The organism is Patulibacter sp., assembly GCF_030655195.1.
Lineage (GTDB): Bacteria > Actinomycetota > Thermoleophilia > Solirubrobacterales > Solirubrobacteraceae > Patulibacter.
Window position 1 is genome coordinate 1 of record NZ_JAURWA010000177.1, and the last position, 41,037, is coordinate 41,037.

Below are 41,037 nucleotides of genomic sequence, written 5' to 3' on the forward strand. Positions count from 1 at the left end.
GGAGGTGCTGCAGGAGTTCGCCGGCGGCCACCTCCGCCCCGGCTGCCGCGGGCGCCGCACCCTCCCCGGCGGCCGCGTCCCCCGCGGCCGCGACCACCGACGCGGTGCCCGCCCCGACCGTCGAGCTGCTGCGCGACCTCACGGTCTTCGCCGCGCCCGAGGTCGGGGCCCGGCGGACCGGGGCCGTCGCCGCACGGCGACCGATCACCCACGGTCGGACCGTGCTCCCGGTCCTCCAGGCGCAGACCGACGCGGTCGGGCACCGCTGGGTCCGCGTCCTGCTCCCCGGGCGGCCGAACGGTCGCAGCGGCTGGATCCGGACCCGGTCGACGCGGGCGGCGGTCACGCCGTGGTCCGTCGACATCGACCGCGCCGCCCGCAGCGGGGTCGTCCGGCGCCTCGGGGTCGTCGTGCGGCGGTTCCGCGTGATCGTCGGCGCTCCCTCGACGCCGACGCCGGTCGGCCGCTTCTTCGTCGAGGAGAGCATCCGCCTGCCCGGTGGCAGGGTCGCGGGCCCGTTCGCCCTCGCCCTGAGCTCCCGCTCGGAGGTGCTGCAGGAGTTCGCCGGCGGCCCGGGGCAGATCGCGCTGCACGGCCGCGACGGCCTGGGCGGGACTCTCGGGACCGCCGTCTCCCACGGGTGCATGCGCCTGGGCCGGGCGGACGTCGCCTGGCTGGCCGCGCGGGTCGGCCCCGGCGCGCGCGTCACGGTCCGCTCGCGGGGGACGGGGCCCACGACGGGCACCGCAACGGCCACCCGCGGCGCGTCGTCGGACGACCGCACCACGCCGGGCACGACCGCCACCGACACTTCCAGCACCACGACAGGACCGGGACGATGAGCCGCAACGACGACACCCGCACGAGGAGCGCGGCAGGGTCGGACCCGTTCTCCGGTGGCGGCGCGCTCGCGTCGCACATCTACAGCTCGGGTCGCGTCCCCGTGTCGGCCAGGCCGATCCGCGGCGCCGCGCAGCTCGCCGAGCTCGTCTCCGTCATCACCGCGATCCGCGGGGTCGCGGGCGCGGTCCTCGAGCGCCGCTCCGGGAGCGAGGCGTTCCTGCACGTCGACCTCGAGCGGCCCGTCGGGCTCGGCGAGGAGCTGCGCGTCGCGCTGGGCCGGGAGGTCGAGACCTGCACCCTCGTCGACGGACGCATCGAGCTGACGCTGACCGACCACGGGCTGCTCGGCGACACCGGGAGCGGCGACGGCGACGACGGGACCTCCGGCGACCGTCGGCGGGGCCGCCCCGACCCGCGGCAGGCGAGCGACCCGCGATTCGACGCCGAGTTCCCGGTCGACGACACCGGCCACCGCTCCGGCGCGGGTCCCGGCCCCGGCGCCGCGACCGGCAGGCGGGCCACGGGCACCGGGGCGCTGACGGTGGCGGCCGCACGCGCCGCGACGGACCTGATGGTCGCGGCGCTCCACTTCTCCTCCGGGGTCTCGGTCCTCGTCCTCGACGTCGACCTGCGCGTCCTCGCCGCAGCGGGGGCCGTCCACCGGGAGTGGTGCTCGCTGCCCGATCCCGCGGCCGGGTCCCGGATCCGGGACGCGCTGGACCCGTCGACGTGGACGGCCCTGGAGCCGGGTCTTCAGACCGCGATGGCCGGGGCGACGGTGGCGGTCGAGCTCGTCTCCGGCGACGGGGTCCGGACGTGGGAGACGACCTGCAGCCCCGTCCTCGTCGAGGGGCGGGTCGACGGGGTGCTGCTCGTGGTCCGCGACGTCTCGGACCGGCGGCGCGACACGGCGCTGGGGATCGAGACCACGGACGTCCTCGAGCTGACGTTCGGCGCCTCGCCCGTGCCGCAGGCGCTGCTGACCCCCGACGGCCGCTGGGCCAAGGTCAACCACGCGCTCTGCGTCCTGCTCGGGCGCGACGAGGCGACCCTGCAGAACCTGCCCGCCCCCGACGTCACCCACCCCGAGGGCCGCGCCGACGCCGAGCGCCTGCTCCTGGACCTGGCCGCGGAGGGGGAGGACCACCGGCGGCTGCGGACGCCGCTGGTCCACGCCGACGGCACGACGATCCCCGTCGAGCTCCGCGTCTCCCGCGTGCGCTCGGACGACGGCGGGCTCCGCGGGTTCGTCCTGCAGGTCGTCGGGCCGTAGGCGGGGGCCCCGCTCAGCGCCCGTCGGGCCGCGTCCCCGCGGTCGGCGACCAGCCGGCGCGCTCGAAGAACGTCGCCCGATCGGGCGTCCCGACGTTGCCGTCGGTGCCGTCGTGCGAGAACGACGTTTCGAGCAGCTCCGCGGTCCCGGGGTCGAAGACCACGCGCAGCAGGCCCTCGGGCAGCGCCACCGGCGGGCCGTCGCCGACGCGGGAGGTCCCGCCGGGGAACTCGAGCTGCACCTCCTCGGCGTTCCCGGTCCGGTACCGCGGACCGGTCGGGTCGAAGGGCCCCACCACCCCGTCCGTCGCCGCGAGCACGCCCCACAGCGCGGCGCGCTGCCGCGGCCGCAGCGCCGCGGTGCCCAGCAGGTCGAGGACCGACCGCGTCCGCTCCCAGCGCACCTGCTCGGACGGCAGCTCGCGGCCGCCGTACGCGGCGGCGAGCCGCTCGTCGAGGTAGGCGCGCGCGCCGCCGGCGTCGGTGGGGACGTCCGCGGGGGAGAGGTTCGTGTCCCCGGCCTCGAACGGGCGGTCGCCCGTCGGCCCGGAGCTCCGGGGCTGCAGCCGCAGCAGTGCCGGGTCGCCGGTCCGTCGCAGGTCCTCCACGGCACCCCGGCGCTCGATCCCCCGCTGCCCGCGGTCGGTCCACCGCTCGACGGGCTGCGTGAACGACGTCTCGGCGGTCCGCCCGTCGCGGGTGCGGTCGCGGTAGACCCAGGTCTCGCGCGCCGCGGTCCAGCGGAAGTCCGTGACGGGGGCGGGATGCTGCTCGGCGGCCGCCGCGGCGGTGGCGTTCAGCAGGGCGACGGGACCCGTGTCGTCGGAGGACCCGGAGGGCAGACCGACGACGCCGACCGCCAGGGCCGCCGTGGCGCCGAGGACGAGCGCGGGGCGCCACGCCCGGCGGAGCACGGTGCCGCCCGCGGGCCGGGCGGCCGGGCGGGCCGGTGCGCTCGCGGGCGTCGCGGTGGCGTCCAGGACGCGGGCGAGCTGGTCGTCGGTCGGCTCGACGGCGCGGAGGGGGGACAGGGCGTCGCGGAGGGCGTCGTCGGTGGTCAGCACGAGGGGTCTTCCTGATCGGGGGAGGTGGCGGGACGGGACGTGGTCGCGGGACGGGACGGGTCGGCGGGGCCGGCGGTGGTCGTGGGACCGGACGGCCCCGGTGGGGACGGGCGCGCGGGGTCCGCCCGACCGCGCGACGCCCGGAGCGCCTCGCGTCCGCGGGAGAGCAGCGAGCGGACGGTGCCGGCGCGGCAGCCCAGGGCCGTGGCGATCGCGGCGTCGTCGAGGTCGTGGACGTAGCGCAGGGTCAGGGCGGCGCGCTGGCGCGTCGGCAGGCCGTCGAGCACGGCGAGGGCCCCGTCGAGCTCGGCGCCCGCGGTGGGGTCGTCGACCGGCGCGGTGCGTTCGTGGAGCTCGTGGCCGGCGATCTCGGCGGCGCGCCGGGTGGTGCTGCGCCGGGCCTCCTTGATCGCCCGGCGGACGGCGATCCGGTGGATCCAGGCGTCCAGGGCGCCGGGGTCGCGCAGGTCGTCGACCCGGCGCAGGACGGTGATCGCGACCTCCTGCGCGACGTCGTCGGCGGTGGCGTGGTCGCCGAGGACGCCCAGGGCGGTCCGGCGCGCGATCCGCAGCGCGTGGGCCGCGACCGCGGTGCGGTCGGTCCTGGTGGTCGCTCGGGGGACGCTCGGGCGGCTGATGGTGCTGACCTCGCTCAGCATCGGGGACGGGACGTGGGGGACGGCTTCGGGACGGTCACACCGAGGAGAGCCGCGGGACCCCTCCTCGTGTTGCATCGTCGTGCACGGATCGGCGTGCAGGCCACCCGCGCGAGTAGGTGACGCGTCACGCATCTGCCCGGATCGTCAGTGGTGACGGGGGTGCGGGACGCCGCAGGCTACGGTCGTCCCATGCAGATCGGCATCGACAGCTTCGTCTCGACGGTCACCGACCCGGCCACCGGGGTCGCCGGGACGCCGACCCAGCGGGTCGCCCAGCTCCTCGAGGAGATCGAGGCCGCCGACCGCGCGGGGGTCGACACGTTCGGCATCGGAGAGCACCACCGGAAGGACTTCCTCGACTCGGCGCCGTCGATGCTCCTGGCCGCCGCGGCCGCGCGGACGTCGCGGATCCGCCTGAACAGCGCGGTGACCGTCCTCAGCGCGTCGGACCCGGTGCGCGTCTTCCAGCAGTTCGCGACGCTCGACCTGATCAGCGGCGGGCGCGCCGAGCTCGTCGTCGGCCGCGGGTCGTTCACCGAGGCGTTCCCGCTGTTCGGCCTGCCGCTGGACGCCTACGACGAGCTGTTCGCGGAGAAGCTCGACCTGCTGCTGCGCCTGCGCGAGCAGGAGACGGTGACGTGGAGCGGCCGGCACCGCCCGGCGCTGACCGGCCAGGGCGTCTACCCGCGGCCGGTGCAGGACCCGTTCCCGGTGTGGGTCGGCGTCGGCGGCAGCCCCGAGTCGTTCGCCCGGGCCGGGGCGCTCGGCCTGCCGCTGATGGTCGCGATCATCGGTGGCGAGCCCCGTCGGTTCCGTCCCCTCGTCGACCTCTACCGCGAGGCCGCCCGTCGCGCCGGCCACGCGCAGGAGGACCTCAAGGTGTCGGTGCACGTGCCGGGCCTCGTCGCCCCGACCACGGACGAGGCCGCGAACCGCTTCTTCGCGGGCCACCAGCAGATGTTCGGCCGCATCGGCCGCGAGCGCGGCTTCCCGCCTCCGACCCGGCAGAGCTACGACGCCCAGCGCGGCCCGGACGGCGCTCTCTTCCTCGGCGACCCGGCGTTCGTCGCGGAGAAGATCCAACGCATGTCCGACGCCCTCGGCGGCATCGACCGCGTGACCCTGCAGATGACGAACGAGCGCCTCGGCCACGCCGACATGCTCGAGTCGATCGAGCTGCTGGGCACGAGCGTGAAGCCGCAGGTGGCGGGACGGGTCGGCTAGGCGGGGTCCCTGGATCAGCCGGCGTCGGCGTCCGACGCGGCGCCGCCGGGCTCAGGCGGGGTCGGCGCCCGGCGGGGTGTGCTCCGGATGGCCCGCCGGCCACCGGACCGTCGACAGCCACGAGTCCTCCTCCCGGCGGAACCGCTCGAGCCACCGCGGGTCCAGCTCGGCGAGCAGCTCCAGGATCCGACCCGCCCAGGTGACCCGCGTGTCCGGCTCGTACCGCCGCCGGCCGCGCGCCCAGTCGCTGCCCATCCAGCGGGTGACGTCGACGAAGATCCAGTAGAGGACGTCGTCCTCGTCGGACGACGTGCGGCGCTCGAGCAGCTCGCCGCGCTCGTGCACCTCCCACACCCACGCGCCGTCGCGACGGTCCACGTTGGGGTAGCCCCCGTCGCGTCGGACGCCGAACGGCGGGTACGCCTCGACCGGCGCGCCGATCCGATCACCGATCGCGTGCGCACGCCGCTCGAGGGCGAGGAGGTCCGGGTCGGGCGTCCGCCGTCGCATGGCCGCAGGGTAGCCGTCGGCCCGGGGCCTCAGCCCGCGAAGCGCGCCGCCTGGCCCACCCGCGCACCGTCCTCGTCGAGCAGGTTCCACATCGTCACGTCCTCGATCCAGAAGCGGCGCCCGGTGCGGCCGATCCGCCGACCGCGGTAGCCGCGGAAGAAGCCGTCGCGCGTCACCGCGGCCAGCAGCCGGTCGCGGTCCTCCTGCGCGTCGGGCTCGGCGGCCAGCCGGGAGCGCGTCCCCACGAGCTGGTCCCACGTCGACGCGAAGCGGTCCTGGGCGGTCCGGTTGGCGTAGACGAAGCGCGGATCGGGCTCCTCGGTGTGGGCGAGGAGCCCGAACGGCGCGTCCTCGTAGAGCCAGTCCGGCCCGGCGCCGTCGGGGACCAGCGGCTCGCCGGTCAGTCCTAGGTGGCTGCGGGTGAGCAGCGTGAAGAGGGTGGGGTCCAGCGGACCGGCGACCGTCAGGACCGGCCCGTCGGCAGCGGTCACCGGCGCCGGTCCCCGCGGGCGTCGGCGTATGCCGGGACCGCGGCGGTCGGATCCCCGTCCGCCGAGTACACGGTCCCGCGGTTCTTGCCCGCCTGCTTCGAGGCGCGCAGCGCGACGTCCGCACCGCGCCGCAGCTCGGGGACGGTGGAGCCGTCGGACGGGGCGGACGCCACGCCGGCGCTGGCGCCCACGCCCGCGGAGGCGAGCGCATCGAGGGCCCGCTGCGCGATGGTCCCGCCGTCGCCCGTCGCGAGCACGAGGAACTCGTCGCCGCCGAGACGACCGAAGGTGTCCGACCGGCGCATCGACGTCATCACGGCGTGCGCGGCCTGCTGCAGGACGAGGTCGCCGGCCTGGTGGCCCTCGCGCTTGTTGAGCGTGCCGAAGTCGTCGAGGTCGATCAGCACCAGGGCGACCGGCTCCTCCTCACGGGCCCGGGCGACCATTCGCTCGGCCTCGGCCAGCAGCGCCGCGCGGGAGAGCGCGCCGGTCAGCGGGTCGCGCAGCAGCTCGTGGGTCTCGTTGGAGACGGTGCCGACGCTCAGCAGCAGGCCGCAGCCGGCGAAGAGGACCATCGCCGAGTCCGGGCCGACCCCGTTCCGGAGCATCGGCGACGCGAGCACCAGGACGACCACGATGCGCCCCGTAGCGCTGGCCCGGCCGCCGCGGGCGACGACCCCGGTCGCGGCGCTGACGATCCAGAGCAGCGTCAGGGGCGCGATCCCGGGCGGACCGAGGGTGACGATGAAGATGCCGGCCATCAGCGCGAACGGCTCCTCGATCCGCAGCCAGTGGTCGGGCATCCCGCGGCGGTGCAGCAGGCCCGTGGCGAGCAGCACCGCCAGGCCGGCGGCGGCCGCCTGCGGCACCGGGTGGACGGCCGGGTCGACGACGAGCAGCATGATCCCGAAGCACGCCAGGGCCAGCCGCACCTGCGAGGCGTAGTCGCGCGCGGCGGCGACGGCCTCGGTCGGCGGGGTCCGGACGGGGGTCGGCATCAGACGGACGGTGCCGGGCATCAGGAGGACCTCACACCCCTGCGTTCGACGCTCCCGCACGGGACCTTGACCCCTGCAAGGACGCGATCGTCGAAGCGTCCGGTGACGGTGTACGACGGACGGGGGTCCCGGGCCGCACCTCGGGACCCGCGACGGTGTTCCGACGGGTGTCCCCCTCCCAGGAGTCCGCATGAACGTCCATCCCCTCCCGCCCCGGCCACCCCGCTCCGCCGTCGGGGCCCGGGCGCTCGTCGCCCTGGCCGCCGCCGTCCCGCTGGGCCTCGCCCTCGCAGGTCCGGCCGCCGCCGACGCGCCGTGGTCGGCGCCGCGGACGGTCGGGCCCGGCGTCGAGCTCGATCGCGTCGTCGTCGGCACCGGCGGCGCCTCGCTCGCGTTCGGATATGGCGGGGCGCCGCAGCTGCTCCCCGTGGCCGCCGACGGGACGCCCGGCCGGGTGCGTCGGGTGCCGAACGTCAGCGCGCTCGGCGCCTACGGCAACCGCGCCGTCCTCCTGCGGACCGCCGGCCGCAGGGGGCCGGAGGGCGTGTCGTTCGCCGACCTCGGCGCCCGGTCGCTCGGCCCGCTCCACCGGGTCGCGCGTGCCGGCGAGGGGGCGGAGGGCCTCGCCGTCGGACGCGGCGGCCACGCCCTGGTCGTCCTGGGCTCGGGCGGGCGGACGGAGGACGAGTCGCCGGAGCCGCTCGCCTCGCGCCTGCGTCTGAGCTGGTCGACCCCGGGCCGCCGGCCGCGCCCGTCGTCCCTGGCGCTCGCGGGTCGCGCGGACCTGCTCGCGGCTGCGGTCGACCGCCGCGGCGCGGCGACGCTGCTGCTCGAGCGTGTGACGGCGACCGGGGATCGGGTCGTGCTCGCCCGGACGGTCGACCTGCGCACCCGCCGCCTCGGCCCCGAGCGGCGGCTGGACCGCACGGCGCTCGACACCATCAACGGCTCCGTCGCGGTGGACGACCGCGGGGGCGCGGTGCTGGCGTGGGGGATGCAGGACGGGGGCGAGGAGGCCGACCGCCCCTACGTCGTGCGGGGCGCGTTCCGGCGCCGCGGCACGACCGCCTTCACCCGGGCCGCGACGCTGGACCCGGGCGGCACCCGCGAGCGGCCCGGCGGGGTCCCGCAGACCGCGATGGACGACGACGGCCGCGCCACCGTCGCGTGGACCCAGGCGACCGGCGAGCTCGGCGGTCCGACCTCGCCCCGCGCGGCGGTCGCGACCCGCACCGCGCGCTTCGGCCCGACGACCGAGCTGCTGCCGGAGGGGTACGTCAGCGACGTCGCCGTCCGGGGCGACACCACGGTGGTCGCGCTCACCGGCTCCGCGCTGCCGTTCGATCCCGTGGCCGAGAGCATCGACGCGCCGCCGCCGACGGTCGCCGGGGTCGTCGTCCGTCGGGGCGCCGGGCCGCTGGGCGCCGTCGAGCCGGTGGCGTCGGCGATCCCGGGGGACCGCGGTGCGCTGCTCCTGGGCGCGGGCGCCGCAGGCTTCCGGGCGGTCTGGGAGGGCGCCCGGGCCGCGGGCCGCGACGCCCTGCGGTGGGCGGCCCGCCCGCTGCGCTGACCGGTCTACGATCGGGGCCCCTGCCCAGGAGCCCGCACGTGCGGCTGTTCGGTCCCCGATCCACCCCGCCGTCCCCCGAGCTCGGCGTCAACCTCGTCGGGTTCACCCGCACGGACTTCTCGCGGACCGCGTCGACGGGGTCGATGGTCCACCTGCGCGAGACCCTCGGGGCGAGCCGCGCGGTGCTCGTCCCGACGTTCTACGGCTCGCGGTTCGACGCCGGCCAGCTCTCGGCCGAGTCGCCGAAGACCGCCACGGTCGACAGCCTGCGCGACGCGATCCAGGACGCCGCGCGCCACGGCGTGTCGGTCGCGCTGAAGCCGCACATCGACATCGAGGACGGGATCTTCCGCGGGGACATCGCCCCGACCGGCCGGGACCGCGTCCGGTTCTTCGAGGCCTACCGCAGGGTCGTGATCGCCCCGCTCGCGCGCCTGGCCGCGGAGCACCCCGGGACGGTCGACCGGTTCGTCGTCGGCACCGAGCTCTCCGGCCTGGCGGGCGCGGACGACGAGTGGCGGACGACGGTCCGCGAGCTGCGCCGCAACGCCCCCGGGGTCCAGGTCGGCTTCGCGGCCAACTACGACTCCCTGGTGCCGGGCGATCGCCGCCCCGACCCGACGGGCTGGGCCGACGAGCTGGACTTCCTCGGCGTGGACTACTTCCTCGGCGAGTCCGACCGCGACTACCCGTTCGGCCGCCTGACCCGGAGCATCAGGACGGCGAAGCGGCTGACGGGCAAGCCGCTGCTCTTCACCGAGCTGGGCAGCCGGGCGGACACCGGCGACGGCCACGAGGGCCAGCGACGCCGGATCGCCGAGGCCGTCGACCACTTCAGGGGCCACGTCGCGGGCTTCTGGTTGTGGAACCGCTTCGCGGCGCGCGACGAGGCCGACGTCGAGCGCTACACGCTGGGCGACCCGGCGGTCCAGGACCTGGCGCGGCGGTTCGCGCGGGGGTGAGGCGCGGGGCAGCCGCCCCTCACGCCGCCGCCACCGACCCTCAGGCCGCCGCCACCGCCTCGGTCGCCACCCGGTCGCGCCGCCGCCCCGCCAGCACGCCCTTCGGCGCGACGAGGTAGGCGAGCACGAACTGGAGGCTCAGGACGCAGACGATCGAGCCGCCGGTGGACCAGTCCAGGTGGTAGCTCAGGTAGGTGCCCAGGAGGCAGGCGGAGACGCTGCCGGCGGCGGCCCAGCCGAGCATGCGGGAGAAGCGGTCGGTGATCAGGTAGGCGGTCGCTCCCGGGGTGATCAGCATCGCGACGACGAGGACGATGCCGACGGCCTGCAGCGCGACGATCACCGTCAGGGCGAGGGCGCCGAGCAGCAGGACCTCCAGCCGCTTGGGCGATATCCCGACGGCGTGGGCGTGCGTGGGGTCGAACGCGTAGAGGACGAGGTCGCGCCGCTTGAACAGCAGGACCGCGGTCACGAGGGTGCCGATCACGACGACCTGTGCGATGTCGCCGTCCGAGACGCCGAGGACGTTGCCGAAGAGGATGTGAAAGAGGTCGATCTGCGACGGGATCGCGGAGACGAGCACCAGGCCGAGCGCGAACAGGCCGGTGAAGACGATGCCGATCGCCGCGTCCTCCTTGACCCGCGAGGTGCGGTTCAGTCCTCCGACGAGGAACACCGCCGCGGAGCCGAAGAGGAACGCGCCGATCGCGAACGGCGCCCCGATCACGTACGAGAGGACGACGCCGGGCAGCACCGCGTGGGACACGGCGTCGCCCATGAGCGACCAGCCCAGCAGGGTGAGCCAGCAGGAGAGGACGGCGCAGACGACGCCGCAGACCAGGGCGACGAGCAGCGCGCGGCGCATGAAGTCGTAGGCCAGCGGATCGGTGAACCACTCGACGACGCTCATGCGGCGACCTCCTGCCGGAGCGCCTCGACGGGGACGAAGCCGCCGAACGCCTCGCCGAGAGGCCCGGGTCGCAGCGTCTCGTCGGGCGTGCCCTGCGCGACGATCCGGCGGTTGATCAGCGCCAGCTCGTCGCAGAGGGCGGGGACGGCGACGAGGTCGTGGGTGGAGACGAGGATCGTCCGGCCCTCGGCGGCCAGACCGCGCAGCAGCGCCGTGATCGTCGCCTCGGAGCGCTTGTCGACGCCCGCGAACGGCTCGTCGAGCAGCAACAGCTCCGCGCCCTGGGCCAGGCCGCGAGCGACGAACGCGCGCTTGCGCTGGCCACCGGACAGCGCGCCGATCTGCCGCTCGGCGAGGTCGGTCAGCTCGCAGCGTTCGAGCGCCTCGTCGACGGCGAGGCGGTCCTCCGGGCGCAGGCGCCGGGTCGACCGCAGCCGGCCGTAGCGCCCCATCGCGACGACCTCGCGGACCGACACGGGGAACGCGTAGTCGACGTCCTCGTCCTGCGGCGCGTACGCGACGCGGCCGTGGCGGCGGGCCTCACGCGGGTCGTCGCCGAACAGCGAGACGGTCCCCGATGTGGGCTTCACGAGCCCCATCAGCGCCTTGAAGAGCGTCGACTTGCCGGACCCGTTCATGCCGATCAGCCCGTGGACGCGGCCGGCGCCGATCGTCAGGTCGACCCCCTCGAGCGCGCGCGTGGGGCCGTACGAGACGACGAGGTCCTGCACGGTGACCACGGGCGGTCCGGCGGCCGGGACCGTGGTGGGGGTGGCGGCGCGTAGCGCGGTGTCGTTCGGGCTCATCTACGGGCTCCGTCGGTGGTGTCGGGAAGGGCGGTGCGGCGCCCGGCGGCGACGCTCATCGCGTCGACCCGCCGGTCAAGCCTGCGGCGATCGTGCGGGCGTCGCGGCGCAGCAGCTCGAGGTAGGTGGGGACGGGGCCGTCGGCGGCGGAGAGCGAGTCGACGTAGAGCTTCCCGGCGAAGCGCGAGCCGGACTCGCGGGCGACCTGCTCCTGCGCCTTCGGGCTGACGGTCGACTCGCAGAAGACGCCGGGGACGTCGCGGTCGCGGACGAACTCGACGGTCGCGGCGATCTGCTTCGGCGTTCCCTCCTGCTCCGCGTTGACGGGCCAGAGGTACGCCTCCTGCAGCCCCAGGTCGCGGGCGAGGTAGGAGAACGCGCCCTCGCAGGTCACCAGTGCGCGGCGATCCCGGGGGACGGCGGCCAGCGACGTGCGGACCTCGCGGCCGACCCGCGCCAGCCGCGCGGTGTAGTCGCCGGCGCGCCGGCGGTACTCGTCGGCGCCGGCGGGGTCCAGGCGCGTCAGCGCGCGGCGGATGTTCTCGACGTAGATCGCCGCGTTGTCCGTCGACATCCACGCGTGCGGGTTCGGCTTGCCCTCGTACTCGGACCCCCCGCCGATCGGGATCGACCGGACGCCCTCGGTGAGGGTGGCGGACTCGCCGCTGGCGCGGTCGATGAACTGCTCGAACCAGCGCTCGAGGCCCAGCCCGTTCTCCAGCACGAGGTCCGCCTGCGCCGCCTTCTTCAGGTCCGACGGGGTCGGCTCGTAGCCATGGATCTCGGCGCCGGGCTTGGTGATCGACGCGACCTCGACCCGATCGCCGGCCACCTCGCGCGTCATGTCGGCGATGACGGTGAAGGTCGTCAGGACGATCAGCCGGCCGTCCTTCGCGCGCAGGTCCTCGGCGTTCGCGCAGCCCGACACGGCCACCGCGGCCGTCGCACAGGCGAGGGCGACGGCCGACCGGCGCAGGATGCGGCGGGTGCGTGTCCAAGGTTGAGCCACGCCAAAAAGTGAAGCACACGTGAGGCATCCACGTCGCGTGTGGGTCGGCACACGGCGCCCGGGATCGCTCTGCCCGGCCCCCGCTCTTGGCCGCGCCCCGACCGGGGTAGCCTCGTCGCATGGCCGCCGAGGACGCCCCCGCCCCCAAGGACCCGTCCAACACCGCGATCGCGGAGCTGCTGCAGGAGCTGGGCGACCGGTACGAGCTCGACGGCGCCGTCGTCCACCGCGTGCTCGCCTACCGCAACGGGGCCAAGGCGGTGCTCGAGGCGCCGCGGTCCGTCGCCGGCATGACGCGGGCGGGCACCGTCACCGAGCTGCCGGGGATCGGCAAGACGCTCGAGGAGAAGTTCAAGGCGCTGCTCGAGACGGGCGAGATCCCGGCGCTGACGAAGCTGCGCGACAAGTACCCCGCGGGTCTCCTGACCCTGACGCACCTCCCCGGCCTGGGGCCGAAGAAGGCGCGCAAGCTGTTCGACGAGCTCGGCGTCGACGGGCCCGCCGCGCTGCGGGCGGCCATCGCCGACGACCGCGTCTCGACGCTCGCCGGGTTCGGCAAGAAGACGCAGGAGAAGTACCTCAAGCTGCTCGACGCGGCGGGCGAGGAGATCGACCGGCCCCAGCGCGTCCTGCTCTCGAAGGCGCTGCCGCTGGCCGAGGCGCTGGTCGACGAGCTGCGCGAGCGCGGCAGGGACGCCGGCGTCCACCGCGTCGAGGTCGCCGGCTCCGCGCGCCGCCGCGCCGACTCCGTCCACGACCTCGACGTGATCGCCACCGCCGACGACGCGGCGGCGCTGCTCGAGGTCTTCCGCACCTCGGAGCTCGTCGCCGAGGTCGGCTCGTCCGGCGACAACGGCGCCCACGGCGTCCTGCACTCCGGCCTGTCGGTCGACCTGCGGGTCGTCGCCCCGGACCAGTTCGGCAACCTGCTGCAGCACTTCACCGGCAGCAAGGCGCACAACGTCGCGATGCGCGAGTCGGCGGTCAAGCGCGGCCTGCACATCTCGGAGTACGGGATCCTCGACGACGAGACGGGGAAGACCGAGCGGTTCGCCACGGAGGAGGAGGTCTACGCGCGCCTGGGCCTGCCGTGGATCCCGCCGGAGCTGCGCGAGAACCGCGGCGAGCTGGCCCTGGACCAGGCCCCGTCGCTGATCGAGCTGGCGGACCTGCGCGGCGACCTGCACATGCACACCACCCACTCCGACGGTCGCGCGTCGGTGCGCGACATGGCGCTCGCCGCGCGCGACCTGGGCCACGAGTACGTGTGCATCACCGACCACTCCGCCACGCACGGGTTCGGCGACGACGTGCAGCCCGACGAGCTGCGGGAGATCATCGCCGAGGTCCGGGCCGTCGACGAGGAGCTCGACGGCATCACGGTCCTGGCGGGCTCCGAGGTCAACATCGGCACGGACGGCGAGCTCGACTACGCCGACGACGTCCTCGAGGAGCTCGACTGGGTCGTCGCGTCGATCCACACCGCGTTCCAGAGCGACCCGACCCGCCGGATCGTCGCCGCGTGCGAGCACCCGCTGGTCGACGTGATCGCCCACCCGACGGGCCGCCTGATCGGCCGGCGCGAGTCCTACGACCTCGACGTCGACGCGATGATCGACGCCGCGCGACGGACCGGCACGTTCCTCGAGATCAACGCCTCGCCCGCCCGGCGCGACCTGCACGACGTGCACGCCCGGGCCGCCCGCGACGCCGGCGTGCTGCTGACGATCGACTCCGACGCGCACGGCCCGGACACGCTGCCGAACCTGCGGTGGGGGATCGCGACCGCCCGCCGGGCGTGGCTGTCGGCCGCGGACGTCGCCAACACCCGCCCGTGGGATGAGCTGCGGAAGCTGCGCAAGGGCGGGCGCTGAGGCCGGCGGCCGTCGCGTCGCGGGAGGACGACGGCGGGTGAGCGGGGACGGGTCGGCGCCTCCCGCGCCGTCCCGCCCCCGGTGAGGATCAGTCCTCGGAGGTCCGCTCGGCCTTCGCGCGGGCCGCCGCGTCCTGCAGACGCTTGGCCTCGTCCTTGGCGGTGATGGCCTCGTCCTTCTTGTCCAGCGCCTCCTCGTCGGCCTTCAGGGCCTGAAGCTCCTTCTCGCGCGCCTCGGCCTCGCCGGCCTTGCGCTGCTCCTCCTCGGCCTTCTCGGAGGCCTTGCGGCGCTGCTCGGCGACCTCGTCGGCCTTGGCCTGGGCCTCGGCCTTGTCCTTCGCGGCCTTCTCGCGGCGGGCCTTCGCGCGGGCCGCGGCCTGCTTCTTCTTCGCCTCGGCCTCCTTCGCCTTGGCGGCGGCGGCCTGATCGGCCTCCTCGCGCTTGGCGGCGGCCTTCGCGCGCAGGGCCTCGGCCTCGGCACGCTCGTCGCCGGCGACGGCGGTGCGGGTGCCCTCCTGGCGCAGCTCCTCGTCACCGAGGACCGAGCCGGCGGCCTGCTTGACGCGGCCCTCGGCCTGGTCGGCGATCGGGGTGCCGGAGCGCCCGGCGAGCTTCAGGGCGGTGTCCAGCGGCAGGCGCGCGACCTTCAGCGAGGTGCGCACGGCGAAGACGGGGAGGGCGGTCAGGCGGCTCATCGTCCGGCCTCCGGGTCGGCGGCGGCCGCGCGGCGCTCGGCCTGCTCGGCCTGGCGCTCGAGGCGCTGGGCCTCGCTCAGGTGCTCGCCGCGCTCCTCCGCACCGGCGCGCTCGGTGGCGCCGGCCTCGGCGGCGGCCTTGCGGCGCTCCTCGGCGGCGGCCTCCTGCTCGGCCTCCTCCGCCTTCTCGGCGCGGGCGGCGGCGGTGCGCTGCTCGTCCTCGATGCGCTCGTCGCGGGTGGCGGCGGCCTGCTCGGCCTCCAGCTCCTCCCGGCGACGGGTGATGGCCGCGCGCTCCTCGGCGCTCTGGGCGGCCTCGCCCTCCAGGCGGGCCTCCTTCGCGGCGGCGGACGCGTCCGCCGCCTGGTCGACGGACTCCTCCTGGAGCCGTCCCTCGCGCTGCAGGTCCTGGTCGTCGAGCACCTTCCCGGCGGTCTGCTTGACCTTGCCGGCCACCTTGCCGGCGAGCCCGCCCAACGTGTTCTCTTCAGCCATGTGGTGCCCCTACCCCGTACGCACCACGGGACGCGCTCCGTGCGCGGTCACACGGCCGATCGTGCCTGCACGTCAGGGGTTCCGACGCCGTCCCGTGCGCGGACGGGGCGCTCAGCCGCCGGTGAGCTGCGCCCGCAGCGTGCCCGCCAGCTGCGGCGCCTCGAGCACGCGGGGGAGGAGCGAGCGGTCCAGCAGCAGGGCGTCGGCGACGAGGGCGATCGTCACGCCGTGGTCGGGCCGGTCGTGGACCTCGATCGCGTCGCCGGCCCCGACCTCGCCGTGCTCGAGGATGCGCAGGTAGGCGCCCGGCCGCGACGCCCCGGCGAAGTGCCGGAGCATCCGCGGGTCGTCGTGGACGAGGCCGAGCTTGAAGCAGGGCAGGCGCGGCTGGCAGACCTCCAGGAGCGCCGAGCCGACGCGCCAGCGCTCGCCGATCACCGCGCCGGAGCAGTCGACCCCGGACGTGGTCAGGTTCTCGCCGAACGCCCGGCCGGGCTCCATCGGCCGGCGGAACCCCGCCGACCACCAGGCGAGGTCCTCGGCCGCGTAGGCGTAGATCGCCTTCTCCGGCCCGCCGTGCACGGACCGGTCCGCCTGATCGTCGCCCCGGAGGTTGTCGCCCGCCGTGGCCAGGCGCCCGGCCACGGGCGACTTGCGGAAGCCGCTGAACACGGGCCGACCGCGGTGCTCGCCGATCGGTTCGGGGAGCCCGACGTTCAGCGAGTCGAGGGTCCCCGGCACGATCGGTCCCGGCGCGGAGGTCAGCCCGCGGCGGCGGGGACCGGCTGCGCGGCCTCGGCCCAGGTGACGAGGCGCTTGCGGTCCTCGCACCAGAGCTTCAGGCGCATGGAGCGCACGGCCGTGCCCAGGCTCAGCACGGGGACGTCGCGGAAGAGGTCCGTGCCGTCGTGCGCGGCCTGCAGGTGGTAGTTGGGCACCTTCGCGCTGAGGTGGTGCACGTGGTGCAGGCCGATGTTGCCCGAGAAGAACTGCAGGACCTTCGGGAGCTTCAGGTACGAGCTGCCCTGCAGGGCAGCGTCGGCGTAGTCCCAGGAGTCCGAGTTCTCCCAGTACGCGTCCTCGTACTGGTGCTGGACGAAGAAGAGCCAGATCCCGGCGCCGCCGGCGAGGACGACGAGCGGCAGCTGCACGGCGAGGAAGGCCACGGGACCCATCACGACGCAGAGGACGGCGACGGCGACGACCAGCGTGATGTTCGTCAGCTTGATGCTGTTCTGGATCCGCGGGCGGTCCGTCTTCTTCCACAGGCGCGGCTGGAACACGAGGGCGTAGAACGGCCCGATCGTGAACATGATCCAGGGGCTGCGGGTCAAGCGGTACTCGAGGCGCTTGCCGCGCGAGGCGGACTTCCACTCCGCGACGGTCATCGTCGGGACGTCGCCGTCGCCGCGGCGGTCGAGGTCGCCGGCGGACGCGTGGTGCATCGCGTGACTGTGGCGCCAGGCCGAGAACGGCGTGTAGACGAGCAGCGCGGTGAAGACGCCGACGATCTGGTTGCCGCGCTTGGTCGGCATGAAGTTGCCGTGCGCGCAGTCGTGGAAGACGATGTAGGTCCGCAGCAGGAAGCCGGCCGTCGGGATCGACAGCAGCAGCGTCAGGACGTACGAGACGTCCAACAGCAGGTACATCGCCACGAAGCCGACGATGTACGGGACGACCGACGTGAGCAGGTCGAGGACGCTCTTGCGGACGTCGGGTCGCGCGTACGGCGCGAGCTCGGTCTTCCAGGCGCTCTTCTCGGGCCCGGGCGGGGCGGCCGGGACGGGCGGGGCGATCGTGGAGCTCATGGATGGTCCGCCGGGATCGGGTTCGAGGACCCCGGTCGACGGGGAACACAGCAGCGGTGGGGCACAGTGTGGCGTGCCCGGGCCCTTCTTGTCGAGGGCGCGGGCCGCCTCGGGGGCGCACTCCACCCGGACCGCGGGGGGATAGCCCCCGCCCGACGGGCGCCGGTCGTCCGGGGCGCGAGGTAGGTGAGCCGAATCGGCCGGGACTGGACCCGTCGTTCCAGTGTGCGACGAAGCCGACGTCACGAACGGGTCCGTCCGTCCGTACTCCGGGTGCGACGCGCGCGCCCGCGGGTCGTCGCCGTCCCTGACACCCCCCGTCCCGAAGGTCCAGATGCGTTTCCACACCCCCGAGGGCGGCATCCTCCGCGTCGACCGCGTCGGCGGTCTGCACACCTACGCCGCGCGCATCGACGGCGGCACGTGGACCGCCTGGGGCGAGGTGCGCACCGTGGTGGTCGCCGCGACCGGGCACGGGCCCGCGGATCCCTGGGTCGACCGGGTCGTCGCGTTCTGCGAGGAGCGGGCCGCCCTGCCCGACGTCCCGGGCGAGCACGGACGCGTCCCGGCGGACGGGCACCGTGCGCCTACGCACCCGTAGGATGGCGCGATGGGCTCCAGGAACGTCGTCGCCGGCCGCACCGCGGTCATCACCGGAGCGGGGTCGGGCATCGGCCGCGCCGTCGCGCAGCACCTGTCGGCCATGGGCTGCCCCGTCGCGCTCGTGGACTGGGACGAGGACGGGCTCGAGGAGACCGCCGCGTCGCTGCCGGGGCCGTCGATGCACCGGAAGCTCGACGTCCGCGACCGCCAGGCGCAGCTCGCGTTCGCGTCGGAGGTCGCCGAGTGGGCGCCCGCGCCGATCGGGATGGTCCTCAACAACGCCGGCGTGACCGTCTCGAACTCGGTCACCGGTGGCTCGCCCGAGGACGACGAGTGGGTCATGGACGTCAACTTCTGGGGCGTCGTCAACGGCACCCGGGCGTTCCTGCCGATCCTCCAGAAGCAGGACTCGGGCGTCATCGTGAACGTCTCGAGCCTGTTCGGGATCATCGCCTGGCCGACCCAGAGCGCCTACAACGCGTCGAAGTTCGCCGTCCGCGGGTTCACCGAGTCGCTGCGGATCGAGCTCGAGGGCACCGGCGTCAACGCGATCACGATCCACCCCGGCGGCGTCCGCACCCACATCGTCGACAACGCGCGCTTCCACGTCGACGACCAGGGCGGCACGGACCACGCCAAGCTGCAGCAGGACTTCAACAAGATCGCCCGCACCACGCCGAAGAAGGCGGCGCGGACGATCGTCGCCGGCGTCGAGCGCGGCAAGGACCGGATCCTCGTGGGCCCCGACGCCGTCGCGATGGTGACGCTGAGCCGGATCATCCCCAACCGCTACTTCGACGTCATCCGCACGCTGATGCCGCTCGTGCGGAAGTAGAGGCGGGCGGGCCCCACCTCCCGGGTAGCGTCCGTCCGATGCGCGAGCGTCCGAACCCCCCGCTCCGGGCGCGCGACGTCCCGTGGATCTACTGGACCGGCCCCCGGCGGCGGGACCCGTACCGCACGCCGTGGTGGCTGCACGTGGTCACCTGGGGGGTCATGATCGGCTCGGTCGTCGCGTTCGCCGAGCTGGACTGGTCGAAGCCCCCGGCGGTGCTGGGGGCCATGGCCTGCGCGGTGCTCGCCCAGGCGCTGTGCGGCTGGCTGCTGGTGCTCTGGTACGGGCCCGAGCCCGAGGGGGAGACCCCGCCGCCGGGGCCCGAGGAGGAGACCGGGCCGCCGGAGCCGAGGCGGAGACTCCGCCGCCGGAACCCGAGGCCCGAGGCGCTGCGGGACCGGCCGCAGGTCTCGCTGATCCCGCCCGACCTCCGGGACGAGTACGAGGCCGACGAGCGGCACGCGGCGGACCGGCGTGCGGCCGGCTCCGACGCCCCGCGGGCGCGGTCCGGCGACGACGACGCCTGAGTCCCGTCGACGACGGCGCCGTCGGCCCCGCCACGACCTACCCCCGCGGCGTCGCCACCGGGTCCGCCGGGCCCACCGGCGGCAGGCCCGGCGCGGGCGGCACGTCGTCGTCGTGCTGGAGCGTCTTCAGCACGCGGTAGGTGACGATCGCCGCGACGGTGCCCAGCGCGATGCCGGCGAAGGAGTAGTCGCCCCAGTTGAGCGTGTAGTCCGCGGCGCCGACGGTGATCGCCACCGCCGCGGTGATGAGGTTGACCGGGTCGCGGAAGTCGACGCGCGCGTCGATCCAGACCCGGGCTCCGAGGACGGCGATCAGGCCGAAGAGGACCGTGACCGCACCGCCCAGGACGCCGGTCGGGATCGCCTGGATGATCGCGCCGAACTTCGGCAGCAGGCCCAGTGCGATCGCGGTCAGGCCGGCGATGACGTACGCCAGCGTCGAGTAGACCCGCGTCAGGCCCATGACGCCGATGTTCTCGCCGTAGGTCGTCGTCGCGGAGCCGCCGAAGAGCCCGGAGACGGTGGTCGCCAGGCCGTCGCCCATGAACGAGCGGCCGATGTCGCCGTCCAGGTCGCGCTCGGTCATGGCGCCGACGGTCTTCACGTGGCCGGCGTTCTCGGCCAGCAGCACGAGGACGACGGCGGGGACGATCAGCAGGATCGCCCGCCACTGGAACTCGGGGGTGGCGAAGTCGGGGAGGCCGATCCACGCCGCGTCGTGCACGCCGGACCAGTCGACCTTGCCGAGGATCGCGGCGAAGACGTACCCGACGACGACGCCGAGGAACACCGACAGGCTCGAGACGAAGCCGCGCACCGCGACGCCGATGACGACGATCGCGACGAGGGTGACCAGCGCGATCCCGGCCTGCGACTCGAACTGGCCCTTGGCGACGGGCGCGAGGTTCAGGCCGATCAGGGCGACGATCGCGCCGGTCACCACCGGCGGCAGCAGCCAGTCCAGCGGCGCGGTCCCGACCCGGTCGACGAGCAGCCCGATGAGGAAGACGACCACGCCCGCCACGACGATGCCGCCGAGCGCGACGCCGATGCCGCCGTCGGTCTGGGCCGCCGTGACCGGCGCGATGAACGCGAAGCTCGACCCCGTGTAGGAGGGCACGCGGTTGCGGGTCAGCAGGACGAAGAGCAGCGTGCCGATGCCGGAGAAGAAGATCGTCGTGGAGACCGGGAACCCGGTCAGGACCGGGACGAGCGCCGTCGAGCCGAACATCGCGAGCACGTGCTGCATGCCCAGCCCGAGCATGATCGGCGTGCTGAGGCGCTCGTCGGGACGGACGACCTCGCCTGGTCGGACGCGGGAGCCGTCGCCGTGCAGCTTCCACGTGCGGTCGATGAACGAGCGGGTCATGCGTGCTCCTGGGGTCGGGGGTGGCGCGGTCGGGGGACCGGCGCGTCGGCGTCGATGGTGACGGAGCGGGCCGACGGCGCGCATGGACGACGGGCGCGACGGACGGATGTCCCGCGGGACGACCGTCCGGGGTCCACGCCGACGATCCGTGGGTCCGCCGTGGCGGATCGCCGTGGCGACGGGCTTCGCGCGGTCCGCCGGCCCCCGTCGACCGTCCCCGGACGCCGGTCTGCGGAGGTCCGCTGTGGTCCGACCACAGCGCTGACCCCCGAACCGGACGTAGGGTGCGGCCATGCCCCGCCGGAGCGATCGTTCATGAGCACCCCGCAGCCCACCGTCGTGGTCTACGGCGCCACGGGGTACACCGGCAAGCTCGTCGTCGCCGAGCTGGCGGCGCGCAGCGTGCCGCTCGTCCTCGCAGGGCGCAGCGCCGAGCGCCTCCGGGCCGTCGCCGCGACGCTCCCCGACGGGGTCGAGGCGATCGTCGAGGCCCCGATCGACGACCACGCCGCATTGCAGGGCGCCGCGGGCCGCGGGTCCGTCGTCGTCAACTGCGCCGGGCCGTTCGCACGCACCGGGACCGCCGTCCTGCGCGCCGCCGCGGCCGCGGGCGCCCACTACGTCGACACGACCGGCGAGCAGGACTGGATCGCCCGGGTGCTGGGCGAGCACGACGCCGAGCTGCGGGCCGCCGACGTCGCCGCCGTGCCCGGCATGGGCTTCGACTACCTCCCCGGGGACCTGCTCTGCAACGTCGTCGGGGCGCCCCTGGGTCCGCTGCGGCGGCTCGACGTGGCCTACCACGTGGAGGGCTTCGGGATGACGCGCGGGACGCAGCGCTCGGCGCTCGAGATGCTCGACGGCCGCGACGTCGTCTACGAGGACGGGGCGCTGAAGCCCGGCGGCACGAAGCCGCTGCGCGCCTCGGTCGAGTTCCCCGCCCCGATCGGTCGCCGGACCGTCGGGCGCTACCCCGCCGGCGAGGTCGTGACGGCCCCGAAGCACCTCGACGTCCGGACGATCGCCGCACGCATCTCGACCGTGTCGATCGCCCCCGGGCCGGCCGCCCCGCTCGTCCCGTACGCCACCCCCGTCGTCGCCCGGCTGCTGCGCACGCCGCTCAAGGGCCTCATCGACCGCGCGATCGAGCGGCTCCCCGAGGGCCCGCCGGAGGACGAGCGCCGCGCCGTGCGCTGGACGATCCTCGTCACCGCGACCGCCGAGGACGGCGGCTCGAGCACCGGCGTCGTGCGCGGCCCCGACATCTACGGCCTGACCGCGCGCACGATCTCCGACGCCGCGCAGGCGCTCGGCTCGGGCGCGGTCACCGCCCGCGGCGGCCTCGCCCCCGCCCAGGCGTTCGACGCGCGCCGCACGCTCGACGCGCTCGCCGACTTCGGCGTGACCTACGAGGTCGACGGGGTGGCCGGCGCCGCCACGGCCGCCACCGCCGGCGCCGCCACCACGACCTCCCGCGGGGTCTCGGCATGAGCCCGGCGACGACCGTCGACCGCGTCTGCGTCATCGGCGCGGGGTCCTCCGGCATCGCCGCCTGTCAGTCGCTGGGCGCGAAGGGCATCCCCTACGACTGCTTCGAGAAGGGCACCCAGGTCGGCGGCAACTGGCGCTACCGCAACGACAACGGGCAGTCCGCGGCGTACCGGTCGCTGCACATCAACACCTCGCGGCGGGTCATGGAGTTCCGCGAGTTCCCGATGCCCGACGACCTGCCGGACTTCCCGTCGCACTTCCAGATCGCCGCGTACTTCGACGACTACGTCGAGCACTTCGGCCTGCGCGAGCACATCCGCTTCGCCACCGAGGTCCTCCGCGTCGAGCCCGTCGGCGACGGCTCGTGGGACGTGACGACGCGGCCGGTCGCCCCCGTCGCCCCCGACGACGACACCGGCGTCCCGGAGCCGCCCGCGCCCGCGGGACCCGAGTCGACGACCCGCTACCGCGCCGTGGTGGTCGCCAACGGCCACCACTGGGACGCCCGCTGGCCCGAGCCGGGCTTCCCGGGGCAGGACGACTTCGCCGGCGAGCAGGTCCACGCCCACACCTACGACACCGCCGACACCCTGCGCGGCAAGCGGGTGCTCGTCCTGGGGATCGGCAACTCGGCCACCGACATCGCCGTGGAGTCCTCGCGGATCGCCGAGCGGACGTTCCTGGCGATGCGCCGCAGCGCCTACGTCATCCCGAAGTACGTCTTCGGGACGCCGATGGACGAGCTGCAGGGCAGCCTGGCGTCGAAGGTCCACGTGCCGCTGGCGGTCCAGCGGGTGAGCGCCGGCTTCCTGCTGCGCCTGACCGTCGGCCGGATGACCGACTACGGCCTGCAGGAGCCCGACCACAAGATCCTCGCGGCCCACCCGACGATCTCGTCCGAGCTGCTCGGTCGGATCGGCCACGGCGACATCGGGGTCAAGCCGAACATCGAGGCGTTCGTCGGCGGCCGGACGGTGCGGTTCGTCGACGGCACCGAGGAGGAGCTCGACCTCGTCGTCTACTGCACGGGCTACCGCATCTCGTTCCCGTTCCTGGCGGAGTCGGTCGTCCCGACGGCCGACAACCACGTGCCGCTCTACCGGCGCGTCGTCGCACCCGACCGGCCGGGGCTGTTCTTCGTCGGCCTGCTGCAGCCGATCGGGGCGGTCATGCCGCTGGCCGAGGCGCAGTCGCAGTGGATCGCCGCGCTGCTGACGGGCGAGACGACGCTCCCGTCGCCCGAGGCCATGCGCCGGGCGATCGCCGACGAGGAGGCCGCGATGAACCGCCAGTACCTCTCGTCCAAGCGCCACACGATCCAGGTCGACTTCCACGACTACCTGCGGCTCCTGGCCCGCGAGCGGCGTCTCGGGCCCGCGGCGGCGGAGGCCGTGGGCCCGCTGCGGCGGGTGCAGCGGGTCGCGCGACGCGTGCGGTCGCTCGCCGGGACGTCGGCGTGATCGCCACGGTGGCCCGGGTCGCCCCGGCCCCGGCCGGCGGGCACGTCGGCGGGGCTCCCACCGGGGCGTCGGCGTGATCGGTCGCCGGCCCGGTCCGACGTCGGGCACCGCGGTCGTCACCGGCGCGGGGGCGGGGCTGGGTGCCGCAATCGCCGCGCGGCTGGCCGCCCGCGGGCTGCACGTCGTCGCCGCGGACATCGACCTGCCGGGCGCCGAGCGCACCGCCGCGGCCACCGGCGGGACGGCCCGCCGCCTGGACGTCACCGACGCGCAGGCGTGCCGCGCCCTCGTCGCCGACACGCCCGACCTGGTGGTCTGGGTCAACAACGCGGGGATCCTCGCCACCGGCCCGGGCTGGTCGACGGACGAGGCCACCCGGAGGCGGCTGTTCGACGTCAACGTCCACGGCCTGATCAACGGGACCACCGCCGCGCTGGAGGTCTTCCGGCCCGCCCGCCGCGGGCACGTGATCAACGTCGTCTCGCTCGCCGGCCTGGTGCCCGCGCCCGACGAGACGATCTACGGCGCGACGAAGCACGCGGCCCTGGCGTTCTCCGTCGGCACGCAGCTCGACCTTGCCCGGCGCCGCGAGCGGGGCGTGCGGATCAGCGCGCTGTGCCCCGACGGCATCTGGACGCCGATGCTCTTCGACCACGTCGACGACCCGGACGCCTGGCCGTCGTGGTCGGGCACGATGCTGCAGCCCGACGACGTCGCCGCCGCGGCCGTCGAGCTGCTCGACCGCCCGAGCCCGGTGCGCTCGATCCCCCGCCGCCGCGGTCTGGCCGCCCGGTTCTACGCCGCGACGCCGGGCTTGTCGGCGCGTGGCCTGCGCGGCATCGTCTGGCTCGCCCACCGGCGCCAGCGGGCGTGGGCGAGGGACAACCCGCGGCCGACGGCCCCTGCGGCACCCACCGCGGTGGCCGTCCCGTCGCCGGTGGACGACCGCTCCCCCGGGACCACCCCCACCCCGACCACCCCGACCGAGGACCTCGATGCCTGACCCCGCCGCGCCTCCCGTCCGCCGCGTGCTGATCACCGGGGCGCTCGGCTTCATCGGGCGCGCGGTCGCCGACCGGCTGACCGCCGACGGGATCGAGGTCGTCGGCGTCGACCGCGAGGCGGACCCGGCCCGTGGCGTCGTCGCCGGCGACACGACCGACCCCGGGCCCTGGGCCGCCGCCCTGCAGGGCTGCGACGTCGTCCTGCACACCGCCGCGGTGGTCTCGAACGCCGTCGAGGTCGACGAGCAGTGGCGGGTCAACGTGCTCGGCACGCGGCGGGTCGTCGAGGCCGCGCGCGACGCCGGGGTGCGGCGCATCGTCCACCTGTCGTCGATCCGGGCGTTCTCGGACCTCGGGTTCCCCGACGGCGTCACCGAGGACCACCCCGTCCGCCCCGACGGCAACCCGTACGTCGACACGAAGATCGCGTCGGAGCAGGTCGTCCTGCAGGCCCACGCCGCCGGCGAGATCGAGACCGTCGTCGTCCGGCCCGGAGACGTCTACGGCCCCGGCTCGCGGCCGTGGGTGCTGCTGCCGCTCGAGGCCATCCGCGCCCGGCAGTTCCTGCTCCCCGCGATGGGCAGGGGCATCCACAGCCCGGTCTACGTCGACGACCTCGTCGCCGGTCTGGTCCTGACGACGACCCATCCCGACGCCGCCGGCCAGGTCTTCACGATCGCGGGACCGCGCGGCGTGCGGTGCGACGAGTACTTCGGCCACCTCTACCGGATGCTCGGCCGCAAGGGCCCCCTCGGGCTGCCCACGCCCGTGGCGGTCGGCCTCGCCGCGGCCGCCGACCGGGCGGGCCGGGCCCGCGGCCGTCGCACCGAGGTCAACGCGATCTCGATGCGGTACTTCGCCCGCACCGGCACCTACTCGATCGAGAAGGCCCGCAGCCTGCTCGGCTACGCCCCGGTGGTCGACCTGGACGAGGGCATGGCGCGCACCGAGGAGTGGCTCAGGGCCGAGGGGCTGCTCGGCTGAGTGCCGCGCCGTTCCCGGCCGGGAACGGCGCGGTGCCCGGCTCCCCGCGATCCGGCCGGGACCACGGGGCTCGGAGGGGCTAGCTCTGCTCCTCCACGATCGTCCGGCGGTCGAACGTGCCGGTGTTCTGGGTGCACGTGCCTGCGCCGCCGGCGCCCCGGACCCAGAGGGAGACCGTGTGGTCGCCGGTCGGCACGCCCGCGAAGAGCGACTCGATCGTCGCCGACTCGGCCGTGGTCGCGGTGGTCGTGGCGTCGAACCCGTCGAAGCCGGTGCCCCCGCCGGAGGCCAGGTCGTCGACCCGCAGCTGGAAGGAGCAGAAGCTCGCGCCCCCCGACTGGCTGACGACGGTGCCGCTCGTCAGTCGGACGACGGAGGTCGCCGACGTCTTCGTGAAGGTCCCGAAGTCCTTGACCTTCTTGAAGTTCGAGTTCGTGATGGCCGTGTCGGTCTGCGAGGTGTTGCCCGTCAGGACCTTCCGCGCGATGACCGCCGGTGCGCCGGCGACGCCGGTGTCGCCCTTGGCGCCCGTGTCGCCCTTGGCCCCCGCGGGGCCCGCGGCTCCGGACGGCCCGGTCTCGCCCTTCGCCCCGGGCGTGCCGGGCGCCCCGGCGGCCCCCGCCGAGCCCTTGGCGCCCTTCAGGGCTGAGCGGGTCTTCTTCGCGAGGTCCTTCGTCTGGATCGTGCCGTCCTTGATGTTCTTGCTGGTGATGACGGACGCCGCGTACGCGGTGCCCCCGCCGAGGGCGAGCAGCAGGGCCAGCGTGGCGACGATGTTGGAGTAGGTCAGGTGCCGTTTCATGCGTGCACCGTACGCCCCGCCGGCTCGGATGGGGCGATTCGTTTGCGATCGCCCCACCGGGCGCCACCTGGCGGGCGCCACCCGGCCGACGTTCACCCCCGGTCGAGCGCCACCGCCCCCGTCCGCCGCGCCGTCCACCCGAACCAGATCCACGACGCCAGGCCGACGGCCGCGATCGCGCCGCCCAGGACGCAGACCGCGTCCCACCCGCCGGCGCCCCAGACGGCCGACGAGGCGGTCGAGCCCGTGACGCCGCCGAGGAAGTAGGCGACCATGTACGCCGTCGTGATGCGGCTGCGGGCGTCGGGGCGCAGGGCGTAGATCGTGCTCTGGTTCGTGATCTGCAGGCCCTGGACGGCGAAGTCGAGGACGACGATGCCCAGGACGAGCGCCACGACGCTCGTGCCGCCCAGGTCGAGCAGGACCCACGAGAGGAGCAGCGTGACGAGGGCCCCGGTCGTGGCCGCGCGACCGTGCCCGGCGTCGCTGATCCGTCCCGCGACCGGGGCCATCAGGGCGCCCGCCAGGCCGGCGAGCCCGAACAGGCCGATGACGCCGTCGCCGTAGCCGTAGGGCTCGCGGGCGAGGAGGAACGCCACCGCGGTCCACAGCACGCTGAAGATCGCCATGCCGGTCGCGCCCAGCCACATCCGCCGGCGCAGCTCCGGCTCCTCGCGGATCAGCGCGAGGACCGATCGCAGCAGGCGGCGGTAGCGCACGCGGCCGGCCACGCCGTGGTCGGGGCCGACGGGCGGCGGGGCGACGGGCAGGAACCGCCAGAGCACCGCGGCGAGGACGAGCATCGTGCCGGCGGCGACGGCGAAGACGAGCCGGAAGCCCCCGAGCTCGGAGAGCAGGCCCGACAGGGTGCGGGCCAGCAGGATGCCGACGAGCAGGCCGCTCATCACGGTCCCGACGATGCGGCCGCGCTCCTCCTCGCCGGCCATCGACGACGCGAGCGGGACGACGACCTGGGCGACCGCCGAGGCCACGCCGACCGCGGCCAGCGACGCGGCCAGGACGGCGAAGCTCGGCGCGACGGTGCTGACCACCTGGGCGGCCGCGGCGACGACGAGCAGGCCGACGACCAACCGCCGCCGCTCGAGCAGGTCGCCGAGCGGCACGAGGAACGCGAGGCCCAGCACGTAGCCGACCTGGCCCGCGGTGACGAGCAGCCCGGCGGTCGACTCGCCGACGCCGAACGCTCGCGCGATCGTGTCCAGCAGCGGCTGGGCGACGTAGAGGTTGGTCACCGCCACGCCGCAGGTCACGGCGAGCAGGACGACCAGCCGGCGGTCCATCCGCTCGCCCGGGGCGGGGGAGAGGTCGGCGGCGGGGTCGGGGGCTGCTGGCGCTGCGCTCACCCGTCGATGGTTGCAGGACGCAACCTCGGGCGGCTGCGGGCGGGTCTCAGCGCGCCCGCACGCCGAGCGCCCGGAACCCGCGGTTCAGCAGCGCCTCGGCCTGCCGGGGGATGTCCGGCGTGTTCAGCAGGACGACGACGAGGCGGTGGCCGCCGCGCGAGACCGCGCCGACGAACGTCTTGCCGGCGGCGTTCGTGAAGCCCGTCTTCAGGCCGATCGTGCCGGGGAACCCCTGCTTCAGCAGCGGGTTGTGGTTCTGGAGGAAGAGCTTGCGGCCCTTGATCGGGAACGGCCGGACCGCCTGGTTCGTGCCGACGATCTTCGCCAGCCGCGGCTGGTCGAGGACCGCGCGGCCCAGGACCGCCAGGTCGGTGGCGCACGACCGGTTCTTCGCCTCGCGCTGCGTCCGGGTCTCCTCGAAGCCGCTGGGCGAGGCGAACGTCGTGCACGTCAGGCCGAGCGCACGGGCCTGGGCGTTCATCATCGCCACGAAGTTCTCGACGGTCCCGCCGACGTGCTCGGCCAGGGCGACCGCGGCGTCGTTGCCCGAGGCCAGCAGCAGGCCGTACTGCATCGTCTCGAGCTGGACCTTCTTGTAGAGCGGGAGCAGCCCGACGCGCGAGCCCTGCGCGGCGACCGCCTTGCGGGAGATCCGCACGCGCTCGGTCGGGCGGCTGTTGCCGTCGACCACCAGCGCGGTCATGAGCTTCGTGACGCTGGCGATCGGCAGCGAGCGGGTGGCGGAGTGCGCCCACAGCACCTTGCCGGTGTCGAGGTCGGCGACCAGCCCGGCGCGCGGCTGCTTGCGCAGCGGGTTGACGAAGCCGGGCGCGGCGAACTCGGGGGCGGCGGCCTGGAGCTTCAGCGGGACCGCGAGCGGGGCGACCGACGGCGGGCCGTTGACGCCCTGCAGCGGCGTGCGCTGGACCGTGGGCGCGTCCTCGCCGTCGGGCCCGGAGCCCGCCTGGGCGGTGGCCGAGCCGCCGCCGCAGCCGGAGAGGACCGGGCCCAGGACGAGCACGACGAGGAGGAGGGCCACACGCCGCACGGACCGGAGCATGCCCGACGCGGAGGACGGGGGCGCCGGGTGCAGGGCGTCGTTCACGGCCGGTCGGCGACCCCGCGAGGGCGAGGGCGCCCGACCGGCGCCCGCTCAGCCCGCGCGGTACGGCGTGAGGCTGCGGGCGATGGCCCGCATCTCGCTGTTGGTGAGGCTGTTCTTCAGGCTGTTGTTGACCCAGTAGGTGCCGTTGGGCGTCTTCCACACCAGGCGACGGATGCGCGCGCCGTCGTACTCGATGCGGAACGTGCGCCCGGCCAGCCGGACCTCGTCCGTGGTCATGTCGAGCACCGGCGGGTCCTTCCAGGACGTGCCCTGGATGCCGTAGTACTGGCCGATGCCGCCGCGCTGGCCGTCGACCGCGACGACCAGGCGGTAGCCCTGCCACGGGAACGCCCGGCCGCCGGCGGAGGCGATCTCGTACCCGCGGGAGTCGTTGTCGCGGTAGACCGCACCGTTCTGGACGAGCTTGGGGACGTAGATCGGCGCGGCGGTGAAGTCGCGTGCGATGCCGCTGTTGGCGACGTTGGTCTTGGCGGCGGCCAGGCCGTCGCCGAGCGTGGCGGGGGTCTTGGGCGTCTTGGAGCGGCGCTTGCGGCCGCTCGAGGTCCGGGAGGGCTCGGCGTCGTTGTCGGAGGCCTTGACCTTGCGCGGCGAGCCGGGGTGCAGGAACTGCCGGGCGGCCTTGGCCAGGCCGGCGGGCGTGGTCTGCAGCGCGCCCTCGTTCGTGTCGGTCGTGTCGAGCTGGATCCGCTTGGTCGGGTTGCCGACCACGCCCAGACCGAGCTTGACGACGCCGAGCAGGCCGCGCGAGGTGCGGATGTCGGTGTCGACGAACTTCAGGATCGTCTTGGCGAGCTTGTTGCCCTCGAAGATGAGCTTCGACGTGGCGATCTGCCCGCGGGCCTCGGACAGGTAGTGCTGCTGGCGGGCCTCGCGCACGACGTCGTTGTCGAGGTGGCGGAAGCGGACGTAGTCCAGCGAGTCCTCGCCGCAGAGCCGCTGGTAGCCGGCCTTGACGTCGATCGAGGCGTACGGCTGGGTGTCGCCGACCGGCGGGTTGTTGTCGTTGAAGTAGCGGCGGTCGACGTCGGTGTAGAAGCAGCCGAACGCGTTGACGGCGGCGGAGAACGCGGTGAAGCGGATCGAGACGTAGTGGTGGATCTCGAACGTCTCCTCCGGCGTGGAGAGCAGCTCCTTGAGGCGGTCGATGAGCTTGTCCGGGCCGCCGGCGAACGCGGCGTTCAGGCGGACGTTCGATCCGCCGGCGACGATCAGGTCGCGCGGCAGCGACAGCATCGACGTGACCTTCGCGTTGCTGTCGAGGCGGACGAGGATCATCGTGTCGGACCGCTGGCCGCTGGCCTCGCCCTTGCGCGCGTCGTCGCCGACGAGCAGCATCGTCTGCGGCTTGCCGGGGTCGACGTCGTCGAGGGCCTCCTTGGCCTTCTTCGTCGCCACCGTCTCCTCGGGGAGCGCGTTGACGATGAGGTCCGACTCGCGCTTGATCGTCGTGGCGACGGCGACGCCCGCGACGGTCAGGACGATCACGCACGCCAGCAGGATCCGCAGCGCGAACTGCGTGCCGGGGCGGGGCGGGCGGAGGTCGGACGGGGCGCTCATGGCGGGTGGCCTCGGGGACCGGGCGGCGGCCGTCGGAGCGGCCGGGTCGGGGCGGGGCGCAGGACGCCCGCGCGGACGCAGGGGGCCCGCGGGTCCAGAGACGGTAGCGCACCCCCACGGCCCCGCGTGCAGGTCGGGGATCGCGGCGCGGGGCGGATCGGCGGCGCGCGGCGCCCCCGCGACGGGACCGTCGACGCCCCGGGCACGGGACCGCGACACGACGTCGTTCGCCCCGTGGCGCGAGGTCGGGGAGCGGCGCGCTACCGCTCGTCCGACCTCGAAGGCGCCACGTCCCGCGCGGTGCCCCGGAGTGCGGATCGCGACCTCCGACCCCGCCCGCTACCGTCGCGGGCATGACGACCGACCGTGGCCACGTGACGCGGGTCCCGATCCTGTTGCGCAACCGCGACATGGACACGCTGGGGCACCTGAACCAGTCGCTCTACCACGTGTTCATCGAGGAGGCACGGACGGCGGTGGTCCTCGAGCTGCTCGGCACGGGCGTCGTGGACTACGTCCTCGCGCGCGTCGAGCTGGACCACCTGCACGAGGTCCGCCTGGAGGACCGCGAGGTCGCGGCGGAGGCCTGGATCGAGCACGTCGGCGCCAAGAGCCTGCGGATCGGCTCGCGGGTCGTGAAGCTCGACGGCACCGTCGTCGCGCAGGGCACGACCGTGCTCGTGGCGTGGGATCCGGAGCGCCGCGGGTCGCGGCCGATCGACGACGAGGAGCGGGCCGCGCTCGTCGCCGGACTGCCGGTCGCGACGTGAGCGCCGCGGCGGGGGTCGACCGGGCGGTCCTGCGCGAGGTCGTCGAGACGCTGGCGCCGCTCGTGCGGCGCGCCGGGTCCGCCGACGAGCACCGCGCGGCGGACTGGATCGCGGAGCGCCTGACGCGCGCGGGCGCCCCCGCGCACGTGGAGGACGCGACGTTCCTCGACGGCTACGCGCCGCTGATCGGCGGGCTCGCCGCGATCGGCGCGGCCGCCGGGGTGGTCGGACAGACCCGTGCAGGTCGGCGTCTGGCGATGGTGGCCGGCGCGCTGGCGGCCGCCGCGATCGTCGACGACGTCTCGAACGGGCCGCGGATCGCCCGCCGCGCGGCGCGTCGCCCGACCCCGACCTGGAACGTCGTCGCCGAGGCCGGCGACCGGGACGCCGAGCGCACGCTCGTCGTCATGGCCCACCACGACGCTGCGCCGTCGGGCGCGATCTTCGACCAGTCCCTGCAGCGCCTGGCGCACGAGAAGCTCCCGGGCCTGTTCGAGCGCGCCGACACGGCGGTGCCCGTCTGGTGGCCGGTCGTCGGCGGCCCCGTGCTCGCCGCGCTCGGCGCCGGGCTGCGCCGTCGCGGGCTGGGCCTGTTCGGGGCCGCGATGAGCGCCGGCAGCGTCGCGGCGATGGCCGACATCGCGCGCTCGCCGATCGTCGCCGGTGCCAACGACAACCTCTCCGCGGTCGCGGCGCTGGTCGGGCTCGCGGAGCGGCTGCGCGACGCCGAGGACCGCGGCGACGGGGTCGGCGTCCGCGTCCTCCTCGTCTCCTGCGGCGCCGAGGAGGTCATCCAGGGCGGCATCCACTCCTTCGCCGAGTCGTGGTTCCCGCGCCTGGACCGCGAGACGACCTGGTTCCTCAACCTCGACACGATCGGCTCGCCCGAGCTCGTGTCGATCGAGGGCGAGGGCCCCGTCGTGATGGAGGACTACTCCTGGCGCTCCTTCCGCGACCTGATCGAGCGCGTCGCGTGGCGCGACGGCCTGCCGATCCGTCGCGGCATGCGCGCCCGGTCGAGCACCGACGCGGTGGTCCCGTCCCGCGCGGGCTACCCGACGGCGTGCCTCGTCTCGTTCGACCGCGCGAAGGCGATGCCGCACTACCACCTGGTCACCGACGTCCCGGAGAACCTCGACTACGACACGATCGCCCGCGCGGTCGCCCTGACGGAGGCCGTCGCCCGGGAGCTCGCCGGCGACGCGGCCCAGACGGGCGTGACGCGGCGGGGCTGAGCGCCGGACGGGCCGCGGGGCCGGGGCGCCCGGCGTCGCGGACCGCCGTCCGGCGGCAGGTGGTGCTGAGGCACCTCCCGGCGACGGTAAGGGGTGCCCGGTCGCGGGGCCCGTCGAGGTAAGGGGTCGAACCCCGCAGGAGGCACCGATCGCCCGATGTGTACGGCGCCGAGGTGGTCCACGCTGGAGACCGTGACCACCTCGACCGACGGGAACCCCTCGTGTCCGGCTCGCTCCTCACCCAGCACCTCGTCTCCACCCGCAACCAGGACCTCGACCGCGCCGCGGCCGTCGCCACCCGCGCCGACGTCGCCGCGCACGCCCCCGGCCGCGCCGGCGGGTGGGTCGACGCCGGGCTCCGCGTCCTCCACCGGGGCGCTCCCCGGGGCACGGCATACTCCGGGCATGGCCTCCCGCGTGAGCAGCGCGCGCCTCGTGGGGCGCACCGGCGAGCTCGCGGAGCTGCACGCCGCGCTGCGTGACGCGGCGGCCGGCCGGCCCTCCCTGCTGCTCGTCGCGGGCGAGAGCGGCGTCGGCAAGAGCCGGCTGCTCGCGGAGTTCGAGCACGCCGCCCGCACGGACGGCGGGCCCGCCGGTGCCCGCGTCATCGGCGGCGACTGCATCCGCCTCGGCTCCGGCGAGTTCCCCTACGCCCCGCTGGCCGCCGCGCTGCGGCCGCTCGCGCGCGACGGCGATCCCGTCCTGGCGGCGCTGCCGGAGGCCACCCGCGTGGAGCTCGGGCGGATCGTCCCGGGCCTGGCCCCGGCCGCGGCGCCGCCGGTCACCGGCACGCCCGGCCCCGACGCCGACCAGGCCCGGCTCTTCGAGGCCCTGCTCGCGGTCGTCGCCGCGCTCGCCGACGACCGCCCGCTCGTCCTGAGCGTCGAGGACCTGCACTGGGCGGACACCTCGACGCGGGCGTTCCTGTCGTTCCTCTCGCGGTCGCTGTGCGACGAGCGCGTCCTCGTCGTCGCGACCTACCGGCCCGACGAGCTGCACCGTCGCCACCCGCTGCGCCCGCTGCTGGCCGAGGTCGAGCGCGAGTCGCGGTCCCGGCGCATCGAGCTGCGGCCCCTGCACCGCGACGAGCTCGGCGAGCTGCTGGGCGAGATCCTCGGCGGCCCGGCGGACGACGCGCTCGTCGGCCGGCTGTGGGCGCGGGCGGAGGGCAACCCGCTGTTCAGCGAAGAGCTCCTAGCCGCCGACCTCGACGGGCGCGGCGCGCTGCCGCCGACGCTCCGCGACGCGCTGATGCTGCGGATCGAGCGACTGTCCGAGACCGCCCAGGAGCTGCTGCGGATCCTGGCCGTCGGCCAGCGCCTGGGCCACGACCTGCTCGCCGACGTCTCCGCGGTGGACGCGGGCGAGCTGCACCCCGCGTTGCGCGAGGCGGTCGCCGCGCACGTCCTGGTGGTCGACGACGAGGAGCGCTACGCGTTCCGGCACGCCCTGCTGCGCGAGGTCGTCGAGGACGACCTGCTGCCGGGCGAGCGGACCCACCTGCACCGGCTGCTGGCCGAGGCGCTCGAGCGGCGCGTGGCGCAGATCGGCGACGACGTCGACGCGATCAGCGCCGCGGCGCACCACTTCCAGGAGGCCGACTGCCAGCCGCAGGCGCTCCGTGCCGCGGTCCGGGCGGCGGCCACCGCGGAGCGGGTCCGCGCCCACGGCGAGGAGGCCGACCTGCTCGAGCGCGCCCTCGGCCTGTGGCCGCGCGTCCCCGACGCCGAGCAGCGCGCCGGGGCGTCGCACGTCGAGATCGTCCTGCGAACGTCCCGCGCGCACGAGAGCGTGGGGTTCCTGCCACGGGCCGAGGCGCTGCTCGAGCTCGCGATCGGCGAGATCGACGAGGCCGAGGACCCGCGCCTGGCCGCCCGCGCCCTCGGCCGGCTGGCGCAGGTGCAGTGGGCGCAGATGCGGGCGGAGGTCGCGCTCCAGACCGCCCGACGGGGACTCGCGCTGCTCGAGCACGACCGCGGCGTGGAGCGCGCGCGGCTGCTGGGGTGGTGGGCGAAGACCCGGATGCTCCAGGGGCGCTACCGCGAGGCCGTCGACGTCGCCCGCCAGGTGCTGATGTTGGCGTCGGAGAACCAGGACCCGGTCGCGGAGTTCTTCGCCCGCAACGCGCTCGGGATCTCCCTGGCCGGCACGGGCGACCCGGACGGTGGGGCCCGCGAGCTGCGCCGGGCGATCGACCTGGCGGACCTCGAGGGCCGCGAGGTCCGGCGCTCCAGCGCGTACGTCAACCTCGCCGAGGTCATGCACATGGCCGGCCGGACCCGGCAGGCGCTCGACGTCCTCGGCGACGCCCGTGACCTGACGCGGCCGCGGACGCACTCGCGGGCGTGGATCGAGGCGGCGATGTCCGAGTGCGCCCTCGCGCTGGGCGACTGGGACGCCGCCGACGCGTTCCTGGCCCCGACCGACCGCTGGATGTGGGACAACGGCCGCCTGAACGTCACGCTGCGGCGGGCGGAGCTGGCCCTGGGCCGCGGGGACGAGGAGCTCGCCCGCGCGTTGCTCGACGAGGCCGAGCCGCTGGCCGACGGCGGCGACGAGCCCCAGTTCCACGGCCCGATCGGCGTCGCCCGGGCGGCGCTCGAGCTGCGGGCCGGTGACCACGACGCGGCGTGGTCGGCGATCGGGACCGCGCTCGAGCGGATCGAGTTCTGCACGGAGGACACCGGGCGCATCGTCCACGTCGCCTGCTGGGGCGTCCGGGTGGCCGCGCACGCCGCGCGGGCGGCCGGCGACCGACGGGAGGACGACGCCCCGGCGATCGCGCGCGCCGAGTCGATGGCCGAGCGGGTGGAGGCGGCGGCCACGACGGGCGGACCGGTCGAGGACGCGAGCCGCCTGGTCGCCCGGGCGGAGCTGGCGTGCGCCCGCGGGACGGGCTCGCCGGAGGACTGGCACGCGGTCGCGGACGCCTGGCGCGCGCTCGAGTACCCCTACGCGGAGGCGTGCGCGCTGTGGCGGGCGGCGGAGATCGAGGCGGACGCCGGGCACCGCGAGGCCGCGGCCACCTCGGCCGCGACGGCGCTGGCGGTCGCGGAGCGCCTCGGGTCCCGGTGGCTCGCCGCCGAGCTGCGCGGGCTCGTCGCCCGGGCGCGGCTGCGGATGCCGGCCCCGGACCGTCCGGCGGCCGACGCGCCCTCCGACGATCCCTTCGGGCTGACCCCACGCGAACGCCAGGTGCTCGCGCTCGTGGCGGGCGGGGCGACGAACCGCGAGGTCGGTGCGGCCCTGTTCATGGCCGAGAAGACCGCGAGCGTCCACGTCTCGCGGATCCTGGCGAAGCTCGGGGTCCGCAGCCGCACCGAGGCGGCCGCGGTGGCCCACCGCACCGGCCTCGCGGGCGCGGTGGCGACGGGCTGAGGGGGCGGGGCGGTCGGGGCGGGCCGCCTCCGGTCGGGCCGTGGCGGTCCGGCCGTGGCGCTCGGGCCGCCCTCGGTCAGGCCGCCCTCGGTCAGGCCGTGGCGGCCTCGCGACGCTCGGCCGCCGCGGCGACCGTCGACAGGGCCTTCAGCAGCACGGGATTGAAGCTCTCGGGGAGCATCGTCACCGCGCCGTGGGTGCCGGGGGCCTCGAAGGTCGGGGCGCCCAGGCTCTTCGCGAGCGCGTGCTGCTTGCGCGGCGGGACGGTCGTGTCGTCGCGGGTGACGACGACGGCGGAGGGGACGGTCAGCGAGCCGTTCCAGGGACGGGCGTCGAAGCGGCCGAGCTCGCGGCCGGCCTCGGCGATCGACACGGACGAGCCGCGGCCGAGCTCGGCGGCCTGCCAGTCCGTGCCGCGGCCGCCCTCCTCGCCCATGAGGACCATCACGCGGCGCCAGATCCCCTCGGGCGAGAGGCCGAGCAGCAGCCGCAGCCCCGACATGCCGCTCCAGAGCAGCCGCAGGCGGCGCTCGGACCAGTCGTTCGCGGTGGCGCACAGCACGATCCCGGTGACGATCCCGGGGTGGTGGCGCGCGACGAGCTGCGTGACGGCGCCGCCGAGCGAGTAGCCGACGACGATCGCCGGGCCCGCGTCGAGCGCCTCGAGCACCGCCGCCGCGTCGTCCGCGCAGTCCTGCAGGCGGAACGGCTCGGGCGTGCGCAGCCCGCGACCGTGGCCGCGGAGGTCCATCGCGATCACGCGGTACCCGGCGGCGTGCAGGTCGTCGTACGTCGTGAACCAGTTGAGGTCCGCCGCGAACATCCAGCCGTGCAGCAGCAGGACCGTGCCGGCGTCGGTCCCGCCCTCGGCGGGCCCGGTGTCCCGCACGAAGAACTCGCCGCGGCCGGGCACGTGCAGCAGGCGGCCGGGCGGCAGCGCGACGGGCGGCTCGGGGACCACGACGTGGTCGTCGGTCGCCCCGGCGGCGCGCCGGAAGCGGGGGACGAGGGCCTGGGCGGCGATGGAGCGGGCCATCCGTCGATGCTAGGCGGTCGGGATCCCCGGCCGTGCGGGCGATCTCACGTCGGCGGGCGCATGCGGATCGGCGTCGGTGGGCAGGGCGACCCCGTGGTGCGGGGCGGTCGGCCGGGCTCGGGCCACCGACGCAGGTTCGTGCCGTGGGGCGGCACGTCGCTGCGTCGCCGGGCGGGTTCGGGTCTTCGACGCGGGTTCGTGCCGTGGGGCCGCGCGTCGCTGCGTCGCCGCCCGGGCTCGGGCCCCCGACGCAGGTTCGTGCCGTGAGGCCGCACATTCCGGCGTCGGAGTCGCCGTGGACGTGCACCATCCGCCATTCCAGCGCGCGGCTCTCGCGAAGTGGCGTCGGATGCATGTAGGGCGTGCGTGATCCGCCACTCGCGCCCGCGGCACCCGTCGAGTGGCGGCCGACGCATGTCGGGCCTGCGCTCCGCCCGAGTCGTCATGCCCCGCCCCACCGAACGCAGAAGGCCCGCCGAATGGCGGGCCTTCTGATCCTGCTGTCCGTCAGGCGCGAGCGCCAGACGGAACGAAGTCGGGCGTCTTAGATGACGTCGACGTTCGTGGCGTTGGGGCCCTTGGGGCCGGTCTCGGCGTCGAAGGAGACCTTCGCGCCCTCGGCCAGGGTCTTGAAGCCCGTGCCGTTGATGGCCGAGTGGTGGACGAAGAGATCCTTGCCGGCCTCATCGGGCGTGATGAACCCGAAGCCCTTCTCCTCGTTGAACCACTTAACGGTGCCTGTGGCCATGTGATGTCCCTCCGTGGGGTGTTGTGTTGTGCAACGGCGCGGAGGGTGCTGATGCAACGACTGCGAACGCTGGCACTGCTTCGCCGGACCGGATGGCCCAGCACTTACGGGAGGGAGCATGGCACATATCGCCGGGAGTGCAAGACAGGAGTGCAAGACGGATCCCCAGTACCGACGGGCCGACGACATCGAAGGCCGTCCCGGATAGCGTCCGACGGATGCACACCACGCTCGCCGGCGCCCCCTCCGCGTTCGAGGGCGGCCTGCGTCCGCTGGGGTCCGGCACGTGGGCCTGGATCCAGCCCGACGGGGGGTGGGGGGAGGCCAACGCGGGCCTCGTCGTCGGGGATGGCGCGTCCGCGGTCATCGACACGCTCTGGGACCAGCGGCGCTGCCGCGAGATGCTCGCCGCGATGGCCGGACCGACCGCCGACGCCCCCGTCCGGCTGGCGATCAACACGCACGCCGACGGCGACCACTGGTGGGGCAACGCCGAGCTGCCCGCGGACGCGCGGATCACCACCTCGAGCGAGGCGCGCACCGCGATGGACGAGGAGGAGACGCCGCGGGGGATGGCCCGGCTGCGGCGGCTGACCGGCCTGTCGGGCCGGCTGCCCGGGCGGGCGGGGGAGATGGGCCGCTACGTGCGCGGCATGCTCGAGCCGTTCGATTTCCGCCACGTCGACCTCCGCCTGCCCGACGACAGCTTCCACGGCTCCGCGACGGAGGAGGTCGGCGGTCGTGCGCTGGAGCTGCGGATGCTCGGTCCCGCGCACACGGTCGGCGACCTCATCGTCCACGTCCCCGACGCCGGTGTCCTCTACGCGGCCGACCTGCTGTTCGTCGGCGTCACCCCGGTGATGTGGGCCGGCCCCGTCGACAGCTGGATCGCCGCGCTCAACGCGATCCTCGCCCTGGACGCCGGGACGATCGTGCCCGGCCACGGGCCCGTCGGCGGCCCGGACGAGGTGCGGGCCATGCGCGACTACTGGACGTGGCTGGAGCAGGCGGTCGCGGCGCAGCACCGCATGGGCCACAAGGCGCTCGAGGCGACGATCGAGATCCTGGGCGACCCCGACGCCGCCGCCTACCGCCGGTGGCTCGTCCCCGAGCGCACGCTGATCAGCGTCTCGGTCATGCAGCGCCACCTCGAGGGCGACGGACCGCTGCCGCGCACGACCGCCGTCCGCGCGGCGCTCTTCGACCAGGTGGCGTCGGTGCGGCGGGCGCTCGGGGACGACCTGGGCTGAGCTGGGCCGGAGCCGCACCCCGACCCGCCACGGGGCGGGGTCGGGGACCGACCCGGCGCGTCACCGCCGCGTCGGCCGCAGGCGCAGGACCGTCGTCCGGGTCGCCGCGTTGCCCGCCGCGTCGGTCGCCGTGGCCCGGACCCGGAGGCGGAGCGGTCGACCGGCGCGCAGGACGCGCCGGGCCCGGGTGTCCAGGCGGACGGTCACCGTGCCGCTCAGGCGGCGGAACGTCAGGCGGAGCGTGCGGCGCTGCTCGCGGCCCAGGGCGCGGACACGGACGACGACCCGGCCCGGCTCGTCGGCACCGACCCGCAGGCGGACGACCCCGGCCCGGCGCGACGGCCGCGGCGACGCCACGACCGCTCGCGGAGCGCGTCGGTCGCGGATCGCCGACGACGGCGCGGGAGCGCCCGGGTCCGGCACGGGCCCGGAGCTCGTCCCCGCGCCCCGGTCGCCGTCGTCCCCGCCGTTCCCGGTGCCACCGCCGGCACCGTTCCCGCCGCCGGACCCACCGCTCCCGCCATCGCCGTTCCCGCCGGTCGCGCCACCCGGCCACCCCGTCGTCCCGAGCAGCGGAGCGTCCGGGGCGTCGCCGCGCAGCTGGACCCAGCGGGCCTCCGCCGGCGTGCCCGCGGCGTCCCAGAGGAACAGCATGTACCAGCCCGCCGAGAGGCCCCGCCCGGTCGGTGCGAGGACGTTCACGCCCTCGCCGGCGACCCGGTCCAGGGGCAGCTCGGCGAACGCGCGGTTCATGTTCGTCGCGTGGGTCACGGCGTCCGGGGCGACGAGCGTCGCGCGGGTGATGCGGCGGCCGGCGACCTCGTCGACCCCGACCCCGAACGGTGCGCCGAAGCGCACGGCGGACGGGCCCGCCGTGACGGTCGGCCGGGGCGCACGGGCGTCGCCGTCGAAGAGGTAGGCGGGCTCGTAGATCTCGCCCTGGTCCTGGGGGCGCCCCGCGGGAGCCCGGCCCTGCGCCGGGACGTCGGCGAAGTTCCAGTAGTCGTCACCGGCGGACAGGACGCGGCCGTCGGGCAGCAGGACGGCGGTCGAGTGGTAGCTGCGCCACTTCGCCTGCGCCGGGCCGGTGCGCCAGCCGGACTCGCCCGGCTTCCACAGCGCGACCGACTTCAGCTCCTGCTGCCCCTCCGTCGCGTTGTTGCCCGCCAGGCCGTTCGCGCGCCGGAAGCCGGCAGCGCCGCCGACGTAGGCGAAGCCGCCGTCGGGGAGTCCGACGAGCTGCCCGTAGGACCGCGGGCGGTCGAGGTCGGGGACCGGGTCCGAGCCGTCGGCGGTCCACTGCCGGTCGCCGCTGGTCAGGTCGACCGACTCGGCGGAGGCCGTCGCCGGGTCGACCGCCCGGTCGGCGGACGCGGGGTCGTCCCAGTCGGCGCCGTAGCCGCCGAGGGTCATCATCCGGCTCGTCCCCGGCAGCAGCGCCGCGCTGCCCCCGGAGCGCTGGTTGGACCGCGTGTACGGCCCGTCGGTCCACGCACCCGCGCCGAACAGCCGCGACGGGTCGAGGATCCGCGTGTCGCGGCGGTAGTGGCCGACGTAGGCGACCTTGCCGTCGGGCAGCGTCTGCATGTGCGGGTAGAAGCTCTCGGTCCGGCGCGCGTCCGCGGGGGACGCCGCGATCGTGCCGACCTGGCCGCGGGCCCGCCCGGGCGTGAAGACCTCGAGGTCGTCGTTGTTCCGCCCGCCCCCGGCCTCGTCGTAGCCGGCGGCGATCACGGTCCGTCCGTCGGGGAGCGCCTGCTGGGACGGATACCACCGGCCGTGGCGCATCCGCGGCTGGCGGGTCCAGCGCCTCGCCCACGGGTCGTAGGAGTAGGTGCCGGCCCAGCCGCCGAAGTCCGCGTGCCCGCCACCGCTCTGCGCGCCGTACTCGGGGTAGAACGCGTTGCCCCCGGCGACGAACAGCTCGCCGGTCGGCAGCAGCGACTGGCCGGAGCAGAAGATCGGGGCCGGGGCGATGTCGTCGGCGGAGCCGTCGCCGTCGAGGTCGATCGTCTCCGGCGGCAGGTCGTGGCGGGTGGACCGGCCGGTCTCCGGGTCCCAGGTGTAGAACGGCGCGGCGTTCTCGCGGGTGCCGTTCGCGCCGGTGGCCAGGGCGCCGCGACCCCAGTAGGCGACCTCGCCCGTGGGCAGCACGGCGGCGTTGATCGCCCACGTCGGCAGGTCCACGCGCGTGGGCGACCAGCGGCCGACCCGGTCGGCGGGTCCGACGTCGGCGTTGATCTTGCGCGCGGCCCGGCGGGTGTCGGCGGCGATCGTCGCGCGGGTCGCGGCGGGCGTCGCGGCCCAGGC

37 protein-coding genes are annotated in these 41,037 nt (G+C 75.4%); 17 read left to right on the forward strand and 20 right to left on the reverse strand.

Annotated elements, in window-relative coordinates; genetic code table 11:
* Positions 1-104: 104 nt before the first annotated feature.
* Both Q7T67_RS19180 and Q7T67_RS19185 read left to right on the forward strand, forming a co-directional pair.
* Positions 105-842, forward strand: a complete 738-nt coding sequence (locus Q7T67_RS19180; protein WP_304793658.1) for a L,D-transpeptidase — start codon at positions 105-107, stop codon at positions 840-842.
* A complete protein-coding gene (locus Q7T67_RS19185; RefSeq protein WP_304793661.1) occupies positions 839-2,116 on the forward strand; it encodes a PAS domain-containing protein in 1,278 nt (425 codons plus the stop codon). Before Q7T67_RS19180 ends, Q7T67_RS19185 begins: the two co-directional genes overlap by 4 nt.
* Positions 2,117-2,129: 13 nt before the next feature.
* Here the strand turns inward: Q7T67_RS19185 and Q7T67_RS19190 are convergent, their stop codons facing one another.
* Entirely contained in the window at positions 2,130-3,179 is a 1,050-nt protein-coding gene (locus Q7T67_RS19190; RefSeq protein WP_304793664.1) for a hypothetical protein, read from the reverse strand.
* On the reverse strand, positions 3,173-3,838 hold the full coding sequence (locus Q7T67_RS19195; protein WP_304793667.1) for an RNA polymerase sigma factor: 666 nt from the start codon (positions 3,836-3,838) through the stop codon (positions 3,173-3,175). Before Q7T67_RS19195 ends, Q7T67_RS19190 begins: the two co-directional genes overlap by 7 nt.
* A 189-nt stretch (positions 3,839-4,027) precedes the next feature.
* Between Q7T67_RS19195 and Q7T67_RS19200 the strand changes: the two genes are divergently transcribed.
* On the forward strand, positions 4,028-5,062 hold the full coding sequence (locus Q7T67_RS19200) for an LLM class flavin-dependent oxidoreductase (protein ID WP_304793670.1): 1,035 nt from the start codon (positions 4,028-4,030) through the stop codon (positions 5,060-5,062).
* A gap of 51 nt (positions 5,063-5,113) precedes the next feature.
* Here the strand turns inward: Q7T67_RS19200 and Q7T67_RS19205 are convergent, their stop codons facing one another.
* From Q7T67_RS19205 to Q7T67_RS19215, 3 genes are read right to left on the reverse strand one after another with little or no spacing between them, the layout of a single operon-like run.
* On the reverse strand, positions 5,114-5,572 hold the full coding sequence (locus Q7T67_RS19205; RefSeq protein ID WP_304793673.1) for an Imm63 family immunity protein: 459 nt from the start codon (positions 5,570-5,572) through the stop codon (positions 5,114-5,116).
* 29 nt (positions 5,573-5,601) lie between these two features.
* On the reverse strand, positions 5,602-6,063 hold the full coding sequence (locus Q7T67_RS19210; protein WP_304793676.1) for an MEKHLA domain-containing protein: 462 nt from the start codon (positions 6,061-6,063) through the stop codon (positions 5,602-5,604).
* The gene (locus tag Q7T67_RS19215; protein WP_304793678.1) at positions 6,060-7,061 is read right to left on the reverse strand and encodes a GGDEF domain-containing protein; all 1,002 of its coding nucleotides are present in this window, start codon (positions 7,059-7,061) and stop codon (positions 6,060-6,062) included. The genes Q7T67_RS19210 and Q7T67_RS19215 overlap by 4 nt, the downstream gene beginning before the upstream one ends.
* A gap of 190 nt (positions 7,062-7,251) precedes the next feature.
* Here Q7T67_RS19215 and Q7T67_RS19220 point away from each other — a divergent pair, with 190 nt between their 5' ends.
* A complete protein-coding gene (locus Q7T67_RS19220; RefSeq protein WP_304793681.1) occupies positions 7,252-8,631 on the forward strand; it encodes a hypothetical protein in 1,380 nt (459 codons plus the stop codon).
* Between the two features lie 38 nt (positions 8,632-8,669).
* Positions 8,670-9,593, forward strand: a complete 924-nt coding sequence (locus Q7T67_RS19225) for a hypothetical protein (RefSeq protein WP_304793683.1) — start codon at positions 8,670-8,672, stop codon at positions 9,591-9,593.
* A 40-nt stretch (positions 9,594-9,633) separates the two neighbouring features.
* Here the strand turns inward: Q7T67_RS19225 and Q7T67_RS19230 are convergent, their stop codons facing one another.
* The 3 genes from Q7T67_RS19230 to Q7T67_RS19240 are packed head-to-tail and all read right to left on the reverse strand — an operon-like array spanning position 9,634 to position 12,243.
* The gene (locus tag Q7T67_RS19230) at positions 9,634-10,503 is read right to left on the reverse strand and encodes a metal ABC transporter permease (RefSeq protein ID WP_304793686.1); all 870 of its coding nucleotides are present in this window, start codon (positions 10,501-10,503) and stop codon (positions 9,634-9,636) included.
* Positions 10,500-11,309: a metal ABC transporter ATP-binding protein gene (locus tag Q7T67_RS19235; RefSeq protein WP_304793689.1), complete on the reverse strand. Its 810-nt coding sequence runs from the start codon at positions 11,307-11,309 to the stop codon at positions 10,500-10,502. Before Q7T67_RS19235 ends, Q7T67_RS19230 begins: the two co-directional genes overlap by 4 nt.
* Before the next feature lie 55 nt (positions 11,310-11,364).
* Positions 11,365-12,243, reverse strand: coding sequence for a metal ABC transporter substrate-binding protein (locus Q7T67_RS19240; protein WP_370695428.1), 879 nt, complete (start codon positions 12,241-12,243; stop codon positions 11,365-11,367).
* A gap of 194 nt (positions 12,244-12,437) precedes the next feature.
* On the opposite strand from Q7T67_RS19240, the gene polX reads away from it, so the two are divergent.
* Complete coding sequence (polX, locus tag Q7T67_RS19245) at positions 12,438-14,192, forward strand: DNA polymerase/3'-5' exonuclease PolX (protein WP_304793695.1); 1,755 nt, start codon at positions 12,438-12,440, stop codon at positions 14,190-14,192.
* An 88-nt stretch (positions 14,193-14,280) separates the two neighbouring features.
* Here the strand turns inward: polX and Q7T67_RS19250 are convergent, their stop codons facing one another.
* The 4 genes from Q7T67_RS19250 to Q7T67_RS19265 form a co-directional block, all read right to left on the reverse strand.
* A complete protein-coding gene (locus Q7T67_RS19250; RefSeq protein WP_304793698.1) occupies positions 14,281-14,886 on the reverse strand; it encodes a hypothetical protein in 606 nt (201 codons plus the stop codon).
* Complete coding sequence (locus Q7T67_RS19255; protein WP_304793700.1) at positions 14,883-15,380, reverse strand: hypothetical protein; 498 nt, start codon at positions 15,378-15,380, stop codon at positions 14,883-14,885. Before Q7T67_RS19255 ends, Q7T67_RS19250 begins: the two co-directional genes overlap by 4 nt.
* 111 nt (positions 15,381-15,491) lie before the next feature.
* Positions 15,492-16,121: an MOSC domain-containing protein gene (locus Q7T67_RS19260; protein ID WP_304793703.1), complete on the reverse strand. Its 630-nt coding sequence runs from the start codon at positions 16,119-16,121 to the stop codon at positions 15,492-15,494.
* Positions 16,122-16,141: 20 nt separating this feature from the next.
* Positions 16,142-17,188: a fatty acid desaturase gene (locus Q7T67_RS19265; protein ID WP_304793706.1), complete on the reverse strand. Its 1,047-nt coding sequence runs from the start codon at positions 17,186-17,188 to the stop codon at positions 16,142-16,144.
* 334 nt (positions 17,189-17,522) lie between these two features.
* Between Q7T67_RS19265 and Q7T67_RS19270 the strand changes: the two genes are divergently transcribed.
* From Q7T67_RS19270 to Q7T67_RS19280, 3 genes are read left to right on the forward strand one after another with little or no spacing between them, the layout of a single operon-like run.
* A complete protein-coding gene (locus Q7T67_RS19270; protein WP_304793709.1) occupies positions 17,523-17,789 on the forward strand; it encodes a hypothetical protein in 267 nt (88 codons plus the stop codon).
* Between the two features lie 9 nt (positions 17,790-17,798).
* The gene (locus Q7T67_RS19275) at positions 17,799-18,626 is read left to right on the forward strand and encodes an SDR family oxidoreductase (RefSeq protein WP_304793711.1); all 828 of its coding nucleotides are present in this window, start codon (positions 17,799-17,801) and stop codon (positions 18,624-18,626) included.
* Positions 18,627-18,664: 38 nt separating this feature from the next.
* The gene (locus Q7T67_RS19280) at positions 18,665-19,153 is read left to right on the forward strand and encodes a hypothetical protein (protein ID WP_304793714.1); all 489 of its coding nucleotides are present in this window, start codon (positions 18,665-18,667) and stop codon (positions 19,151-19,153) included.
* 37 nt (positions 19,154-19,190) lie between these two features.
* Here the strand turns inward: Q7T67_RS19280 and Q7T67_RS19285 are convergent, their stop codons facing one another.
* On the reverse strand, positions 19,191-20,522 hold the full coding sequence (locus tag Q7T67_RS19285; protein ID WP_304793717.1) for a uracil-xanthine permease family protein: 1,332 nt from the start codon (positions 20,520-20,522) through the stop codon (positions 19,191-19,193).
* Positions 20,523-20,837: 315 nt separating this feature from the next.
* On the opposite strand from Q7T67_RS19285, the gene Q7T67_RS19290 reads away from it, so the two are divergent.
* The 4 genes from Q7T67_RS19290 (at position 20,838) to Q7T67_RS19305 (ending at position 25,461) form a co-directional block, all read left to right on the forward strand.
* Positions 20,838-22,013, forward strand: a complete 1,176-nt coding sequence (locus Q7T67_RS19290; protein WP_304793720.1) for a trans-acting enoyl reductase family protein — start codon at positions 20,838-20,840, stop codon at positions 22,011-22,013.
* Entirely contained in the window at positions 22,010-23,473 is a 1,464-nt protein-coding gene (locus Q7T67_RS19295) for an NAD(P)/FAD-dependent oxidoreductase (protein ID WP_304793723.1), read from the forward strand. Before Q7T67_RS19290 ends, Q7T67_RS19295 begins: the two co-directional genes overlap by 4 nt.
* Positions 23,474-23,546: 73 nt before the next feature.
* The gene (locus tag Q7T67_RS19300; RefSeq protein ID WP_304793726.1) at positions 23,547-24,476 is read left to right on the forward strand and encodes an SDR family oxidoreductase; all 930 of its coding nucleotides are present in this window, start codon (positions 23,547-23,549) and stop codon (positions 24,474-24,476) included.
* Positions 24,469-25,461, forward strand: a complete 993-nt coding sequence (locus Q7T67_RS19305) for an NAD(P)-dependent oxidoreductase (protein ID WP_304793730.1) — start codon at positions 24,469-24,471, stop codon at positions 25,459-25,461. Before Q7T67_RS19300 ends, Q7T67_RS19305 begins: the two co-directional genes overlap by 8 nt.
* 79 nt (positions 25,462-25,540) lie before the next feature.
* On the opposite strand, the gene Q7T67_RS19310 is transcribed toward Q7T67_RS19305, so the two are convergent.
* From Q7T67_RS19310 to Q7T67_RS19325, 4 genes are all read right to left on the reverse strand, one after another.
* Positions 25,541-26,263 (reverse strand): hypothetical protein, encoded by a 723-nt coding sequence (locus Q7T67_RS19310; protein ID WP_304793733.1) that lies wholly within the window; start codon positions 26,261-26,263, stop codon positions 25,541-25,543.
* A 92-nt stretch (positions 26,264-26,355) separates the two neighbouring features.
* Entirely contained in the window at positions 26,356-27,627 is a 1,272-nt protein-coding gene (locus tag Q7T67_RS19315; protein ID WP_304793735.1) for an MFS transporter, read from the reverse strand.
* 46 nt (positions 27,628-27,673) lie between these two features.
* Entirely contained in the window at positions 27,674-28,675 is a 1,002-nt protein-coding gene (locus Q7T67_RS19320; protein WP_304793738.1) for a D-alanyl-D-alanine carboxypeptidase family protein, read from the reverse strand.
* Between the two features lie 105 nt (positions 28,676-28,780).
* Positions 28,781-30,310, reverse strand: coding sequence for an LCP family protein (locus tag Q7T67_RS19325; protein WP_304793741.1), 1,530 nt, complete (start codon positions 30,308-30,310; stop codon positions 28,781-28,783).
* Between the two features lie 353 nt (positions 30,311-30,663).
* On the opposite strand from Q7T67_RS19325, the gene Q7T67_RS19330 reads away from it, so the two are divergent.
* From Q7T67_RS19330 to Q7T67_RS19340, 3 genes are all read left to right on the forward strand, one after another.
* The gene (locus Q7T67_RS19330; protein ID WP_304793744.1) at positions 30,664-31,080 is read left to right on the forward strand and encodes a thioesterase family protein; all 417 of its coding nucleotides are present in this window, start codon (positions 30,664-30,666) and stop codon (positions 31,078-31,080) included.
* On the forward strand, positions 31,077-32,315 hold the full coding sequence (locus Q7T67_RS19335) for a M28 family peptidase (RefSeq protein ID WP_304793747.1): 1,239 nt from the start codon (positions 31,077-31,079) through the stop codon (positions 32,313-32,315). The genes Q7T67_RS19330 and Q7T67_RS19335 overlap by 4 nt, the downstream gene beginning before the upstream one ends.
* A gap of 405 nt (positions 32,316-32,720) precedes the next feature.
* Complete coding sequence (locus tag Q7T67_RS19340; protein ID WP_304793749.1) at positions 32,721-35,693, forward strand: helix-turn-helix transcriptional regulator; 2,973 nt, start codon at positions 32,721-32,723, stop codon at positions 35,691-35,693.
* A gap of 91 nt (positions 35,694-35,784) precedes the next feature.
* Here Q7T67_RS19340 and Q7T67_RS19345 read toward each other — a convergent pair whose 3' ends face one another.
* Positions 35,785-36,729 carry an alpha/beta fold hydrolase gene (locus Q7T67_RS19345; RefSeq protein ID WP_304793752.1) on the reverse strand — a complete coding sequence of 315 codons (945 nt, stop codon included), beginning with the start codon at positions 36,727-36,729 and terminating at the stop codon, positions 35,785-35,787.
* Positions 36,730-37,273: 544 nt separating this feature from the next.
* The gene (locus tag Q7T67_RS19350; RefSeq protein WP_026910419.1) at positions 37,274-37,477 is read right to left on the reverse strand and encodes a cold-shock protein; all 204 of its coding nucleotides are present in this window, start codon (positions 37,475-37,477) and stop codon (positions 37,274-37,276) included.
* 218 nt (positions 37,478-37,695) lie between these two features.
* On the opposite strand from Q7T67_RS19350, the gene Q7T67_RS19355 reads away from it, so the two are divergent.
* Complete coding sequence (locus Q7T67_RS19355) at positions 37,696-38,727, forward strand: MBL fold metallo-hydrolase (protein ID WP_304793758.1); 1,032 nt, start codon at positions 37,696-37,698, stop codon at positions 38,725-38,727.
* Between the two features lie 60 nt (positions 38,728-38,787).
* Here the strand turns inward: Q7T67_RS19355 and Q7T67_RS19360 are convergent.
* The coding region (locus tag Q7T67_RS19360) for a glyoxal oxidase (protein ID WP_304793761.1) at positions 38,788-41,037 on the reverse strand (2,250 nt) is incomplete at its 5' end.

Coding starts and splice junctions, on each gene's coding strand:
- Q7T67_RS19185 (WP_304793661.1), top strand. CDS start 839: ATGAGCCGCAACGACGACACCCGCACGAGGAGCGCGGCAGGGTCGGAC.
- Q7T67_RS19195 (WP_304793667.1), bottom strand. CDS start 3,838: ATGCTGAGCGAGGTCAGCACCATCAGCCGCCCGAGCGTCCCCCGAGCG.
- Q7T67_RS19200 (WP_304793670.1), top strand. CDS start 4,028: ATGCAGATCGGCATCGACAGCTTCGTCTCGACGGTCACCGACCCGGCC.
- Q7T67_RS19205 (WP_304793673.1), bottom strand. CDS start 5,572: ATGCGACGGCGGACGCCCGACCCGGACCTCCTCGCCCTCGAGCGGCGT.
- Q7T67_RS19215 (WP_304793678.1), bottom strand. CDS start 7,061: ATGCCGACCCCCGTCCGGACCCCGCCGACCGAGGCCGTCGCCGCCGCG.
- Q7T67_RS19220 (WP_304793681.1), top strand. CDS start 7,252: ATGAACGTCCATCCCCTCCCGCCCCGGCCACCCCGCTCCGCCGTCGGG.
- Q7T67_RS19230 (WP_304793686.1), bottom strand. CDS start 10,503: ATGAGCGTCGTCGAGTGGTTCACCGATCCGCTGGCCTACGACTTCATG.
- Q7T67_RS19235 (WP_304793689.1), bottom strand. CDS start 11,309: ATGAGCCCGAACGACACCGCGCTACGCGCCGCCACCCCCACCACGGTC.
- polX (WP_304793695.1), top strand. CDS start 12,438: ATGGCCGCCGAGGACGCCCCCGCCCCCAAGGACCCGTCCAACACCGCG.
- Q7T67_RS19250 (WP_304793698.1), bottom strand. CDS start 14,886: ATGAGCCGCCTGACCGCCCTCCCCGTCTTCGCCGTGCGCACCTCGCTG.
- Q7T67_RS19255 (WP_304793700.1), bottom strand. CDS start 15,380: ATGGCTGAAGAGAACACGTTGGGCGGGCTCGCCGGCAAGGTGGCCGGC.
- Q7T67_RS19265 (WP_304793706.1), bottom strand. CDS start 17,188: ATGAGCTCCACGATCGCCCCGCCCGTCCCGGCCGCCCCGCCCGGGCCC.
- Q7T67_RS19270 (WP_304793709.1), top strand. CDS start 17,523: ATGCGTTTCCACACCCCCGAGGGCGGCATCCTCCGCGTCGACCGCGTC.
- Q7T67_RS19275 (WP_304793711.1), top strand. CDS start 17,799: ATGGGCTCCAGGAACGTCGTCGCCGGCCGCACCGCGGTCATCACCGGA.
- Q7T67_RS19280 (WP_304793714.1), top strand. CDS start 18,665: ATGCGCGAGCGTCCGAACCCCCCGCTCCGGGCGCGCGACGTCCCGTGG.
- Q7T67_RS19285 (WP_304793717.1), bottom strand. CDS start 20,522: ATGACCCGCTCGTTCATCGACCGCACGTGGAAGCTGCACGGCGACGGC.
- Q7T67_RS19290 (WP_304793720.1), top strand. CDS start 20,838: ATGAGCACCCCGCAGCCCACCGTCGTGGTCTACGGCGCCACGGGGTAC.
- Q7T67_RS19295 (WP_304793723.1), top strand. CDS start 22,010: ATGAGCCCGGCGACGACCGTCGACCGCGTCTGCGTCATCGGCGCGGGG.
- Q7T67_RS19305 (WP_304793730.1), top strand. CDS start 24,469: ATGCCTGACCCCGCCGCGCCTCCCGTCCGCCGCGTGCTGATCACCGGG.
- Q7T67_RS19310 (WP_304793733.1), bottom strand. CDS start 26,263: ATGAAACGGCACCTGACCTACTCCAACATCGTCGCCACGCTGGCCCTG.
- Q7T67_RS19325 (WP_304793741.1), bottom strand. CDS start 30,310: ATGAGCGCCCCGTCCGACCTCCGCCCGCCCCGCCCCGGCACGCAGTTC.
- Q7T67_RS19330 (WP_304793744.1), top strand. CDS start 30,664: ATGACGACCGACCGTGGCCACGTGACGCGGGTCCCGATCCTGTTGCGC.
- Q7T67_RS19340 (WP_304793749.1), top strand. CDS start 32,721: ATGGCCTCCCGCGTGAGCAGCGCGCGCCTCGTGGGGCGCACCGGCGAG.
- Q7T67_RS19345 (WP_304793752.1), bottom strand. CDS start 36,729: ATGGCCCGCTCCATCGCCGCCCAGGCCCTCGTCCCCCGCTTCCGGCGC.
- Q7T67_RS19350 (WP_026910419.1), bottom strand. CDS start 37,477: ATGGCCACAGGCACCGTTAAGTGGTTCAACGAGGAGAAGGGCTTCGGG.
- Q7T67_RS19355 (WP_304793758.1), top strand. CDS start 37,696: ATGCACACCACGCTCGCCGGCGCCCCCTCCGCGTTCGAGGGCGGCCTG.